This window comes from Streptomyces sp. NPDC017676, from assembly GCF_044329325.1.
Taxonomy (GTDB): Bacteria; Actinomycetota; Actinomycetes; order Streptomycetales; family Streptomycetaceae; genus Streptomyces.
On record NZ_JBIRJA010000015.1, the window covers coordinates 199,169 to 249,289 of the forward strand.

The 50,121-nt window shown below is 72.4% G+C and carries 47 protein-coding genes and 1 pseudogene (1 of these 48 running past the window's edge); 32 read left to right on the forward strand and 16 right to left on the reverse strand.

The window, feature by feature from the left end; all coding sequences use genetic code 11:
- Positions 1-266: the 3' portion of an NADH-quinone oxidoreductase subunit D gene (locus ACH4LD_RS30270; protein ID WP_398054609.1), read on the forward strand. It extends 886 nt beyond the left edge of the window; the window shows 266 of its 1,152 coding nt (coding positions 887-1,152); the start codon falls outside the window, past its left edge; the stop codon is at positions 264-266.
- 34 nt (positions 267-300) lie between these two features.
- On the opposite strand, the gene ACH4LD_RS30275 is transcribed toward ACH4LD_RS30270, so the two are convergent.
- A complete protein-coding gene (locus ACH4LD_RS30275) occupies positions 301-1,497 on the reverse strand; it encodes an SAM-dependent methyltransferase (RefSeq protein ID WP_398054608.1) in 1,197 nt (398 codons plus the stop codon).
- Between the two features lie 118 nt (positions 1,498-1,615).
- Between ACH4LD_RS30275 and ACH4LD_RS30280 the strand changes: the two genes are divergently transcribed.
- Both ACH4LD_RS30280 and ACH4LD_RS30285 read left to right on the forward strand, forming a co-directional pair.
- Entirely contained in the window at positions 1,616-2,821 is a 1,206-nt protein-coding gene (locus tag ACH4LD_RS30280; RefSeq protein WP_398054607.1) for a sensor histidine kinase, read from the forward strand.
- 31 nt (positions 2,822-2,852) lie between these two features.
- Positions 2,853-3,524 (forward strand): response regulator, encoded by a 672-nt coding sequence (locus tag ACH4LD_RS30285; RefSeq protein ID WP_398054606.1) that lies wholly within the window; start codon positions 2,853-2,855, stop codon positions 3,522-3,524.
- Positions 3,525-3,613: 89 nt separating this feature from the next.
- Here ACH4LD_RS30285 and ACH4LD_RS30290 read toward each other — a convergent pair whose 3' ends face one another.
- On the reverse strand, positions 3,614-4,717 hold the full coding sequence (locus tag ACH4LD_RS30290) for a DUF5937 family protein (protein WP_398054605.1): 1,104 nt from the start codon (positions 4,715-4,717) through the stop codon (positions 3,614-3,616).
- A 161-nt stretch (positions 4,718-4,878) separates the two neighbouring features.
- Between ACH4LD_RS30290 and ACH4LD_RS30295 the strand changes: the two genes are divergently transcribed.
- Positions 4,879-5,106: a hypothetical protein gene (locus ACH4LD_RS30295; protein ID WP_398054973.1), complete on the forward strand. Its 228-nt coding sequence runs from the start codon at positions 4,879-4,881 to the stop codon at positions 5,104-5,106.
- 9 nt (positions 5,107-5,115) lie between these two features.
- Here the strand turns inward: ACH4LD_RS30295 and ACH4LD_RS30300 are convergent.
- Positions 5,116-6,279 (reverse strand): annotated as a pseudogene (locus ACH4LD_RS30300) (threonine aldolase family protein); the annotation flags it as partial.
- Positions 6,280-6,501: 222 nt separating this feature from the next.
- On the opposite strand from ACH4LD_RS30300, the gene ACH4LD_RS30305 reads away from it, so the two are divergent.
- From ACH4LD_RS30305 to ACH4LD_RS30350, 10 genes are all read left to right on the forward strand, one after another.
- A complete protein-coding gene (locus ACH4LD_RS30305) occupies positions 6,502-7,572 on the forward strand; it encodes a DUF2520 domain-containing protein (RefSeq protein ID WP_398054604.1) in 1,071 nt (356 codons plus the stop codon).
- Entirely contained in the window at positions 7,569-8,561 is a 993-nt protein-coding gene (panC, locus tag ACH4LD_RS30310) for a pantoate--beta-alanine ligase (protein ID WP_398054603.1), read from the forward strand. The genes ACH4LD_RS30305 and panC overlap by 4 nt, the downstream gene beginning before the upstream one ends.
- Positions 8,558-10,255: an L-aspartate oxidase gene (locus tag ACH4LD_RS30315; protein ID WP_398054602.1), complete on the forward strand. Its 1,698-nt coding sequence runs from the start codon at positions 8,558-8,560 to the stop codon at positions 10,253-10,255. Before panC ends, ACH4LD_RS30315 begins: the two co-directional genes overlap by 4 nt.
- Before the next feature lie 28 nt (positions 10,256-10,283).
- Positions 10,284-11,261 carry a carboxylating nicotinate-nucleotide diphosphorylase gene (gene nadC, locus ACH4LD_RS30320; RefSeq protein ID WP_132789947.1) on the forward strand — a complete coding sequence of 326 codons (978 nt, stop codon included), beginning with the start codon at positions 10,284-10,286 and terminating at the stop codon, positions 11,259-11,261.
- A 5-nt stretch (positions 11,262-11,266) separates the two neighbouring features.
- Positions 11,267-12,064: a type III pantothenate kinase gene (locus tag ACH4LD_RS30325; RefSeq protein ID WP_014674138.1), complete on the forward strand. Its 798-nt coding sequence runs from the start codon at positions 11,267-11,269 to the stop codon at positions 12,062-12,064.
- A gap of 627 nt (positions 12,065-12,691) precedes the next feature.
- Positions 12,692-13,360 carry a hypothetical protein gene (locus ACH4LD_RS30330; protein ID WP_398054972.1) on the forward strand — a complete coding sequence of 223 codons (669 nt, stop codon included), beginning with the start codon at positions 12,692-12,694 and terminating at the stop codon, positions 13,358-13,360.
- 47 nt (positions 13,361-13,407) lie between these two features.
- Positions 13,408-13,587, forward strand: a complete 180-nt coding sequence (locus ACH4LD_RS30335) for a hypothetical protein (protein WP_132789944.1) — start codon at positions 13,408-13,410, stop codon at positions 13,585-13,587.
- Between the two features lie 266 nt (positions 13,588-13,853).
- Positions 13,854-14,276: a BlaI/MecI/CopY family transcriptional regulator gene (locus ACH4LD_RS30340; RefSeq protein WP_398054601.1), complete on the forward strand. Its 423-nt coding sequence runs from the start codon at positions 13,854-13,856 to the stop codon at positions 14,274-14,276.
- Positions 14,277-14,285: 9 nt separating this feature from the next.
- A complete protein-coding gene (locus ACH4LD_RS30345) occupies positions 14,286-14,819 on the forward strand; it encodes an amino-acid N-acetyltransferase (protein ID WP_103817334.1) in 534 nt (177 codons plus the stop codon).
- A 203-nt stretch (positions 14,820-15,022) separates the two neighbouring features.
- Positions 15,023-15,358, forward strand: a complete 336-nt coding sequence (locus ACH4LD_RS30350) for an Lsr2 family protein (protein ID WP_103817333.1) — start codon at positions 15,023-15,025, stop codon at positions 15,356-15,358.
- Here ACH4LD_RS30350 and ACH4LD_RS30355 read toward each other — a convergent pair.
- A complete protein-coding gene (locus ACH4LD_RS30355; protein WP_398054600.1) occupies positions 15,337-16,014 on the reverse strand; it encodes an SCO3374 family protein in 678 nt (225 codons plus the stop codon). The two genes, ACH4LD_RS30350 and ACH4LD_RS30355, sit on opposite strands and share 22 nt — an antisense overlap.
- Before the next feature lie 448 nt (positions 16,015-16,462).
- Between ACH4LD_RS30355 and ACH4LD_RS30360 the strand changes: the two genes are divergently transcribed.
- On the forward strand, positions 16,463-18,985 hold the full coding sequence (locus tag ACH4LD_RS30360) for an ATP-dependent Clp protease ATP-binding subunit (RefSeq protein WP_014674145.1): 2,523 nt from the start codon (positions 16,463-16,465) through the stop codon (positions 18,983-18,985).
- A gap of 122 nt (positions 18,986-19,107) precedes the next feature.
- On the opposite strand, the gene ACH4LD_RS30365 is transcribed toward ACH4LD_RS30360, so the two are convergent.
- A complete protein-coding gene (locus ACH4LD_RS30365; RefSeq protein WP_398054599.1) occupies positions 19,108-19,731 on the reverse strand; it encodes an HAD family acid phosphatase in 624 nt (207 codons plus the stop codon).
- A gap of 457 nt (positions 19,732-20,188) precedes the next feature.
- On the opposite strand from ACH4LD_RS30365, the gene ACH4LD_RS30370 reads away from it, so the two are divergent.
- Complete coding sequence (locus ACH4LD_RS30370) at positions 20,189-20,740, forward strand: M23 family metallopeptidase (RefSeq protein ID WP_398054598.1); 552 nt, start codon at positions 20,189-20,191, stop codon at positions 20,738-20,740.
- 1 nt (position 20,741) lies between these two features.
- On the opposite strand, the gene ACH4LD_RS30375 is transcribed toward ACH4LD_RS30370, so the two are convergent.
- Entirely contained in the window at positions 20,742-21,341 is a 600-nt protein-coding gene (locus tag ACH4LD_RS30375; RefSeq protein WP_132789936.1) for a TetR/AcrR family transcriptional regulator, read from the reverse strand.
- A gap of 125 nt (positions 21,342-21,466) precedes the next feature.
- On the opposite strand from ACH4LD_RS30375, the gene ACH4LD_RS30380 reads away from it, so the two are divergent.
- From ACH4LD_RS30380 to ACH4LD_RS30395, 4 genes are all read left to right on the forward strand, one after another.
- Positions 21,467-23,065, forward strand: a complete 1,599-nt coding sequence (locus ACH4LD_RS30380) for an MDR family MFS transporter (protein ID WP_398054597.1) — start codon at positions 21,467-21,469, stop codon at positions 23,063-23,065.
- Positions 23,066-23,168: 103 nt separating this feature from the next.
- The gene (locus ACH4LD_RS30385; RefSeq protein ID WP_398054596.1) at positions 23,169-23,645 is read left to right on the forward strand and encodes a helix-turn-helix transcriptional regulator; all 477 of its coding nucleotides are present in this window, start codon (positions 23,169-23,171) and stop codon (positions 23,643-23,645) included.
- A complete protein-coding gene (locus tag ACH4LD_RS30390; protein ID WP_398054595.1) occupies positions 23,642-24,070 on the forward strand; it encodes a VOC family protein in 429 nt (142 codons plus the stop codon). The genes ACH4LD_RS30385 and ACH4LD_RS30390 overlap by 4 nt, the downstream gene beginning before the upstream one ends.
- Positions 24,067-24,918 carry a class I SAM-dependent methyltransferase gene (locus ACH4LD_RS30395; RefSeq protein ID WP_398054594.1) on the forward strand — a complete coding sequence of 284 codons (852 nt, stop codon included), beginning with the start codon at positions 24,067-24,069 and terminating at the stop codon, positions 24,916-24,918. Before ACH4LD_RS30390 ends, ACH4LD_RS30395 begins: the two co-directional genes overlap by 4 nt.
- Positions 24,919-25,129: 211 nt before the next feature.
- Here the strand turns inward: ACH4LD_RS30395 and cseC are convergent, their stop codons facing one another.
- From cseC to ACH4LD_RS30420, 5 genes are all read right to left on the reverse strand, one after another.
- Entirely contained in the window at positions 25,130-26,527 is a 1,398-nt protein-coding gene (gene cseC / locus ACH4LD_RS30400) for a two-component system sensor histidine kinase CseC (protein WP_398054593.1), read from the reverse strand.
- Between the two features lie 13 nt (positions 26,528-26,540).
- Complete coding sequence (gene cseB / locus ACH4LD_RS30405; RefSeq protein WP_103817325.1) at positions 26,541-27,242, reverse strand: two-component system response regulator CseB; 702 nt, start codon at positions 27,240-27,242, stop codon at positions 26,541-26,543.
- Between the two features lie 63 nt (positions 27,243-27,305).
- Entirely contained in the window at positions 27,306-27,959 is a 654-nt protein-coding gene (locus ACH4LD_RS30410) for a hypothetical protein (RefSeq protein ID WP_398054592.1), read from the reverse strand.
- Entirely contained in the window at positions 27,947-28,486 is a 540-nt protein-coding gene (locus tag ACH4LD_RS30415) for a SigE family RNA polymerase sigma factor (RefSeq protein WP_014674153.1), read from the reverse strand. The genes ACH4LD_RS30410 and ACH4LD_RS30415 overlap by 13 nt, the downstream gene beginning before the upstream one ends.
- 274 nt (positions 28,487-28,760) lie before the next feature.
- Complete coding sequence (locus ACH4LD_RS30420; RefSeq protein ID WP_398054591.1) at positions 28,761-29,636, reverse strand: A/G-specific adenine glycosylase; 876 nt, start codon at positions 29,634-29,636, stop codon at positions 28,761-28,763.
- 181 nt (positions 29,637-29,817) lie between these two features.
- Here ACH4LD_RS30420 and ACH4LD_RS30425 point away from each other — a divergent pair, with 181 nt between their 5' ends.
- A complete protein-coding gene (locus tag ACH4LD_RS30425) occupies positions 29,818-30,648 on the forward strand; it encodes a hypothetical protein (RefSeq protein ID WP_398054590.1) in 831 nt (276 codons plus the stop codon).
- Positions 30,649-30,835: 187 nt separating this feature from the next.
- Here the strand turns inward: ACH4LD_RS30425 and disA are convergent, their stop codons facing one another.
- Both disA and radA read right to left on the reverse strand, forming a co-directional pair.
- Complete coding sequence (disA, locus tag ACH4LD_RS30430) at positions 30,836-31,960, reverse strand: DNA integrity scanning diadenylate cyclase DisA (protein WP_015493313.1); 1,125 nt, start codon at positions 31,958-31,960, stop codon at positions 30,836-30,838.
- 80 nt (positions 31,961-32,040) lie between these two features.
- Positions 32,041-33,450: a DNA repair protein RadA gene (gene radA, locus ACH4LD_RS30435; RefSeq protein WP_014674157.1), complete on the reverse strand. Its 1,410-nt coding sequence runs from the start codon at positions 33,448-33,450 to the stop codon at positions 32,041-32,043.
- A gap of 232 nt (positions 33,451-33,682) precedes the next feature.
- Between radA and ACH4LD_RS30440 the strand changes: the two genes are divergently transcribed.
- Positions 33,683-35,767, forward strand: a complete 2,085-nt coding sequence (locus ACH4LD_RS30440; RefSeq protein ID WP_398054589.1) for a hypothetical protein — start codon at positions 33,683-33,685, stop codon at positions 35,765-35,767.
- A gap of 84 nt (positions 35,768-35,851) precedes the next feature.
- Here ACH4LD_RS30440 and ACH4LD_RS30445 read toward each other — a convergent pair whose 3' ends face one another.
- Positions 35,852-36,694 (reverse strand): hypothetical protein, encoded by an 843-nt coding sequence (locus ACH4LD_RS30445; protein ID WP_181140769.1) that lies wholly within the window; start codon positions 36,692-36,694, stop codon positions 35,852-35,854.
- Positions 36,695-36,765: 71 nt separating this feature from the next.
- On the opposite strand from ACH4LD_RS30445, the gene ACH4LD_RS30450 reads away from it, so the two are divergent.
- The 4 genes from ACH4LD_RS30450 to ilvD all read left to right on the forward strand — a co-directional run bounded on the left by ACH4LD_RS30450 (position 36,766) and on the right by ilvD (position 41,229).
- Complete coding sequence (locus ACH4LD_RS30450; protein ID WP_398054588.1) at positions 36,766-37,698, forward strand: Ppx/GppA family phosphatase; 933 nt, start codon at positions 36,766-36,768, stop codon at positions 37,696-37,698.
- A gap of 128 nt (positions 37,699-37,826) precedes the next feature.
- Complete coding sequence (locus ACH4LD_RS30455; RefSeq protein WP_165951822.1) at positions 37,827-38,648, forward strand: sugar phosphate isomerase/epimerase; 822 nt, start codon at positions 37,827-37,829, stop codon at positions 38,646-38,648.
- Positions 38,645-39,280 (forward strand): TetR family transcriptional regulator, encoded by a 636-nt coding sequence (locus tag ACH4LD_RS30460; protein ID WP_398054587.1) that lies wholly within the window; start codon positions 38,645-38,647, stop codon positions 39,278-39,280. Before ACH4LD_RS30455 ends, ACH4LD_RS30460 begins: the two co-directional genes overlap by 4 nt.
- A 95-nt stretch (positions 39,281-39,375) precedes the next feature.
- Positions 39,376-41,229 carry a dihydroxy-acid dehydratase gene (gene ilvD / locus ACH4LD_RS30465; protein ID WP_398054586.1) on the forward strand — a complete coding sequence of 618 codons (1,854 nt, stop codon included), beginning with the start codon at positions 39,376-39,378 and terminating at the stop codon, positions 41,227-41,229.
- Between the two features lie 283 nt (positions 41,230-41,512).
- Here the strand turns inward: ilvD and ACH4LD_RS30470 are convergent, their stop codons facing one another.
- Positions 41,513-43,678 carry a PQQ-binding-like beta-propeller repeat protein gene (locus ACH4LD_RS30470; RefSeq protein ID WP_398054585.1) on the reverse strand — a complete coding sequence of 722 codons (2,166 nt, stop codon included), beginning with the start codon at positions 43,676-43,678 and terminating at the stop codon, positions 41,513-41,515.
- Positions 43,679-43,832: 154 nt separating this feature from the next.
- Here ACH4LD_RS30470 and ACH4LD_RS30475 point away from each other — a divergent pair, with 154 nt between their 5' ends.
- From ACH4LD_RS30475 to proC, 6 genes are all read left to right on the forward strand, one after another.
- The gene (locus tag ACH4LD_RS30475; protein ID WP_398054584.1) at positions 43,833-44,168 is read left to right on the forward strand and encodes an SH3 domain-containing protein; all 336 of its coding nucleotides are present in this window, start codon (positions 43,833-43,835) and stop codon (positions 44,166-44,168) included.
- 217 nt (positions 44,169-44,385) lie between these two features.
- A complete protein-coding gene (locus tag ACH4LD_RS30480; RefSeq protein ID WP_398054583.1) occupies positions 44,386-44,931 on the forward strand; it encodes an EamA/RhaT family transporter in 546 nt (181 codons plus the stop codon).
- A gap of 127 nt (positions 44,932-45,058) precedes the next feature.
- Complete coding sequence (locus ACH4LD_RS30485) at positions 45,059-45,856, forward strand: class I SAM-dependent methyltransferase (RefSeq protein WP_398054582.1); 798 nt, start codon at positions 45,059-45,061, stop codon at positions 45,854-45,856.
- Between the two features lie 101 nt (positions 45,857-45,957).
- Positions 45,958-46,782: an ABC transporter ATP-binding protein gene (locus ACH4LD_RS30490; RefSeq protein WP_398054581.1), complete on the forward strand. Its 825-nt coding sequence runs from the start codon at positions 45,958-45,960 to the stop codon at positions 46,780-46,782.
- A complete protein-coding gene (locus ACH4LD_RS30495; protein WP_398054580.1) occupies positions 46,779-47,585 on the forward strand; it encodes an ABC transporter permease in 807 nt (268 codons plus the stop codon). The genes ACH4LD_RS30490 and ACH4LD_RS30495 overlap by 4 nt, the downstream gene beginning before the upstream one ends.
- A gap of 78 nt (positions 47,586-47,663) precedes the next feature.
- Positions 47,664-48,476 (forward strand): pyrroline-5-carboxylate reductase, encoded by an 813-nt coding sequence (proC, locus tag ACH4LD_RS30500; RefSeq protein WP_103817309.1) that lies wholly within the window; start codon positions 47,664-47,666, stop codon positions 48,474-48,476.
- Between the two features lie 29 nt (positions 48,477-48,505).
- On the opposite strand, the gene trpS is transcribed toward proC, so the two are convergent.
- Positions 48,506-49,531, reverse strand: coding sequence for a tryptophan--tRNA ligase (gene trpS / locus ACH4LD_RS30505; RefSeq protein ID WP_398054579.1), 1,026 nt, complete (start codon positions 49,529-49,531; stop codon positions 48,506-48,508).
- Positions 49,532-50,121: the final 590 nt, after the last annotated feature.

Here is a 50,121-nt window from a genome sequence, read left to right on the forward strand (position 1 = left end):
TGCCGCCCGGGCCGATCAACCAGCGGCTGCCGAAGGTGCTGAAGGCGCCCGAGGGGCACACGTACGCGTGGACCGAGAACCCGCTCGGCATCAACGGCTACTACCTGGTCAGCAAGGGCGACAAGACCCCGTACCGGCTGAAGCTGCGCTCGGCCTCGTACAACAACATCCAGGCGCTGACCGAACTGCTGCCGGGAACGCTGGTGGCGGACATGGTGGCGATCCTGGGGTCGATGTTCTTCGTGGTCGGCGACATCGACAAGTAGCGACAAGCAGTCGGCGACATCGGCGAGCCGGGCTTCACAGCCCGGGCGCGTCCGGCGGGTCCGGCTCCAGGGGGTCCGGGATGCCGACCGGCTGGAGCAGCCAGCCGAAGTCGCCGAGGCCGCCCGGTGCCGTCAGCTCGGCTGCCTCACCGGCGCTCGCGAGGGCGCGCACATAGGCGGCAGGATCCGAGGAGGCGAGCGCGAGCGGGGGGCGTGCGCCGGTGATGCCGAGGGCGCGCAGAGCAGCGCGTTGCGTGAGCAGACGCGCGCCGGGAAGCTCCCGCGCCGTTACGCGGGTCACCTGCGCCGTGTCAGGGGGCGTCTGCGCCGTGTGCAGGGGCGTCTGCGCCGCGTCCGAGGGCGCCGGTGCCGTGCCGGAGGGTGTGTGCGCCGTGCCGGAGGGCGCCTGCGCCGTACGGGCCGCCTCGGCGCACGCGTCCAGGGCCACATGGGCCGTGATGTCGCAGGAACCGTCCGGGACGGGTGCCGTCTCCCGGCCCTCGCGGAAGCCGGTGAGGGTGCCGAACGGGGGGCGCGCGTCCACCGTGTGCGCGTAGTCCACGGCCACCGCGAGCCCTCGCGCCACCCGGTCCACGGCCGACGCCCAGGCGCGGTCCCGGGGCAGCCCGATCTCCGCCCGCAGCCCCTGCTCGGCCGGCAGCGGCCACCAGCGCGCGAGCCAGTCGGCCGGCGCGCCCGTCACGGGCTCCCCGAGCCGCTCGGAGCCGTCCCGCGCGACGAGCACCAGCCGGGGCACGCCCGCGCGGTCCACCTCCACGACGTCCACGGGCACGTTGTCCAGCCACTCGTTGGCGAACAGCAGCCCGGTGACCGCGCCCGGGAGTTCGCTCAGCCAGGTGATCCGTTCGTCCAGACCGGCCGGCCGGTCGGCGATCTCGACGGCGAACGCACGCACGCGTGCGGCCACGTCGGCCGGCAGGGCGGCGAGCACCCCGCCGACCAGCTCCCCCCGCCCGGCGCCCATGTCGACGAAGTCCAGCACCGGGGGCCGCCCGAGCGCCGCGTCGACCCGGCACAGCAGCCGGGCCACGGCCCGCGCGAACAGCGGGGAGGCGTGCACCGACGTGCGGAAGTGGCCCGCCGGGCCCTCCGAGCGCCGGTAGAAACCGCCGGGCCCGTACAGGGCCGCCCCGGCCGCCACGCGCCAGCCGCGCGGGGCGCGATCCGTGCCGTTCCGGCGGGAGTCCTCCGCCGTCGTCCCATCCGTCACCGCACCAGACTAGGCACACCGGTGATCACGGCATCCACCTTGGGGAGTACGCGCGCCGGGCGCGGATCGGCCCTTCGGTTGACCCCTGCACGCATCTGGTTTCCCTACTCTGGGTTACGTGCAGCGCCTCTATGACTTCCTCCGCCGCCACCCGACCTGGGTCGACTCCTTCTGGGCCGTCGTCCTGCTCGGGCTGTCCGCGCTGAGCGTGGTCAATCTCGACGGGGTGCGAGGCCACCACGGGACGATCCCCGGCGGGATGGCCGTGTCCACCGTCCTGTGCGTGGTCGTGGCGCTGCGCCGCCGCTTCCCGGAGCCGATGCTGCTGCTCGCCCTCGTGACCGGGCTGGTGCAGCTGATCCTGGACATCGAGACGACCGTCGCCGACTTCGCCATGCTGGTGATCACCTACACGGTCGCGACGGTCGGCGCGCGCTGGACCTCCCGGCTGGCGCTCGCCGTCAGCCTCTGCGCGGCGAGCGTGGCCCAGATCCGCTGGCCGGCCGAGGACACCGGCTTCCTCGGACAGGCCGCCATAGCGGTCTTCCAGACGGTGCCCTTCGCCCTCGCCTGGGTCCTCGGCGACTCCATGCGCACCCGGCGGGCCTACTTCGCCCAGCTGGAGGAGCGCGCGGCCCGCCTGGAGAAGGAGCGCGAGGCGCAGGCGAAGGTCGCGGTCGCCGCCGAGCGCGCCCGGATCGCGCGCGAGCTGCACGACGTCGTCGCGCACAACGTGTCGGTGATGGTGGTGCAGGCCGACGGTGCCGCCTACGTCATGGACGTCGCGCCCGACCAGGCGAGGAAGGCCCTGGAGACGATCTCCTCCACCGGCCGTCAGGCCCTGGCCGAGATGCGCCGCCTGCTGGGTGTCCTGCGCACCGGCGAGCACCAGGAGAGCGGGGAGTACGTCCCGCAGCCCGACGTGGAGCAGATCGACGACCTCATCGAGCAGTGCCGCAGCTCCGGCCTGCCGGTCGACTTCAAGGTGGAGGGCACCCCGCGGCCGCTGCCCAGCGGCGTGGAGCTGACCGCGTACCGGATCGTGCAGGAGGCGCTCACGAACACCCGCAAGCACGGCGGGCCCGACGCGGGTGCGAGCGTCCGCCTGGTCTACTTCGACGACGGTCTCGGCCTGCTGGTCGAGGACGACGGCAAGGGCGCCCCGCACGAGCTGTACGAGGAGGGCGGCGCCGACGGGCAGGGCCACGGCCTGATCGGCATGCGGGAGCGCGTCGGCATGGTCGGCGGCACCCTGGACGCCGGGCCGCGCCCCGGCGGAGGATTCCGCATCAGCGCCCTGCTGCCCCTCAAACCGGCGCACTGACCGCCCCATGATCCCGAACGGAAGAGGCCCGATGACGATCCGCGTGATGCTCGTCGACGACCAGGTGCTGCTGCGCACCGGGTTCCGGATGGTGCTCGCCGCCCAGCCGGACATGGAGGTCGTCGCGGAGGCGGGCGACGGCGTCGAAGCCCTCCAGGTGCTGCGGTCCACCGCCGTCGACGTCGTCCTCATGGACGTCCGGATGCCGAAGCTGGACGGTGTGGAGGCCACGCGGCGGATCTGCGCGGAGCCGGACGCCCCCAAGGTCCTCATCCTGACCACGTTCGACCTGGACGAGTACGCCTTCTCCGGGCTGAAGGCGGGCGCCTCCGGCTTCATGCTCAAGGACGTCCCGCCCGGTGATCTCCTCGCCGCCATCCGTGCCGTGCACAGCGGCGACGCGGTCGTGGCACCCTCCACCACCCGGCGGCTGCTGGACCGGTTCGCGCCGATGCTGCCCTCCGTCGGCAAGGAGCCCCGGCACAAGGAGCTGGAACGGCTCACGGAGCGGGAGCGCGAGGTCATGGTGCTGGTCGCGCAGGGCCTGTCCAACGGCGAGATCGCGGCCCGGCTGGTGCTGAGCGAGGCGACCGTGAAGACCCATGTGGGCCGCATCCTGACCAAGCTCGGGCTGCGCGACCGGGTGCAGGTGGTCGTGCTGGCGTACGAGACGGGACTGGTGCGCGCCGGCGGCCACGGCTGACGCCGGCGGCCCGGGCCCGCTTCCTGGGCGCGGGCCGCGGGGCCGGCCCCGTTTCCTCGGCGAGGGCCGCCGGCCCGGGGTCCGCTGACTCAGCGCAGGACGCCCTCGATGAAGTCGCTGCCGAGCCGGGCCACCGCGGACAGGACCAGCTGATGCTGGACGTACCGGCCGCGGCGGCAGTCGGTGATCAGGCCCGCCTTCTTCAGCACCGTCAGGTGCCGGGATATCTCGGGTGCCGACATGCCGTGCGCGTCGGCCAGTTCGCTCGTGGTGTGCGGGGCGCGCGCCAGGTGCCGGCACAGCCGCATCCGCACCGGGTGGGCCAGGGCCTCCAGCCGGCGCGTGAGCTGTTCCACGGAGGGCGCCTGCGGCCGGGGACCGCTCGCGGGGTAGGTGATCGAGGGCTGCCAGCCGTACCGGTTCAGGACCATCACGTGCGGCCAGCCGAGGCTGGTCGGCACCAGCACCAGGCCGCCGTCGCCGGTGGCGGTGCGGCCCACCAGCAGCTTGTCGACCGTGACGAGCCCGGCCTCCTCGTCCAGCGAGACGGCTCCGGACAGGGACGCGAGGGCCTCGCCGAGTCCTTTGCGGCGCAGCAGCTCGGTCTTGTGCCGGGCGTCGGCGGCGAGCTGGGGCTGGATGCGGGCCCAGGTGTCGGCGAAGAAGGCGTCGTCGCAGTCGAGCATCAGCTGGCGGAACCAGGCGCGCACGGCGGGCGGGTCGGTGAGCAGACGGCGCGTGAACCGCTCCTGCACGGCGCCGCGCGCGGCGGCCAGTTCCAGGGAGCGGCGGCGCAGCTCCGGGTCGTCGAGCGGGCCGGGCTCCTGGACGTCGTGGCGGAGCTGGCAGGTGAACTCCAGGGCGGCGTTGACGAACTGGGCGTCCGTCAGTTTGTCCAGCTGGTCCAGCTCCTCGGCGAGCGTCGCGCCGGGAAGGCCGCGGCCGCCCGGGAGGCCGGCGAACGGGGCGAAGACGTCCGAGAACGTCGTGTGCCACAGGAAGTCCGCCTCGCACAGCCGGTCGGCCAGGCAGGGCTCCAGCCGGGAGGAGACGGCGGCCACCCAGCCCCGCAGCTCCGGGTGGTGCCCGGGCTCCCTCAGCGCGTGCAGCGCCATCCCCAGCTCCGCCAGCGGAGAGGGCACGACGGAGACCCTCTCCAGGGGCAGTCCGGTGATGTCGATGGTCACGCTCATGCCCCCATGGTGCACCGGGCCACTGACAGTGCCCCCGTGGATTGACGGCAGCCGTCAATCCACGGGACATCCGCGCCGGTCAGGGGCAGCGTTGAGGACACCGGGGCAGCCGCGGAGCCCGATCAGTCACCGATCACCACGTCCCGAGAAGGCGATCAGCCATGAGCATCACCCAGCAGTACCTCCTCGACAGCTACCGCGCCCGCCTGCACGGCGAGCCCGAGCCGCCCGCGCCGGGCCTCCGCGACCTCGGCCTCCTGCGCGAGCTGCGCGACCACCGGCGCTTCCGCGCGGTCATCGCCGGACGCCCGGCGCGCGGGCGGCTCCGGCGCAGCCTGACCCGCCGACTGCGCGCCCTGACCCGCCGACCGCGCCCCCGCGCCCTCTAGCCAGGCCCCGCCGGGCAGGCGGTCCACGAAGTCCCGTACGGCCGTGCGGACGTCGTCCGCCGTCCACTCCAGCCCCGCGGCCTGGACGCCGACCTCCGTGAACGCGAGGCCAGGGCCGCCGGCGTTCCAGACGTTCGCGAAGAGCATCACCGAGGTCTCCTCGGCCTGGCGGAGGGCCGCCTCGGCGGCCACCTCCGGCTCGTACGGCAGCCAGACCTGGAACTGGTGGGTGTGCGGCACCTCCGGGTGGACGCGGGCCCAGGGCACCCCGGCCGCCGCGAAGCCCTCGCGCAGCGCGGCGGCCACCACGCGCGCGTGCCGCACGTACTCGGGCAGCCGGGGCACTTCGCGGTCCAGGCCGACGAGCGCGGACAGGACGGTCGGGAACTGCTGGAAGAGCATGCCGCCGTACCGGTGCCGCCAGGTCTTCGCCTCCTCCACCAGCGTCCTCGGACCGGCGAGCGCGGCGCCGCCGAAGCCGCCGACGGACTTGTAGAACGACACGTAGACGCTGTCGGCGAGGCCGGCGATCTCCGCCAGGGGACGCCCGAAGTGCTCGGTGCACTCCCACAGGCGCGCGCCGTCGAAGTGCACCACCGCGTCGCGCTCCCGCGCCGCCTCGACGGCCCCGGTCAGCTCCTCCCAGGTGGGCAGCACGAAGCCGGCGTCCCGCAGGGGCAGCTCCAGCATCAGCGCCCCGAAGGGCTCTTCGAGTTCTCGTATCTCGGCCGCCGTGGGCAGTCGGCGCTCCCCGCCCACCCTGACCGGACGCAACCCGCTGACCTGGCTGAACGCCTGCCGTTCATGCACCTCCGGGTGGGCCAGCGGGTGCAGCGCCACCGCCGGGTTGCCGGTGCGGGCCGCCCAGCAGCGCAGGGCCACCTGCTGGGCCATGGTGCCCGTGGGGAAGAACGCGGCGGCCTCGGTGCCGAGCAGCGCGGCCACCCGCTCCTCCAGGGTGGCCACGATCCGGTCGCCGTAGACGTCGGCGGGCTCGTCCAGGTCGTACACCTCGGCGCCCGCTTCCCGGAGCAGCGCGAGCCGTTCGCGGATCGAGTCCCGGGCGGTCGTGTGCGCGAGGATGCGCCGCGCCCCCCGCTGGGCGGCCCTGCGCCGCTCCCGCGAGCGTTCCTCCGCCGATCGTTCGTCGTCCTGCTCAGCCACATCAGTCATGCCGTGGATGATGCCCCGCACGGCCCTCGCGCGGCAGCCGGGTTTTCCGGCGGGACCCGGCAGCCGCGCGGCAGCCGGGTTTTTCCGGTGAGGAAGGGCCGGGGGGGACGTGGTGAAACCCACAGCCTGTGGACAACCGGCCGCCGCCCCACCCGATAGCGTTAACATGACGAGAAATCGTCCGGTACCCAGAGCGGACTGGAACGGGAAGGCCGCCGTCGCGTGAGTACAGTCCACCAACCAGACCTCAAGGACCGCCCCGCGCGGCTCACCGTCGGCGTCGTCGGCGCCGGTCGCGTGGGCCCCGCGCTGGCCGCGTCCCTCCAGCTCGCCGGGCACCGCCCGGTGGCCGTCTCCGGAGTCTCCGACGCCTCCCGCAGGCGTGCCGAGGCCATGCTCCCGGACGTCCCGCTGGTGCCGCCCGCCGAGGTGCTCCAGCGCGCCGACCTGGTGCTGCTCACGGTCCCCGACGACGTCCTGCCCGGCCTGGTCGCCGGCCTCGCCGAGACCGGCGCGGTACGCCCCGGACAACTGCTCGTGCACACCTCCGGCCGGTACGGCGCGAAGGTGCTCGACCCGGCCCTGCGCGCGGGCGCGCTGCCGCTGGCCCTGCACCCCGCGATGACCTTCACCGGCACGCCGGTCGACGTCCAGCGGCTCGCGGGCTGCTCCTTCGGCGTCACCGCGCCCGAGGAGCTGCGGCTGGCCGCCGAGGCGCTGGTGATCGAGATGGGCGGCGAACCGGAGTGGATCAGCGAGCAGAACCGCCCGCTGTACCACGCGGCCCTCGCGCTCGGCGCCAACCACCTGGTGACCCTTGTGGCCCAGTCCATGGAACTGCTGCGCACCGCCGGTGTGGCGGCGCCCGACCGGATGCTCGGCCCGCTGCTCGGAGCCGCCCTGGACAACGCCCTGCGCTCCGGCGACGCCGCCCTGACCGGACCGGTCGCGCGCGGGGACGCCGGTACGGTCGCCGCGCACGTCACCGAGCTGCGCAGGCACGCCCCGCAGACCGTGGCGGGCTACCTGGCGATGGCCCGCGCGACCGCCGACCGCGCGCTCGCCCACGGCCTGCTGAAGCCGGAACTCGCCGAGGACCTCCTCGGGGTACTCGCCGACGCAGGCCACGCGAGCCGGGAAGGGCACGCGAGCCAGGGAGGCGAGGGAACCGACGGCACGAACGGCTCCGACGGCACGAACGGCTCCGAAGGCACGACCGGCTCCGACGGCACGAACGCCGACGGCACGAACGGCTCCGACGGCACCACCGGCAGCGAGGGGAACGACCGATGAGCACGGCCCTGCTGAGCACCGCCGACGAGCTGCACGCGCGTGTGCGCCACGGCCGTCGCGCCGTCGTGATGACCATGGGCGCCCTGCACGAGGGCCACGCGACCCTCATCCGCGCCGCGCGGGAGGCCGTCGCCCCCGACGGCGAGGTCGTCGTCACGGTCTTCGTCAACCCGTTGCAGTTCGGCGCGGGCGAGGACCTGGACCGCTACCCGCGCACCCTGGACGCCGATCTCAAGCTCGCCGAGCAGGCGGGCGCGGACGCCGTGTTCGCGCCCTCCGTGGACGAGGTCTACCCGGGCGGCGAACCCCAGGTGCGCGTCTCCGCGGGCCCCATGGGCGAGCGCCTGGAGGGTGCCTCGCGCCCCGGGCACTTCGACGGGATGCTCACCGTCGTCGCCAAGCTGCTGCACCTCACCCGCCCCGACGTCGCCCTGTTCGGCCAGAAGGACGCCCAGCAGCTCGCCCTGATCCGGCGCATGGTGCGGGACCTCAACTTCGGCGTCGAGATCGTCGCCGTTCCGACCGTGCGCGAGGAGGACGGGCTCGCCCTGTCCAGCCGCAACCGCTACCTCTCGCCGGACGAGCGCCGTACCGCCCTCGCGCTGTCCCGCGCGCTGTTCGCCGGCCGGGACCGGCACGCGGCACAGGAGGCGCTGCGCGCGCGGGCCCGGGAAGTGCCCTCCACGCACGCGCGTGCCGAGGCGCTGAGCGCCATAGGGGAGTCCCGCGCGGCGGCCGACGCGCACGCGGTGGCCACCGCCGCGCCCGGCGGCCCGGCGGCCGTCCGCGCCGCCGCCCGCCAGGTCCTGGACGAGGCCGCCCGCTTCGACCCGCCCCTCCGGCTGGACTACCTGGCGCTGGTCGACCCCGCCGACTTCACCGAGGTCGGCGACGACTTCACCGGCGAGGCCGTCCTCGCCGTCGCCGCCCGGGTCGGCACGACCCGGCTGATCGACAATCTTCCTCTCACCTTCGGAGCCGCCTCGTGACCAGCACAGGCATACGACTGCACGCGCCCGCCCCCGGGTGGAGCATCTCCGCGGACGTGGTCGTCGTCGGCTCCGGCGTGGCCGGCCTGACCGCGGCGCTGCGCTGCGAGGCCGCCGGGCTCACCACGGTCGTCGTCACCAAGGCCCGCCTGGACGACGGCTCCACGCGCTGGGCGCAGGGCGGCATCGCCGCGGCCCTCGGCGAGGGCGACACCCCCGAGCAGCACCTGGAGGACACCCTGGTGGCCGGCGCGGGCCTGTGCGACGAGGAGGCCGTGCGCATCCTCGTCACCGAGGGCCCCGACGCCGTCCGGCGGCTGATCTCCACCGGTGCCCACTTCGACACCGACGACGAGGGCGACATCCACCTCACCCGCGAGGGCGGCCACCACCGGCGCCGGATCGCGCACGCGGGCGGCGACGCCACCGGCGCGGAGGTCTCCCGGGCGCTCGTGGAGGCCGTACGCGCGCGCGGGCTGCGCACCATCGAGAACGCGCTGGTCCTGGACCTGCTGACGGACGCCGAGGGCCGGACGGCCGGGGTCACCCTGCATGTGATGGGCGAGGGCCAGCACGACGGCGTGGGTGCCGTGCACGCTCCCGCCGTGGTCCTCGCGACCGGCGGCATGGGGCAGGTGTTCTCGGCGACCACCAACCCGTCCGTGTCGACCGGTGACGGCGTGGCGCTGGCGCTGCGCGCGGGCGCCGAGGTCAGCGACCTGGAGTTCGTGCAGTTCCACCCGACTGTGCTGTTCCTCGGCGCGGACGCCGAGGGCCAGCAGCCGCTGGTCTCCGAGGCGGTGCGCGGCGAGGGCGCTCACGTGGTCGACGGGGACGGCGTGCGCTTCATGGTGGGCCAGCACGAACTGGCCGAGCTGGCGCCCCGGGACATCGTCGCCAAGGGCATCACGCGGCGGATGCTGGAGCAGGGCGCCGAGCACATGTACCTCGACGCCCGGCACTTCGGCGCCGCCATGTGGGAGAACCGCTTCCCGACCATCCTGGCCGCCTGCCGCGCCAACGGGATCGACCCGGTCACCGAGCCCATCCCGGTCGCCCCGGCCGCCCACTACGCCTCCGGCGGCGTCCGCACCGACGCGCGGGGGCGCACCACGGTCCCGGGCCTGTACGCGTGCGGCGAGGTCGCCTGCACCGGCGTGCACGGCGCCAACCGGCTCGCCTCCAACTCCCTCCTCGAAGGTCTCGTCTACGCCGAGCGGATCGCCGCCGACATCGCGGCAGCCCGCGCGGCGGACGGCCTGCACGCGCGGGTGCCCGCACCGGTCCCGGACCCCGAGAAGCCGGCCCACCCGCTGCTCACCCCCGAGACCCGGTTCGCCATCCAGCGGACCATGACCGAGGGCGCGGGCGTGCTGCGTTCCGAGGAGTCCCTCGCCAGGGCCGCGGACCGGCTCCAGAAGCTGCACGCCGAGGCCCGGGACGCGCTGGAGGAGAACGGCAAGACCGCCGAGCCCGGCGTGGACACCTGGGAGGCCACGAACCTCCTGTGCGTGGCCCGGGCCCTGGTCGCCGCCGCCCGGCTGCGCGAGGAGACCCGCGGCTGCCACTGGCGCGAGGACCGCGCCGAGCGCGACGACGCGAACTGGCGGCGCCACATCGTCGTACGGCTCAATCCGGACCGGTCGCTGGCCGTACGCACCACCGACACCGCAGACTTCCCCCCTGTCCGGTAACACCAGCGCCCCAGGAGCAGTGACAGACGTGAGCACCGACGACCTTCCCCTCGCCTCGACCGGCGGCTGCGGCGACGGCTGCACCTGCGGCGCCGAGGGCGACGAGGAGTACCTGGAGTGCGGGCTGGACCCCGCGCTCGCCGAACTGCTGGCCGCTGCCGGACTCGACCCGGTCGAGGTCGAGGACATCGCCAACGTCGCCATCCAGGAGGACCTGGACGGCGGTGTGGACGTGACCACCGTGTCGACCATCCCCGAGGACGCGGTGGCCACCGCCGACTTCACCGCGCGCGAGGCGGGGGTCGTGGCCGGCCTCCGGGTCGCCGAGGCCGTGCTCTCCGTGGTCTGCACGGACGAGTTCGAGGTCGAGCGGCACGTCGAGGACGGCGACCGGATCGAGGCCGGGCAGAAGCTGCTGTCGGTCACCACGCGCACGCGTGACCTGCTCACCGCGGAGCGCAGCGCGCTGAACATCCTGTGCCGGCTGTCCGGCATCGCGACCGCCACGCGCGCGTGGGCGGACGCGCTGGAGGGGACCAAGGCGCGCGTGCGGGACACCCGCAAGACGACGCCGGGCCTGCGCTCGCTGGAGAAGTTCGCCGTCCGCTGCGGCGGGGGCGTCAACCACCGCATGTCGCTGTCCGACGCGGCCCTGGTGAAGGACAACCACGTGGTCGCCGCCGGTGGCGTCGCGCAGGCCTTCAAGGCGGTACGGGAGGCCTTCCCGGACGTGCCGATCGAGGTCGAGGTCGACACGCTGCACCAGCTGCGCGAGGTCGTGGACGCGGGCGCCGACCTGATCCTGCTGGACAACTTCACCCCCGGCGAGTGCGAGGAGGCCGTCGGCATCGTCGGCGGGCGGGCGCTGTTGGAGGCCTCCGGGCGGCTGACGCTCGCCAACGCGCGCGCGTACGCGGAGACCGGAGTGGACTTCCTGGCCGTCGGCGCGCTGACCCACTCCTCGCCGATCCTGGACATCGGCCTGGACCTGCGCGAGGCGGAGTAACGGCCATGCTCCTCACGATCGACGTCGGCAACACGCACACCGTCCTCGGGCTGTTCGACGGTGAGGACATCGTCGAGCACTGGCGCATCTCCACGGACGCGCGCCGCACGGCGGACGAGCTGGCGGTGCTGCTCCAGGGCCTGATGGGCATGCACCCGCTGCTCGGCGAGGAACTGGGCGACGGCATCGACGGCATCGCGATCTGCGCGACCGTCCCGTCGGTGCTGCACGAACTGCGCGAGGTCACCCGGCGGTACTACGGCGACGTACCCGCCGTCCTGGTCGAGCCGGGCGTGAAGACGGGCGTGCCGATCCTCACCGACAACCCCAAGGAGGTCGGCGCCGACCGGATCATCAACGCGGTCGCGGCCGTCGACCTGTACGGCGGACCGGCGATCGTCGTGGACTTCGGTACGGCGACGACCTTCGACGCGGTCTCCGCGCGCGGGGAGTACGTCGGCGGGGTGATCGCGCCCGGCATCGAGATCTCCGTGGAGGCGCTCGGCGTCAAGGGGGCGCAGCTGCGGAAGATCGAGGTGGCCCGGCCGCGCAGCGTGATCGGCAAGAACACGGTCGAGGCGATGCAGGCGGGCATCGTGTACGGGTTCGCCGGGCAGGTCGACGGGGTCGTCGGCCGGATGGCCAGGGAGCTCGCCGACGACCCGGACGACGTGACGGTGATCGCCACGGGCGGTCTGGCGCCGATGGTGCTGGGCGAGTCCTCGGTGATCGACGAGCACCAGCCGTGGCTGACCCTGATAGGCCTCCGCCTGGTCTACGAACGCAACGTGTCCCGGCTGTGAGCGAGGCCCGGCGCCCCACCAGGCGCCGGGCCGTCCCGGCGATCCCCCCGGCCCGGCCGACGACGCCCCTGCCCCCACCCTGGTCCGTATCGGCCCCGCCGGGGACTCCACCGCCGCAACGGTGACGCCGCCCCCTCACAGGGGCTCCAGCCGGCCCGCCCAACGGAGGCAAACCCTGGCCGGGTGCTCCAGCAGCCCTGCCCGCGACGCCCCTCGTCCGCGACGCCCCCCGGCCTCCCCGTCGGAGCCCCCGGCCTTGCCGGACGCGCCCCCGGCCCCTCCCGACGCCGCCCGGCCCCCGACGCCCCCGGCCTCCCCCTCGGAGTCCACGGCCTTGCCGGACGCGCCCCGGCCCGCCCCGACGTCCCCACGGCCCCCGACGCCCCCGGCCCCGCCTCGACGTCCCCACGCCCCTCCCAACGCCGCCCGGCCCCTCCGACGTCCCCCCGGCCCCGCCCCCGACGCCCCCCAACCCCGCGTGACGTCGGTGATCGTCGCCGCCCCGGTGGCACCGGATGAGGGAAAGCCAGAGCGACACGCGGGGGAAACAAGATGCGGAATCGTCACTTTTGTCCGATTAGTGGGTAGCGTCGCCGCATGCCCACGCCATACGGATCCCGCGGCGGCATGGCGTTCGGCGTGGAGGAGCTGCGTGTGCTCCGCCGCGCCCTCGCCCTCGCCCTTCACCCCGGCCACGCCTCCGCCGAGGACGTGCAGGACTGTTTCCGGCTCGCCGAGTCGCTCGACGAGGCGATGTGCGAGGGGGCCAGACTGCGTGCCTTCCTGGTGGCCGACCTGGGCCGCTACCGGGCCGCCCTGCCGGGTACCGCCGCCGGCTACCTCACCCTCCTGGAGGAGGCGCTCGGCGCCGGGCACCGGCCGACGCCGGACGATCTCGCCGCGCTCCGGGCGCTGCGCGGCAACCCCGCGGCGGCGGCGTTGCTGGACCGCTGTCAGGAGCTGGCCGAGCAGGACGTACGGGCGCGGTTCGCGCAGGGCGGGCGGAAGGTGCCGGCGCCCGCCGTGCCGCCCGCGAGGACCCGTCTGCTGGCGCTCGCGGGCGGCGCGGGGGAGTCCGGGGCACCGCGGGGCGAAGGTGAGGCCGACACGCCCTCCAGGCCCCCGCAGGAGCCCGCGCGGGAGCCGGGACAGAAGCCGGCGCCCGGCCCCGGGGAGCGGCCGGCCCCGGAACCGGCCGCCCCCAAGCGGCCCATCCCGACGCCCGGAGAGGTCTTCCCGCGCCGCAAACCGACACCCCCGGCGGAGTCCGCCCCGCCCCGGCTCGCCGCGGGTTAGGGACGCCCCGCCCCTTTCGGGCGTTCCGGCATGGCTACTCTGGAGCCATGGACTACGTCGCCGCGCTCGTGCCCCCGGTCGTCATGGCCGTGTTCTTCATCGGTGTGGTCAGGGTGATCGTGAAGACCCAGGGCGGGGCCGCCAAGGCCAAGGAGGACGCGGCCGTCGACGCCGCCCTCGCCCGCGCGGAGGGCGGCCGCAAGGCCTCCGCCGCCGGCGACGCCTGAGCGGACCACGGCGGAGCACACCACATCACCGCAGGTCACAGCCCTTCGGTGCGGCCTCCGGGGCCGCCCGGCGGGCCCACCGGACCTTCCCGGCCGACCCTGGCCGTCCCCCGGCGTACGACTCCCGCGCCCCGGCGCCGCACGAGTCGTACGCCCTTTTTGTTCCCGTTTGCAGCCCTAGCGCACGTCCGGCACGCCATTGCCGGGATCTCCCACTATTGTTCTGAGTTGTGCCTCGCCCATTGGGAGAACTCGAAGACGCGGTCATGACGCGGGTGTGGAAGTGGAACCGCCCGGTGACCGTTCGAGAAGTCCTGGAAGACCTCCAGCGGGAACGCTCCATCGCGTACACCACCGTGATGACCGTTTTGGACAATCTCCATCAGAAGGGCTGGGTGCGCCGTGAGGCCGAAGGGCGGGCCTATCGATATGAGGCCGTGTCGACACGAGCCGCGTACGCGGCCGCCCTCATGAACGACGCCTGGTCGCAGAGTGACAACCCGGCAGCCGCTCTCGTCGCCTTCTTCGGCATGATGAGCGAGGAACAGCGCCAGGCCCTCAGGGACGCCGTACGCATCGTCCAGGGGCCGGAACAAACCCGGGAACCCCCCGAAGCCCGCCGACAGGAACCTGCCGAAGCCCGGCAAGAGGAGAACCCCGGCGCGGCGGAGGGCACCGACGGGCGATAGCGTCCGCTCATGTCAGCAGAGCGTCCCGAAGTCCCCGCAAAAGCCATCACCGTCCGCCGGGCCCGGACCAGCGATGTCCCCGCCGTGCGCCACCTCCTCGACGCCTACGTCCGCGACCGCATCCTGCTCGACAAAGCCACGGTCACGCTTTACGAGGACATCCAGGAGTTCTGGGTCGCCGAACGCGACGACAACGCCGAGGTGGTCGGCTGCGGAGCGCTGCACGTCATGTGGGAGGACCTCGCGGAAGTCCGCACACTGGCGGTGAAGCCCGGCCTCAAGGGCGCCGGCGTCGGTCATCAGTTGCTGGAGAAGTTGCTGCAGACCGCGCGCTGGCTCGGCGTTCGACGCGTTTTCTGCCTGACCTTCGAAGTCGACTTCTTCGGGAAGCACGGCTTCGTGGAGATCGGGGAGACGCCGGTCGACACCGATGTGTACGCGGAGCTGTTGCGTTCCTATGACGAGGGCGTCGCGGAGTTCCTCGGTCTCGAACGAGTGAAGCCGAACACCTTGGGCAACAGCCGGATGCTTCTGCATCTGTGATCGTCATTGCCCCGGTGGCCTATGTCCGAAACGCGCATGTTTCCGGACGGGGGCGGTCCACTGAGTCACTACCGAGGGTTTGTGTTTTTCCGGCAAAAGCGGTTTGCTTTCCGACGTACTGCAGTACTGCATATAACAGGGGCGGCGAAACGGCGGACGCCGCACACCCCTGGCCCTCAACGTTATCGATGAAAGGAAATGCGGTGGCACAGAAGGTTCAGGTCCTTCTTGTCGACGACCTCGACGGCGGCGAGGCGGACGAGACCGTGACGTTCGCGCTGGACGGCAAGACGTACGAGATCGATCTCACGACTGCCAATGCGGACAAGCTGCGCACGCTTCTTGACCCCTATGTGAAGGGCGGGCGTCGTACCGGCGGCCGTTCCTCCGGCGGGCGTGGAAAGGCGCGCGCCGCTACCGGCGGCAACCAGGACACCGCGGCGATCCGCGCCTGGGCGAAGGAGAACGGTTACGAGGTCAACGACCGCGGCCGGGTTCCCGCGTCCATCCGCGAGGCCTACGAGAAGGCCAACGGCTGATCCGGCCGACCGGCGGGATGCCCGGCGCACGCGCGCCGCAGCCGGACCCGGTGACACTGCGCTGCCACCGTGTCCACCAGCCGCACGAGATCGGGGGCGCTCCCCTCGCGCCCCCCGGGGGGCGACGCCGGCACGGCCGGCATGGCGGGCAGCGAGGCCCCGGCCTCACGTTCCGGACCGGGGGGCCGCAACCACACGGCGGCCCCCTGCGTGGACGGCTCGCGCGCAACCCCGGCCCGTACGGGTCCAGACCGTGCGGCGGCGGCCCCCGCGGGCGGCGGCGGGGCCTCCATCGTGCCGCCCGCCCCGAGGGCGCGTAGGTCCAGGGCCACCGCGCCCCACTCCAGCCAGGCCAGCAGACCGGGCAGTTCCTCCGCGCTGCCCGCGGCCACCAACAGCTGCATCCGGTCGCCCCGCAGGGCCACCGGGGAGCCCGGCGCGAGATGCCGGAGCGCCTTCGCGCCCGCCTCGGCCGGTACGTCCAGCACGTCGAACCGCACCCCGGTGCGCAGCCGCAGCGGCTCTCCGGGCACGGTCGGCCACCCCAGATCGTTCTCGTACCAGTGCCGGGCCCGGGCCTCCGGGCCGGCGGGGAGACCGGCTGCCGGGGCGCCCGGATCGACGGACCGGCGGGGAAGGGGGACCGTGGAGGTCATGGGGACCGAGCCAACCATGCCAGGAGCAACCGCCGGACCCCCCTTCGAGTTACGCTGGGTGCCCTGTCGGCTGCGCACAGTGGCGGACGAGGGGGCGCGTGGGGGCCCGGGGAGGCGCAAGGTTGTTCGCCCATAGCGGAGGGAACCGGTGCGCGCCGCATGGAGTGTCAGTCCCTGCGGGTAAGACATGCCTAGTGGGAGGGGGCGACACGCAGGAAAGGCCGTCTCACGTTCGCCATCGGCGTACTGGCGACTGGGGTAACTGTCTGGCCTGCGGGAACATCGTCTCGCACCATCGGGTTGGAGCAGATGTCGGCGTCACGGGTCAGGAGGCCATCCACGGTGTCGGCAGTTGGAATGAGCGGTCCCCGCTTGCGGGACTAAGCTGCGGAAGGACAGGGAGGGGAAGTTCCCCCCACTGCCTGACCGCTCTGAGGAGCGATTAACGATGTTCGAGAGGTTCACCGACCGCGCGCGGCGGGTTGTCGTCCTGGCTCAGGAAGAAGCCCGGATGCTCAACCACAACTACATCGGCACCGAGCACATCCTCCTGGGTCTCATCCACGAGGGCGAAGGTGTCGCCGCTAAGGCCCTGGAGAGCCTCGGCATTTCGCTTGAGGCGGTCCGCCAGCAGGTGGAGGAGATCATCGGTCAGGGCCAGCAGGCCCCGTCCGGGCACATCCCCTTCACCCCCCGTGCCAAGAAGGTCCTGGAGCTGTCGCTCCGCGAGGCCCTTCAGCTGGGCCACAACTACATCGGCACGGAGCACATCCTGCTCGGCCTGATCCGCGAGGGCGAGGGCGTCGCCGCCCAGGTCCTGGTCAAGCTGGGCGCAGACCTCAACCGGGTGCGGCAGCAGGTCATCCAGCTGCTCTCCGGCTACCAGGGCAAGGAGACCGCCGCCGCGGGCGGCCCGGCCGAGGGCACCCCCTCGACCTCTCTCGTCCTGGACCAGTTCGGCCGGAACCTCACCCAGGCCGCTCGTGAGTCCAAGCTCGACCCGGTCATCGGGCGCGAGAAGGAGATCGAGCGGGTCATGCAGGTGCTGTCCCGCCGTACCAAGAACAACCCGGTGCTGATCGGTGAGCCCGGCGTCGGCAAGACCGCCGTCGTCGAGGGCCTCGCCCAGGCCATCGTCAAGGGCGAGGTGCCCGAGACGCTCAAGGACAAGCACCTCTACACGCTGGACCTCGGCGCCCTGGTCGCCGGCTCCCGCTACCGCGGTGACTTCGAGGAGCGCCTCAAGAAGGTGCTCAAGGAGATCCGCACCCGCGGCGACATCATCCTGTTCATCGACGAGCTGCACACGCTGGTCGGTGCGGGTGCCGCCGAGGGCGCCATCGACGCCGCCTCGATCCTGAAGCCGATGCTGGCCCGCGGCGAGCTGCAGACCATCGGTGCGACCACGCTGGACGAGTACCGCAAGCACCTGGAGAAGGACGCGGCCCTGGAGCGCCGCTTCCAGCCCATCCAGGTCGCCGAGCCGTCCCTGCCGCACACGATCGAGATCCTCAAGGGCCTGCGCGACCGGTACGAGGCGCACCACCGCGTCTCCATCACGGACGAGGCCCTGGTCCAGGCGGCCACCCTGGCCGACCGGTACATCTCGGACCGCTTCCTGCCGGACAAGGCGATCGACCTGATCGACGAGGCCGGTTCCCGGATGCGTATCCGCCGGATGACCGCTCCGCCGGACCTGCGCGAGTTCGACGAGAAGATCGCCGCCGTCCGCCGGGACAAGGAGTCCGCGATCGACTCGCAGGACTTCGAGAAGGCCGCGTCCCTGCGCGACAAGGAGAAGCAGCTCCTGGCCGCCAAGGCGAAGCGGGAGAAGGAGTGGAAGGCCGGCGACATGGATGTCGTCGCCGAGGTCGACGGCGAGCTGATCGCCGAGGTCCTCGCCACGGCCACCGGCATCCCGGTCTTCAAGCTCACGGAGGAGGAGTCCTCCCGCCTGCTCCGCATGGAGGAGGAGCTCCACAAGCGGGTCATCGGCCAGAACGACGCCGTCAAGGCGCTGTCGAAGGCGATCCGTCGTACGCGTGCGGGCCTGAAGGACCCGAAGCGTCCGGGTGGTTCGTTCATCTTCGCCGGCCCGTCCGGTGTCGGTAAGACCGAGCTGTCCAAGGCGCTCGCCGAGTTCCTCTTCGGTGACGAGGACGCGCTGATCTCCCTCGACATGTCGGAGTTCAGCGAGAAGCACACGGTGTCGCGTCTCTTCGGTTCGCCCCCCGGATACGTGGGCTACGAGGAGGGCGGCCAGCTGACGGAGAAGGTGCGCCGCAAGCCGTTCTCGGTCGTCCTCTTCGACGAGGTCGAGAAGGCCCACCCGGACATCTTCAACTCGCTGCTGCAGATCCTGGAGGACGGTCGCCTGACCGACTCCCAGGGCCGGGTCGTGGACTTCAAGAACACGGTCATCATCATGACGACCAACCTCGGCACCCGGGACATCTCCAAGGGCTTCAACCTCGGCTTCGCCGCCGCGGGTGACACGAAGACCAACTACGAGCGCATGAAGAACAAGGTGTCGGACGAGCTCAAGCAGCACTTCCGCCCCGAGTTCCTCAACCGCGTCGACGACGTGGTCGTCTTCCCGCAGCTCACGCAGGAGGACATCCTGCGGATCGTCGACCTGATGATCAGCAAGGTGGACGAGCGCCTGAAGGACCGGGACATGGGCATCGAGCTCTCCCAGTCCGCGAAGGAACTGCTGTCCAAGAAGGGTTACGACCCGGTGCTGGGCGCCCGGCCGCTGCGCCGCACGATCCAGCGCGAGATCGAGGACACGCTCTCGGAGAAGATCCTCTTCGGCGAGCTGCGCCCCGGTCACATCGTGGTCGTGGACACCGAGGGCGAGGGCGACGCCGCCACCTTCACCTTCCGGGGTGAGGAGAAGTCGGCACTGCCGGACGTCCCGCCGATCGAGCAGGCCGCGGGTGGGGCCGGGCCCAACCTGAGCAAGGAGTAAGCGTCAGCCTCCGGCGGCTCAGCCGGACGAAAGGGGCCGGTGCCTTCGGGCACCGGCCCCTTCGGCGTTCCCCGGCGCGGGTTCCGTGCCGATGACGCGGTTTGTGCCGGGCACGCTCGGTCCTACGACAGCTGTCCGTCGTAGTCCGGCAGTTTGAAGGTCTTCTCGGCGTGACCGCCGGACAGGTCCGTGGCGCTGTTGCCGATGTTCGCGATGATCGTGTAGCCGTCGTTCTCGATGTCGACGCGCTGGGCGGTCTTGTAGGCGGCGACGTCCTTGAAGAGGTCGACCAGGCCGCGGACGCGGAGGCCGGAGACGTCGTAGCCGTCGTGTTCGAGGTTGTACTCGGTGGGCCAGTACAGGACGCCGGGGCGGGCGGTGACGAAGAAGAGGGAGACGCCGTGGTCCTGGGCGTAGCGGGCGACGTCCAGGACGGGCCGGTTGGCCGGCTGGGGGTAGCTGAAGCCGAAGTCGGTCTCCAGCGTGGTGTTGTCGACGTCGAGGACGATCGCCTGCTTCTCGCCGGGCCTGGCGGCGGCGATCCGCTCCTTGAGGTACGGGAGGGCCTGGTCCATGACCGCCTGGCAGTCCTTCTGCCAGGCGGCGTGGTCGACCTTGGCGGCGGAGGTGCTCGCGGTCGCGGCCCCGGCCGGGGCGGCCGTCGCCGCCGGGGCGGCCAGCGCGGCCAGGGCGGCCACGGAGACGGTGGTCACGGAGATGCGGCGTGCCCAGAGGCGTCTGGTCATCGGTGGGGGTCCTCTCGCGTCTCTGAATGTCAGGGGCATGATCTGAGGCGAGGGTGGCGCGAGGGGAACCGTAGGGTTACTGGAGGGTAGGCGCCTAGAGGTCTGCATCACATTTCTGCATTCATCGACAAGGAGCGCCGGTGATATGCGGCACAGGCGAAATGTCCGGTACTAGCCGGGATAGTGGGATGCGCCAGATAGGCAAAACGGACAAAAGGGGGAGCTTTGCCCTGCGACGGCGCGCCCGGGAAGTGCGTCGTCAGGGCCGTGGGGGCCGCGGTGTACGGCTGTCAAGAAAATGGGTGGTATTGGCGCCGTCTACTATCTGATGCCGTACTTGGGGCGTTTTGGGCCTGATGGGGTGCTCGGTTACCAAGGAATGGCCGCACCGGTGAAACGTCTCCATGGACGTCTGTACGCCGGGTGGCGGAAACGTCTCCGAGTTCACGAGGTCCAGATGTTCCAGCGCTTCACGTCCCGCTCTTCCCGTACGTCCTCGCTCCGTGCCCGTGTGACCGTCCTGGCTGCCGGACTCGGCGCCACGGCCGTGCTGGGTACCGGGGTCGCGAGCGCCGCCACCGCGTCCGCCGGCTCCTGGGTCGACCCGGTCAAGAAGTACACGCTCTCGGCGGGCTTCGCGCAGGCCGGCAGCCACTGGGCGCACAAGCACAGCGGCCAGGACTTCGCCGTGCCGACCGGCACCGAGGTCGTCGCCGCGCACGGCGGCACCGTCGTCAAGGCCGGCCCCAACGGCGCCGGTGACGGCCCGGCGTACGGCAACGCCATCGTCATCAAGCACGGCAACGGCACCTACTCGCAGTACGCGCACCTGTCCCGGGTCGACGTCCGGATCGGCCAGGTCGTCGCGACCGGCCAGCACATCGCGCTGTCCGGCTCCACCGGCAACTCCACCGGTCCGCACCTGCACTTCGAGATCCGTACGACCCCGAACTACGGCTCCGGCATCGACCCGGTCTCGTTCCTGCGCGCCCAGGGTGTGAAGGTCTGACCTAGTCCTTCCCGCGGGCGTGCTCGTGCGCCTGAGCGACGAGGTCCAAGGCGACTTCGAGAACGGCCTCGCGCTTCTTCTCGGAGTCGCCTTCGAGGTCCTGCATCACGAACATCCCGGCGTGCAGCGTGAACATCGCGCTGACCGAGCGGACCTGGTCGACCAGCTCCGCCTCCGGGTCGATGAGGATGTCCCGCAGGCCCCGCATCCGGTCCTTGAAGGTGTCGCCGATGCGCAGTTCCCGGACCGTCGCCTGGTTCTCCTGCATGAAGCGGAACAGCGGTTCCGCGCCGGCCAGCGCCTCGCTGTAGCGGCGGACGATCTCCTGCTTGGTCTCCAGGGTGTGCGGCTGCTGCCCGCCCCACTCGATCAGGTCCTCGATCGGCTTCGTCAGATCCGCGAAGAGACTGACGATGATCTCTTCCTTCGTCTTGAAGTGGTAGTACAGGGCCGCCTTCGTGACGTCGAGGCGCTCGGCGATCTCCCGCAGGGAGGTCTTCTCGTAGCCCTGCTCCGCGAAGAGTTCGAGCGCCACGTCCTGGATGCGCTGGCGGGTGTTGCCGCGGCGCTGCTGCTTGGTGCCGTCCATGGTGAGGCCCATCCTCGTACTCCTCGCGCTCCCGCGAAAACTTGCTTGACGCCCGGCTAGTAGCGGGTCTACCTTCCGCAGTGTAGTAACTAGCCGGGCGGCAAGTAAGTATCTGCCGCAGGGGGAATGGGAAGACGATGGCGGACACGGTCGAAAGTGTCATAGCAGGGGGCGGACAGCCCCAGAGTGCGGCCGAGGGCAAACAGCCCCGGAGTGTGCGGGTGGTGCTGCTCGCACTGATGATCGCGATGATGCTCGCGATGCTGGACAACATGATCGTCGGCACGGCGATGCCCACGATCGTGGGTGAGCTGGGCGGACTGGAGCACCTCTCCTGGGTCGTCACCGGCTACACCCTGGCCACCGCGGCCTCCACCCCCATCTGGGGCAAGATCGGCGACATGTACGGGCGCAAGGGCGCCTTCCTCAGCTCGATCGTGATCTTCCTCCTCGGCTCGGCGCTGAGCGGCATGGCCCAGGACATGGGCCAGCTGATCGGGTTCCGTGCCGTGCAGGGCCTGGGCGCCGGCGGTCTGATGGTCGGCGTCATGGCGATCATCGGTGACCTGATCCCGCCGCGGGAGCGGGGCAAGTACCAGGGCATGATGGCCGGCGTGATGGCGCTGGCGATGATCGGCGGCCCGCTGGTCGGCGGCACCATCACCGACAACTGGGGCTGGCGCTGGGCCTTCTACATCAACCTGCCGCTCGGCGCGGTCGCCCTCGCGCTCGTCACCGCCGTACTGCACCTGCCGAAGAAGCGCTCCAAGGCGGGCATCGACTACCTCGGCGTGCTGCTGCTGACCGTCGGCATCACCTCCATCGTGCTGGTCACCACCTGGGGCGGCACCGAGTACGCCTGGACCTCCGCGCGGATCATGGAGCTGACCGGCATCGGCGTGGCCGCGCTCGTCGGGTTCGTGTTCTGGCAGACCAAGGCCGCCGAGCCGGTCGTGCCGCTGCACATCTTCCGGAGCCGCAACTTCACCCTGATGTCGGTCATCGGCTTCATCACCGGCTTCGTGATGTTCGGCGCCACCCTGTTCCTGCCGCTGTACCAGCAGGCCGTGCAGGGCGCCTCCGCCACCAACTCCGGACTGCTGCTCCTGCCGATGCTCGGCGCGATGCTCGTGACCTCGATGGTCGCCGGGCGGGTCACCACCAACAGCGGCCGGTACAAGATCTTCCCGATCGTCGGCGGCGTCCTGATGACCGTCGGCCTGTATCTGCTGTCCCTGATGGACACCGACACGACCCGCCTGACCTCCGGTGTCTACATGGCCGTGGTCGGCGCGGGCATGGGCTGCCTGATGCAGATCACCATGCTGGTCGCGCAGAACAGCGTCCAGATGAAGGACATGGGCGTGGCGTCCTCCTCGACGACCCTGTTCCGTACGCTCGGCTCGTCCTTCGGCGTGGCCATCATGGGCGCCCTGTTCAACAACCGGGTCCAGGCCGTCATGGCCGAGCGGACCGGCGCGGTGGGCAAGAACATCACCGAGAAGTCGGCGCAGCTGGACGCGAAGAGCCTGGAGAAGCTTCCGGCAATGGTCCGCGAGGCGTACCAGCACGCGGTGTCCTCGGGCACGCACTCCGCGTTCCTGCTGGGCGCCGGGGTCTCGGTGCTGGTGCTGATCGCGGCCCTGTTCGTCAAGGAGGTGCCGCTCAAGGGCGGTCCGAAGGCCGCCACCGAGGATGCCGACGCGGCGCCGGTGGCCGTGGTCGAGGCCGCCTGAGATCTGCCTGAGCCCGAAGGCCCCGGTGCGTGTCCGCAGCGCCGGGGCCTTCGGTCGTTCCCGCACCGGGCCCGATGTCAGACCCCCGTGTCACCATCGGGGCATGGACAAGATCCGCCGCCTGCGTCTGGCCAAGGACGCCATGGACCGGGACTGGGCCGACCCGGACCTGGACCTGGACGTGGTGGCGGCGCACGCCGGGTACTCGCGGTACCACTTCCTGCGCGCCTTCAAGGAGGCGTACGGCGAGACGCCCGGCCAGTACCTCACCCACCGGCGGATCGAGCGCGCCGAGGAGATGCTGCGCACGGCGAACCTCACGGTGACCGAGATCTGCACCCTGGTCGGCTTCAGCAGCCTCGGCACGTTCTCCGCCCGCTTCAAGGCCCGCACCGGCCTCACCCCGAGCGAGTACCGGTCGCGGCACGTCGGCCGCGGCGCCGCCCTCATACCCGGCTGCTACGCGATGCTCTGGGCCGGCGGTTTCAACACCGCAACATCGAAGAAGCGCGCCGCGCCCGGTCCTGCCTACGGTGACGAGCAGGAACAGCAGCCTCGCTACAGGAGAGCGCAGTCATGATCAAGGGCCTGGCCATCAGCACCGTGTGGACCACCGACCAGCAGCGGACGAAGGCGTTCTTCACCGAGAAGCTGGGCTTCGAGGTGCGCAGCGACCTCGCCCTGGGCCATATGCACTGGATCACCGTCGGCGCCAAGGACCAGCCCGGTCTGGAGCTGGCGCTGATGAGTTTGGACGGCCTGGACCCCGAGTCCGCCGAGGCGATGAAGAAGCTGGTCGCCAAGGGAGTGCTGGGCGCGGGGGCGTTCCAGACGGACGACTGCCGGGGCGACTACGCGGCCTTCAAGGCACGCGGGGTGGAGTTCATCCAGGAGCCGAAGGAGCGGCCGTACGGCATCGAGGCGATCTTCCGCGACGACAGCGGCAACTGGTACTCGCTGACCGAGCGCAGCGAGGAGCTGGACTTCTCCAAGGACTTCGGGTGACCGTGCGGCCTGCCGTGCTGCCGGACCACACGGCGGTGCGGGTAGCCCTGTGGCGGGCGCTGCACGTCCAGGCCGACCCGCCGCCGCACGTCATCGAGGACGAGATCGGGCTGCGCCTGGCCGATCCCGGCGACGACTGGCGGTCCCGCCCCGACATGGACGAGCGGGCCACCCGGCCCGTGCGGGCGTCCATCGCGGCCCGCGCCCGGTTCGTGGAGGACCTCGTCGTGGAGCAGGCCGCGCGGGGCGTCGACCAGTACGTCGTCCTCGGCGCCGGTCTGGACACGTTCGCCCAGCGCCGGCCGGAGGTCGCCGCGCGGCTGCGGGTGTTCGAGGCGGACCGGCCCGGGCCGCAGGAGTGGAAGCGGCGCCGGCTCGCCGAGCTCGGCCACGAGGTGCCCGGCTGGCTGCGGCTGGTGCCGGTCGACTTCGAGGGGGACTGGTGGGGGCGGCTGCTCGCGGCCGGTCTCGACCCGGACCGCCCGGCGGTCGTGGCCTGCACCGGCGTGACCATGTACCTCACGCGCGACGCCATCACCGCGAGCTTCCGGCAGGTCGCGACGCTCGCGCCGGGCTCCACGCTCGCCACCACGTTCCTGCGGCCGGCCGAGGACGTAGAGCCCGAGCTGCGGCCGTTCCAGGAAGCGGCGGAGCGGGGTGCGCGCGCGTCCGGCACCCCGTTCCTCAGCCACTTCAGGCCCCAGCGGATGGTGGCCCTGACCCGTGAGGCCGGCTTCCGTGACGCCCGTCACATACCGGCGGAGGAACTCACCCGCCGCTACTTCGCCGGCCGGCCGGACGGGCTCAGGCCGTCGCGGGCGGAGGAACTGGTGGTGGCGACCACCTGAGCCCCCCGAGGCGGTGACGGAAGGGCCACCGGGGCCGACGCCGCCGCTCGGTCGGAGATGCGGCGCCGGGCCATCGACGTGCTCGACCGATACCGGCAGGAGACGGAACGCGCCGGGCCGGCCGGGCCTCAGTGTCGAGCCCGGGCATCGGCCTCGGTGCTGGGCCTGGACAGCGGGCCTCGGCCCGGTCTCCTCGGTGAGCGGTGCACCCTCACATGTCCCGGGCCGCGCGGCGAACGGGGCCTGTCTGCGGCACCGGGGCGCCGCCGGACGCGGGCAGCATCGGATAGCTGCCCGTGTTGGTCGGAGCGTGCTCCGGCAGCCACAGGACGGCCACCGCACCCTCCGCGGGAACACCGGCCGGCGCTCCCGCGGGCCGTACGTTGCGGAACGTCAGCCGGGCGCCCAGCACCCGCGCCTGGCCCGCCGCGATGGTCAGTCCGAGGCCGTGGCCCTGCCCGGCGCGGTCCTTGCTGCCGGTGCGGAACCGGCTCGGCCCCTCGGCGAGCAGCTCGTCCGGGAAGCCGGGGCCGTGGTCGCGGACCCGGATGACCCGCCCCTCCACGGTGACCTCGATCGGTGGCCGGCCGTGCCGGGCGGCGTTGGCGAGCAGGTTGAACAGCACCCGCTCCAGCCGCCGGGGGTCGGTGGTGACCTCCGACTCGTGCACCACCCGCACGGCGATGTCCGGATCCTTGGCCGCCACCCGGCGCGCGACGAACTCGCCGAGCATGATGTCCTGCAACTCCGCCCGCTCCGAGGCCCCGTCCAGCCGGGCCACCTCCAGGACGTCCTCGACCAGGGTGCGCATGGCCTTGGCCCGGTCCAGGACCAGCTCCGTGGGCCGGCCGGGCGGCAGCAGCTCGGCGGCGGTCAGCAGACCCGTCACCGGGGTGCGCAGCTCGTGCGCGATGTCGGCGGTGACCCGCCGCTCGGCCTCCAGGCGCTGCCGCAGCGCGTCCGCCATGGCGTCCACCGCGCGCGCGAGTTCGTCGGTCTCGTCCCGTACGACCCCGCCGATGGCCTCCTGCACCCGGATGTCGGTCTCGCCGGCCGCGGCCTGGTTCGCGGCGGCCGCCGCCTTGCGCAGCCGGCGGGACAGCTGCCCGCCGATCAGCACGCCCAGCGCGCTGCCGCCGAGCACGACCGCGACCGAGCCGATGATCAGGGCCTGGTCCAGGTCCTGCAGCATGTCGGTGCTGCGGTTGGGCAGATGGCTGTGCAGGGACAGGACATGCCCGTCCTTCACGGGGACGGCCGCCCAGATGTCCGCCACCCCGTGATGCTCGGAGACATCGCTCGCCCGGCGGCCCCGCTCGACTCTGTCGCGCAGTGCGGCCGGCAGCTCCGGGTCGTCGACCTTGACGTAGGGGAAGACCGGCCCCCGGTTCAGCTCGTAGTTGCGCTGGGCCATCAGCACCCGGTCGTTGGCCAGCTCGCGGGCGTTGTCCAGCATCGAGACGCGGGCCGCGTTGTGCACGACCAGGCTCAGCACGATCGCCACCAGCCCGGCCACCAGCGCGATGGCCGCGCTGACCTTCCACCGGAGCCCGGTGCGCAGGCCCGCGCGCTCCATGCGCCGGACCGGGTGCCGAAGAATCCCCCGCATCACGCCGCTCCGCTCAGGCCTTCAGCTTGTAGCCGAAGCCGCGGACCGTCTCGATCCGGTCCTGGCCGATCTTCTGCCGCAGTCGCTGCACATGCACGTCCACGACCCGGGTGTCGCCGCCCCAGCCGTAGTCCCACACCCGTTCCAGCAGCTTGTCGCGGGAGAGCACGGTGCCCGGCGCGGCGGAGAACTCCAGCAGCAGCCGCATCTCGGTCGGGGTCAGCGCCACCGGCTGCCCGGCCCGGCGCACCTCCATGCCGTCGGTGTCGATCTCCAGGTCCCCGAAGGCGAGTGTGCCGCCGTCCGCCGACGCGGCCTCCTCAGCCTGCGCGGATCCGCCGGCGTGCCCGAAGCGGCGCAGCACCGCGCGGATCCGGGCGACCAGCACGGCACCGTCGAAGGGCTTGGTCACGTAGTCGTCGGCGCCCGCCTCCAGGCCCAGGACGACGTCGATGGAGTCGGCGCGCGCCGACAGCATGATCACCGGCACGGTCGACTCGTCCCGGATCCGGCGGCACAGGCTGACCCCGTCCAGGCCCGGCACCATGACGTCCAGCAGCGCGATGTCGGGGCGGTTCGCCCGGAACGCCTCCAGGCCCGACAGGCCGTCGGGCATCGCGGTGACCGCGAAGCCGTCCCGCTCCAGGGCGAGCTGGGTGGCCTCGCGGATGACGTCGTCGTCCTCGACGAACAGGACGTGGGTCTGCTCTGCCATCCCGGTGCTCTCAGTCCTCGTGGGGTAGGTGTGGCGGTCAGGTGTGCGGGGTGTGGGGCGGTGTCAGCTGTCCGGTGCGGGTGTCGGGCCCCCGCCGGCGGACTTGCTGTACTCGTTGCGCGTGGGCTTGCCCTGGGCGAACCGTCCCGCCTTCCAGGTGTACGGGGTCACGATCTCACCGGACGGGCTGGAGATCGGGTCGCCCTTCTCGTAGTACTGCCTGGTCACCGACAGGACACCCTGGTCGATCTCCGCGTAGACCGGGGACTCCTCGCTCTTGAAGACGTTCCTGAAGGAGCCGTCGTCGTCCCGGTACACGTACGAGCCGATGCCGACCGCGTCGGCGCAGGTCAGCACGTTGATGACGACATCGTCCACCGGGGCCCCGGTCAGATTGCCGTAGGAGACGTCGACCGGGTACTCATCGCCGTTGCACGGTTTCAGCTCCCGCTTGACCGCCGACGACACCTCGGGATCGCTCTTGACCAGCGCGACGGCGTCCACCCGCCGGTAGTTCTCGGAAGGGCCCGGGGAGGGGGAGGCGACGGCCCCGGCCACCGCCGAGGCGTGTGCCGGGCCCTCGTCCCGCGCGCCCGTGCCCCCGCTGCCGCACGCGGCGAGCAAAAGGGCGGGGGCGGCGAGCGCGGTCCCCACCGCGATCACCGCCTGTGTACTGCCTCGGGCCCGGTCGGGCCCGGCCCCGGTCAGGCCGCGCAACGCTCCCGCTCCTCACGCTCCAGAGCGCGTGCGTCCAGATCGCGGGCCTCCAGCTCCTCACGGAGCCGGGCGAGCGCCCGGTGCAGCGTGCTCTTGACCGTACCGGCCGACATGCCGAGGGCAGCGGCCGTCTCCTCAGTGGACATCTGCTCCCAGTGTCGCAGCACCACGACACTGCGCTGCTTCGGTGCGAGCACCTTCATGACGTCCATCAGCAGAGCCCGGTCGGCGTGCTGCTCGGTGGAGTCCTCGACGGAGGCGTCCGGAAGCTGCTCGGTCGGCACCTCCTCCAGCTTGCGCGCCCGCCACCACTCGGTCCGCGTGTTGATCATGACCCGGCGCAGATAGGCGTCGGCGAGCCGCTTGTCCGCGATGCCCTCCCAGCGGCCGTACGTCCGCACCAGCGCCGTCTGCAGCAGGTCCTGGGCGTCGACCGGGTCCGGGACCAGCCGACGGGCGCTGCGCAGCAGCGCGTCCTGCCGGCTGCGGACGTACTCCTCGAATTCGAGCACCTCGCCCTGCGCCATGATCAACCGCCTCCGTTCCCCGTTGTGCTTCCGGCCCTCGCCCGAAGTCCCGCTCTCCCCGCGCCCGGTGGTCCGCCGGGCACGGAGAAGAAGCTACGGAGTGGTTGTCACGGGGCTGTGCGGACCAGCCTGCGGCTGGCAATCGGCTATCCGTCGGTTGTGTAACGGACGAAAGAACAGGGTAGAGATGGCAGGGTATTTGTGGCGCTATGGGGCGATTTGTCCGGCCTGGATCGCCGTAACGGATGCTGAGCCGTTGTGACTTGGCTGTGCGTCAGCCGAGCGGCAGCCGGTAAAAACCGCCCGGAAGCGGCTCCACCAGACCGTCCGCGACCAGCCCGTCGAGCGCGCGCGCCCGCTGCACCGGCTCGTGCCACACCCGGTCCAGCACCGCCTGCGGCACCGGCGCGTGCGCCTCCCGCAGCACGGCCAGCAGCTTGCCGCGCACCTGCCGGTCCGTACCGGCGTACGTCTGCCCGCGACGCGGCGGACCCGCGTGCTCCGGCTTGCCCGCGAGCCGCCAGGCGCACTGCGCGGCGATCGGGCACCGGGGGCACCCCTCGTTCTTCGCCGTGCACACCAGCGCGCCCAGCTCCATGGAGGCGGCGGCCCACCGCGCGGCGGTCCGCTCGTCCTGCGGCAGCAGCTCCCGTGCCAGGCGCCGCTCGGCGGCCGTGGTCGCGTTCGGCGGGTACTGCACCCCGGTCACCGCCCGCGCGAGCACCCGGCGCACATTGGTGTCCAGCACCGCGTGCCGCTGCCCGTACGCGAACGAGGCCACCGCGGCGGCCGTGTACTCGCCGATGCCGGGCAGCGCGAGCAGCTGTGCGTGGTCCGTCGGTACGTCACCGCCGTGCCGCTCCGTTATGGCGACCGCGGCACCGTGCAGGCGCAGGGCCCGGCGCGGATAGCCGAGCCGGCCCCAGGCGCGCACCGCCTCGCCGGGCGCCTCCTTCGCCAGGTCGGCGGGGCGCGGCCAGCGGGCCAGCCACTCCTCGTAGACGGGCAGCACCCGGTTCACGGGGGTCTGCTGGAGCATGAACTCGCTGACCATCACGCCCCAGGGGCCCGCCTCCGGGCGGCGCCAGGGGAGGTCGCGGGCGTGGGTCTCGAACCAGGCGATCACGGGGGCGTGCAGCATCTCAGTCATGGCCCTTCCGATCCTGCCACGGGTTGGCGGGCCCGATGGGTGACGGCGCGGTCACCGAGCGTGGCGGAACATGAAGAACCGCGGCGTCCGCGGCAGTTGCCGGGATGATGATCCGGAAAAGTTGGCGCCGGCGCGGCGGGTGGCGCGAGCGAGCGCGGCGATCTCTCGTACAGTTTGCGCCGTGGGATCTCTGCGCAATCCGGTCGGGCCGCTTCCCTCCTCCATCTACTGGCGTCGGAGGGCCGTACTGCTGTCCCTGCTCGCCCTGTTGGCGCTGGTGATCACGTGGATCGTCACCGCCGGCGGCGGAGGCGGCAAGAAGAACGCCGACGGGTCCAACGGCAAGAACCCCACGCACACCATCACACCTGGACCGAGCTCGTCCGGTCCTGCCATCAGCCAACACCCGGGCGGGCGCGACGAGTCGGACGGCGGGGGCTCCGGCGGCAGCGGCTCCGGCTCCGGTTCCGGTTCCGCCTCCGGCGGGAACGGCGGGGACGGCGGTTCGGCCGACGGTTCCTCGGGAGCGGGTGACGGCTCGGGTTCGGGTACGGCGTCCGGTGGCGGCGGCGTCGGTACGGGCGACACGCTCCCGGCGTCCTCCACGCTGCCCAACTGCACGGCCGGAGCCGTGGCGTTGAGCCTGCGCAGCGTGCACAACTCCTACTCGCCGGACCAGACGCCGACGTTCGAGCTCATCGCGAAGAACAGCTCCTCGGCCGACTGCAAGGTCGATCTCGGTCCCAAGAACGCGGTGTTGACGGTCACGCCGGCGGACGGCGACGACACGTTCTGGTCGTCGGCCGACTGCCCCGGGGGCGCTGGCAGCCTGGTGTTCCGGGTGCCCGCCGGCCAGAGCATCACCTACACCGTGAAGTGGGACCGCAAGCCGAGCGCGGCCCACTGCGCGACGCCCTCCGGGGGTTCCGCGAAGCCGGGCACGTATCTGCTGGAGGCCAAGACCCCGGGCTTCGGCAAGGCCCAGGCGTCGTTCGTGCTGTCGGCCGACTGAGGACGGGGGCGGCGCGGGTGCGTCGTCGGGTGCCGGCCCGGTGTGGCTGACCGCGCAGTTCCCCGCGCCCCTCGGGCGGGCGACGCGCAGCTTGCTTCAGGGATGCGGGGAACCGCGCGAACGCCCCCCAACGGGCTCGCAGCCGTACGGCATCCGGCACCGGGTTCATAGGCGCCCGGCCCCGGAATCAGACGTAGCGCTCCAGGATCGACGACTCCGCCAGGCGCGACAGCCCCTCCCGCACGCTCCGCGCGCGGGCCTCGCCGACCCCGTCCACCGTCTGAAGGTCGTCGACGCTCGCGGCGAGCAGCTTCTGCAGGCCCCCGAAATGCTCCACGAGCCGGTCGATGATGGCGCCCGGCAGCCGCGGCACCTTGGCCAGCAGCCGGAACCCCCGCGGGGACACCGCCGAGTCCAGCGTCTCGGGAGATCCCGTGTAGCCCAGGGCCCGCGCCACCGTGCCGAGTTCGAGCAGCTCCGCGTGGGTCAGCGCGTCCAGCTCGGCCAGCGCCTCGTCGACCGTGCGGGACCGCTTCGCCGTCGGCTCGGGCACGTAGTCGCGGACGACCAGCGAGCGGTCGGGCTCGACCCCGGCGATCAACTCCTCCAGCTGGAGGGCGAGAAGACGGCCGTCCGTGCCCAGCTCGACCACGTACTCGGCGATTTCGGTGGCGATACGGCGGACCATCTCCAGCCGCTGCGCGACCGCCGACACGTCCCGGACCGTGACCAGGTCCTCGATCTCCAGCGCCGACAGCGTGCCCGCGACCTCGTCCAGCCGGAGCTTGTACCGCTCCAGGGTCGCCAGCGCCTGGTTCGCGCGGGACAGGATCGCCGCCGAGTCCTCCAGGACGCGCCGCTGACCGTCCACGTACAGGGCGATCAGCCGCATCGACTGGGAGACCGAGACCACCGGGAAGCCGACCTGCTTGCTCACGCGGTCCGCCGTGCGGTGCCGCGTGCCCGTCTCCTCCGTCGGGATCGTCGCGTCCGGCACGAACTGCACGCCCGCCCGGAGGATCTTGGACAGGTCCGACGACAGCACGATGCCGCCGTCCAGCTTGCACAGCTCCCGCAGCCGGGTCGCGGTGAACTCGACGTCCAGCACGAAACCGCCCGTGCACATCGCCTCGACCGTCTTGTCCGAGCCGAGGACGATGAGCCCGCCGGTGTTGCCGCGCAGGACGCGCTCCAGGCCGTCACGCAAGGCCGTACCGGGTGCCACGGCGCTCAGGGAGGCGCGCATCAGACCATCGGAACCGGCACTCCCACCGGACTTGCCGGGAGCTGCTGCCCGGTCGTTGGCTGCCACTGCACTCCTCCGGTCGCAGGTTCTGACGCGCTCCCGCACCCGCACTCGGTTCGTACGGACGGGCGAGACCTGGGCAAAGTCTACCGGCGCTCCTCCGCCTCCCGTGGGGCCTCTCGGCGACGGGAGCGCGGCAGGACCCGCAGCGCGTCGCCCATGTCGGCGACTTCCAGGACCTTCATGCCGGGCGGCACCTTCCCCGGATCGGCCGGTACGAGCGCGTGCGTGAAGCCCAGCCGGTGGGCCTCGGCGAGCCTGCGCTGGACCCCCGTGACCCGTCTGACCTCGCCCGCGAGCCCCACCTCGCCGATCGCCACCAGGTTCTTCGGCAGCGGGGTGTCGCTGGCGGCCGAGGCGAGGGCGAGCGCGATGGCGAGGTCGGCGGCCGGCTCCGACAGCTTCACGCCGCCGACCGTCGCCGAGTAGATGTCCCGCTTGCCCAGCGCGCTGATCCGGCCCCGCTGCTCCAGGACGGCCAGCATCATCGACACCCGGGAGGTCTCCAGGCCGGACGTCGTACGGCGCGGAGAGGGGATCTGGGAGTCGACGGTCAGCGCCTGCACCTCGGCCACCAGCGGACGGCGGCCCTCCAGGGTGACGGTCAGGCAGGTGCCCGGGACCGGCTCGGCCCTGCGGGTCAGGAACAGGCCGCTGGGGTCGGCGAGGCCCGTGATGCCCTCGTCGTGCAGTTCGAAGCAGCCGACCTCGTCCGTCGCCCCGTAGCGGTTCTTCACGCCCCGGACCAGACGCAGGCGCGCGTGCCGGTCGCCCTCGAAGTGCAGCACCACGTCCACCAGGTGCTCCAGCAGGCGGGGGCCGGCGATGGCGCCGTCCTTCGTGACGTGGCCCACGAGCAGCGTGGACATGCCCCGCTCCTTGGACGCCCGGATCAGCGCCCCCGCCACCTCGCGGACCTGAGCCATGCCGCCGGGCGCGCCCTCGATCTCCGGGGAGGCCACCGTCTGCACCGAGTCGAGGATCAGCAGGGACGGCTTGACCTCGTCCAGGTGGCCGAGGACCGCGGACAGGTCGGTCTCGGCGGCCAGGTAGAGGTGGTCGTGGAGCGCGCCGATGCGGTCGGCGCGCAGCCGCACCTGGCTCGCCGACTCCTCGCCGGTCACATAGAGGGTGGGGTGCTCGGCGCCGGCCGCCTTGGCGGCCACGTCCAGCAGCAGGGTGGACTTGCCGACACCGGGCTCGCCCGCGAGCAGGACGACCGCGCCCGGCACGAGACCGCCGCCGAGCACCCGGTCCAGCTCCGGCACGCCGGTCGAGCGGGCGGTGGCCTGCCGGCCGTCGACCTGGCCGATGGGCAGCGCGGAGGAGGTCACCCGGCCCGGTGCGGTGGTCCGGACCGCGGGCGCGCCGTACTCCTCGACCGTGCCCCAGGCCTGGCACTCCGGGCAGCGGCCGAGCCACTTGGCCGTCTGCCAGCCGCACTCGGTGCAGCGGTAGGACGGGCGGTCCTTGGTCGTCTTGGTACGGGCAGCCATGCGGAAACCGTAGCCCGGGGCACTGACAACGGGGCCGGCGGTCGGGCGCGAAGGAGCGGGGAGGGAGCGGGGAGCACGTGTGGGTGAACCGTTCTCGGCCAGCGCCCACCGGGATCCAGCCGCGGAATAAAGGGTTCCTGTCCCCTTATGAGGGATCGTTTCACCCGTACGGATTAAAAGTGCTCAAGGTTCCAGAAGGGGCACTCCGCAGCCGCCTACGGTCGCACGGGTGATGAGCAGCAGTCCGGAGACGACCACCCGCACGACAGGCGCGCACCGGGCGCATCGCGGGACACGTGAGGCCCGTGACGCACGACGCGAAGCGCGCGAGAACCGTGAGGAGAAAGAGGCGCGCGACCGCGCCGCCGCGCGCACCGTCACCCAGCGCACGCCAGCGCGCTACGAGCCCTACCTGGACGGCCTGTTCACCTACTGCCTGTCCGTCCTGTGCGACCACGACACGGCCACCGCCGCCCTCGGCGACGCCCTGGCCCTGGCCGAACGGCGCGGCCACCGCGCCCCCGGGGCCCCCGGCGACCAGCGGGCCTGGCTGTACGCCCTGGCCCGCTGGGCCTGCCTCCGCAAGCTCGCCGAGGCCAAGCAGAAACGTCAGGCCACACACGCGGCGGGACGTGGCGGGGCGGGGAGCACGGGGAAGGGGGCGGACGGGGGCGCCGGGAGTGGGTCCGGCGCTGCGGGGAAGAGGAGCGCCGGGGGCGGGGGCGGCGCTGTGGGCCGGAACGGCGCCGGGGGCGGGGGCGGCGCTGGAGCCGCCGGCACTGCCTGGGGCGACGGGGTCGCTGGGGCGGCGGGGGCCGACGGGACTGCGGGGGCTGAGGGGACTGCCGGGGCCGGTAGGACTTCATGGGCAGAAGGATCTTCTTGGGCCCAAGGCACTGACGGTCCACTCGGGTCTCCCGGAGCCACCGGTTCCGCCGGGCCCTCCGCCGGAGCTCAGTGGCGCTCTGGAGCCCCCGGGAGTTCCCGGGCTCCCGGGCGCACCGGCAAAGAGCCCCCCGCGTCAGCCGCCCTCCCCCCGGACATCCAAGAGCAGCGGCGACGCGAGCTCGCGCTGCTGGCCTGGCCGGAGGCCGCCGGTACCACGCCCGAGCAGCGCGAGGCCCTGGAACTCGCCGTCCGGCACCACCTCGCCACGCACGAGGTCGCCGCCGTCCTCGGGATGGAGCCCGCCGCCGCGCGGGAACTGCTCGCCTCCGCCGCCTGCGAAGTGGAGCGCACGCGCGCGGCCCTCGCCGTGGTCGAGACGGGCGGCTGCCCGAGCGTGGCCCACCTCACCGGCGACAACCGGCTGGTCCTCAGCGCTGCCCTGCGCCGCGAGCTGGTCCGCCACGTCGACGACTGTCCGCGCTGCCGCCGCACCGCCGAGCGCGCGGTCCCCGGCCGCTGGCCCGGCGCCACGGTCACCCCCGCCGAGCTGCCCGTCCTGGAAGCCCCGCGCGCGGCCCTGGCACGCCACCCGCGCGCGCGGGGCGCCGCCGTACCCCGCTTCGACCGGCGGGGCTTCCCGATGGACCCCAAGGACCGCGCGGCCCGCCGCGACCGCATCCGCGCGCGGGCGGTCACGACGACGGTCGTGGCGACAGTGGTCGCCGCACCGGTCCTCGCCCTCTGGGCCGCCTACCGGGGCGGGCCGGCCGGAGAGGACGACGGCCGCTCGGCGACCGCGCGGGAGGCGCAGGGTCCCGAGGCGCTCGGCGGCGACACGTCCGGTGGCTACGAGAACGCCGGGAACGCCAGCGTGAAGCCGGGCGTCCGCATGGGAAAGAACGGCAAGGCGGACGTCTCGGTGGAGGTCGTCAGCGTCGGCGGCAAGGGCGAGAAGGGCGCGGGACAGCTCGAAGTCAGCGCCGCCAACGACGGCGACACGACCCTGATCACCCTCACGGCGTCCGGCGGGTCCGAGGTCCGCTGGTCGGTGTCCACGACGGCCGGCTGGCTCTACTTCAGCCAGTCCTCGGGAACCCTCGGACCCGGCCGGACGTTGACGATCAAGGTGTACGTCGACCATCTGCGCGAGCCGTCCGGCCACTGGCACGCGCAGGTGGCGGTGGCACCGGCGGGCGCGGTGGTCTCGATCGACGGCTACGGCACGGCACCCAGCCGCCCGACCCCGCCCCCCGCCTCACCGACACCCCCGTCGCCCCCGCCGAGCACACCGCCCACCGAGCCTCCCGCCACGCAGTCCCCACCGCCCACGGACCCGACGCCGAGCCCGACGACCCCGCCCCCCTCCGACTCCCCGACGCCGACTCCCACGCCGACCGACACCGAGACCCCGGCCCCGACGGACAGCTAGGCGGGAGCCGGGAAGACGGAGGCTTCCAGCCGAGCGAACCGAATGGGCGGGAGGGCGGGCGGGAAAGACGGGTCGGAAAGGCCGTTACGAGGCTTCCGGGTCGGCCGGGTGGGGCGCCAGCAGGGGCAACTGCGACGCCAGCCGCGCTTCGCACAGCTCGACCAGACGGTCGTACCCCGCCTTGCCCATCAGCTCCGTCAGCTCGGCCCGGTAGGACACGTACACCGGCTCACCCGCGCCGTGCGCCGACGTCGCCGAGGTGCACCACCAGTGCAGATCGTGCCCGCCCGGCCCCCAGCCCCGGCGGTCGTACTCCCCGATGGACACCTGGAGCACCCGTGTGTCGTCCGGCCGGTCGATCCAGTCGTACGTCCGCCGGATCGGCAGCTGCCAGCACACGTCCGGCTTGGTCTCCAGCGGCTCCCGGCCCTCCTTCAGCGCCAGGATGTGCAGCGAGCAGCCGGCCCCGCCCGCGAACCCCGGCCGGTTCTGGAAGATGCACGACCCCTGGAACGGCCGCGTCTGCCGGGAACCCTCCTCGTCCTCGGAGACCCACCCGCCCCGCGTGCCCTCGTCATGGTGCTGCCAGATCTCCGGCGTGAGCCGCGCCACGTGCTCGGCGACCCGCTTCTCGTCGTCCTCGTCGGAGAAGTGCGCCCCCAGCGTGCAGCACCCGTCGTCCGCGCGGCCCGCCTGAATGCCCTGGCAGCCACTGCCGAAGATGCAGTTCCAGCGAGAGGTCAGCCATGTCAGATCGCAGCGGAAGACCTGCTCGTCGTCCGCCGGATCGGGAAACTCCACCCAGGCACGGGCGAAATCGAGCCCCTTCTCATCGCCCATCAACGCCTCCGTGGTGGTCTTGGCGGCCTTACGGCCTTTGCCCGCCTTGTCGGCTTTGTCAGCCTTCGCCTTTTTCGTCTTTGGCACCCGTCCAGGGTAAGTGGCCAGGTGCCGCACGCGGGACCGAGGACGGACGTTCTGGCAGTAGCGTTCCGTACATGAGACTCGGTGTCCTGGACGTGGGTTCGAACACGGTGCATCTGCTGGTGGTGGACGCGCACCCCGGCGCGCGCCCGCTGCCCGCGCATTCGCACAAGGCCGAACTCCGGCTCGCCCAGCTCCTCGACGACAGCGGTGCCATCGGAGAGGAAGGCATCGACCAGCTGATCGCCGTCGTACGGGACGCGCTCCAGGCCGCCGAGGACAAGGGCGTCGAGGACCTGCTGCCGTTCGCCACCTCCGCCGTCCGCGAGGCCACCAACGCCGACGACGTCCTCGCGCGCGTGGCCGACGAGACCGGCGTACGACTCCAGGTCCTGGCCGGGGCAGAGGAGGCCCGGCTCACCTTCCTCGCCGTACGCCGCTGGTTCGGCTGGTCCGCCGGGAAGCTGCTGGTCCTGGACATCGGCGGCGGTTCCCTGGAGATCGCCTTCGGCATGGACGAGGAACCGGACGCGGCCGTCTCCCTCCCGCTCGGCGCCGGCCGCCTCACCGCCGGCTGGCTGCCCGGCGACCCGCCCGACCCGGAGGACGTCCGCGCCCTGCGCCGCCACGTCCGCACGGAGATCGCCCGCACGGTCGGCGAATTCAGCCGCTTCGGCGCCCCCGACCACGTGGTCGCCACCTCCAAGACCTTCAGACAGCTCGCCCGCATCGCCGGCGCCGCCCGCAGCGCCGAGGGCCTCTACGTCCAGCGCGAACTCAAGCGCGAGTCCCTGGAGGCCTGGGTCCCGCGCCTGGCCGGCATGACGACGCAGCAGCGCGCGGAACTGCCCGGCGTCTCCGACGGCAGAGCAGGTCAGCTCCTCGCCGGCGCCCTGGTGGCGGAGGGCGCGATGGACCTCTTCGGCGTGGAGAAACTGGAGATCTGCCCCTGGGCCCTGAGGGAGGGCGTCATCCTCCGTCGCCTCGACCACATGGGCTCGGACTAGCGCCCCCGAAGGGGCGCGGGGAACTGCGCGAGAGGCGATCACGCACCCGCAGCCGCGCAAATGGCAAACCTCACAACGGCGAACAGGCACCCAACACCCGAGCCCCTCTGCGCCGTATGGTGACGGACGTGGCTGAACCAAGGGACGCAGACGTGCGCATCGCGCTCTCGACCGCCTCCGTCTACCCCGAGTCGACGGCGACGGCCTTCGAGATCGCCGCGCGCCTCGGTTACGACGGCGTCGAGGTCATGGTGTGGACCGACCCGGTCAGCCAGGACATCGAGGCCCTGCGTCGCCTGTCGGACTACCACGGCATCCCGATCCTGGCCGTCCACGCCCCCTGCCTGCTGATCACCCAGCGCGTCTGGTCCACCGACCCCTGGGTCAAGCTCCAGCGGGCCCGGGCGGCGGCGGAGAAGCTGGACGCCTCCACCGTCGTCGTCCACCCGCCCTTCCGCTGGCAGCGGCAGTACGCCCGGGAGTTCGTCGACGGGATCTGGCGGATGGCGAACGAGACGGACGTACGGTTCGCCGTCGAGAACATGTACCCCTGGCGCTACCGCGACCGCGAGATGCTCGCCTACGCCCCCGACTGGGACGTCACCCACGACGACTACCGGCACTTCACGATCGACCTCAGCCACACGGCGACGGCCCGCACCGACGCCCTGGGCATGATCGACCGCATGGGGGACCGGCTCGGGCACGTCCACCTCGCCGACGGCCGGGGCTCCGCCAAGGACGAGCACCTGGTGCCCGGCCGGGGCACCCAGCCCTGCGCCGAACTGCTGGAGCGCCTGGTGCACACAGGCTTCGACGGCCATGTCGTGATCGAGGTCAACACCCGGCGGGCGATGTCCGGCGCCGAGCGCGAGGCCGACCTCGCCGAGGCCCTGGAGTACACGCGCAAGCACCTGGCCGCGGCGGCCGTGCGGGTGACCCGCCGATGACCGCCACCCCGCCGGCGAACGGCACCGCCCCCGAGCCGCCCGCCCGGCGCCGGGGCCGGCCCCCGCGCACCGAGTCCGCCGGCACCCGGGACCGCATCCTCGCCGCCGCCCGCGAGGAGTTCTCCGCGCGTGGCTACGAGAAGACGTCCGTACGCGGCATCGCCAAGGCCGCCGGCGTGGACTCCGCGCTCGTCCACCACTACTTCGGCACCAAGGAGCAGGTCTTCGAAGCGGCCATCGAGGTCGCCTTCGCCCCCGCGCTGAACGCGCCGGGGGCGGTCGCCGAGGGCCCCCCGGACGCCGTCGGCGAGCGGCTGACCCGGTTCATCTTCGGCATCTGGGAGAACCCCACCACCCGCACCCCGCTGCTCGCCATCGTGCGCTCCGCCGTCAACAACGACACGGCCGCCGCCGTCTTCCGCCGCCTGGTCGCCACCCAGCTGCTGCGCCGCATCGCCGCCCAGCTGGAGCTGCCGGACGCCGAGCTGCGCGCCGAACTGGCGGCCGCCCAGCTGGTGGGCTGTGCCATGCTCCGTTACGTGATCAAGGTGGAGCCGCTGGCGTCGGCGGACCTGGAGCGGATCATCGCCCGCGTGGCACCCGTCGTACAGGGGCACCTGACGGCTCCGTGAAACGCGCGTCCCGCGATTCGGACACCTTGTCCCGCCCACTGGATGACCGGCGTACGCTCGATGACAGCCACATCCGTCTGAAGGAGCGAGCGACGATGCCCGAGCTGAGGTCCCGCACAGTCACCCACGGCCGCAACATGGCGGGCGCCCGCGCCCTTATGCGCGCCTCCGGTGTACCCGGTGCGGACATCGGCCGGAAGCCGATCATCGCCGTCGCCAACTCCTTCACCGAGTTCGTGCCGGGCCACACCCACCTCCAGCCGGTCGGCCGGATCGTCAGCGAGGCGATCAAGGAGGCGGGCGGCATCCCGCGCGAGTTCAACACGATCGCGGTCGACGACGGCATCGCCATGGGCCACGGCGGCATGCTGTACTCCCTGCCCTCCCGCGACCTGATCGCGGACTCGGTCGAGTACATGGTCGAGGCGCACTGCGCCGACGCCCTGGTCTGCATCTCCAACTGCGACAAGATCACCCCGGGCATGCTGCTGGCGGCCCTGCGCCTGAACATCCCGACGGTCTTCGTCTCCGGCGGCCCCATGGAGTCCGGCCGCGCCACCCTCGTGGACGGCACGGTCCGCACCCTCGACCTGGTCGACGCGATCTCCGACGCCGTCAACGACAAGATCTCCGACGAGGACATCCTCCGCATCGAGGAGAACGCCTGCCCCACCTGCGGCAGCTGTTCCGGCATGTTCACCGCCAACTCGATGAACTGCCTGACCGAGGCCATCGGCCTCTCCCTGCCCGGCAACGGCTCGGTCCTCGCCACCCACACCGCGCGCCGCGCCCTGTACGAGAACGCGGCCCGCACGGTCATGGACCTCACCCGCCGCTACTACGAGCAGGACGACGACACCGTCCTGCCCCGCAACATCGCCACCTTCGAGGCCTTCGAGAACGCCATGGCCCTGGACATCGCGATGGGCGGCTCGACCAACACGATCCTGCACCTGCTGGCCGCCGCGCAGGAGGCGGGCGTCCCGTTCGGCCTGGACCAGATCGACGCCGTCTCGCGCCGCGTGCCCTGCCTGGCGAAGGTGGCCCCCAACGTCGCCAAGAACCGCACGTACTACATGGAGGACGTGCACCGCGCCGGCGGCATCCCCGCCCTCCTCGGCGAACTGCACCGCGCCGGCCTGCTCAACGAGGACGTGCACGCCGTCCACAGCCCCTCCCTCGCGGACTGGCTGAAGACCTGGGACGTCCGCGGCGGCTCCCCGTCCCAGGAGGCCGTCGAGCTGTGGCACGCGGCCCCCGGCTGCGTCCGCTCCGCCGAGGCGTTCTCCCAGTCCGAGCGCTGGGAGGCCCTGGACGAGGACGCCGAGAACGGCTGCATCCGCTCCGTCGAGCACGCCTACTCCAAGGACGGCGGCCTCGCGGTCCTGCGCGGCAACCTCGCCGTCGACGGCTGCGTGGTCAAGACGGCCGGCGTGGACGAGTCGATCTGGACCTTCGAGGGCCCGGCCGTCGTCTGCGAGTCCCAGGAGGAGGCCGTCCAGCGCATCCTGACCCAGGAGGTCAAGGACGGCGACGTCGTCGTCATCCGCTACGAGGGCCCCAAGGGCGGCCCCGGCATGCAGGAGATGCTGTACCCGACCTCGTACCTGAAGGGCCGTGGCCTCGGCAAGAGCTGCGCCCTGATCACCGACGGCCGCTTCTCCGGCGGCACCTCGGGCCTCTCCATCGGCCACGCCTCGCCCGAGGCGGCCTCCGGCGGCACGATCGCCCTCGTCCAGGACGGCGACCGCATCCGCATCGACATCCCGGGCCGCACGATCGAGCTGCTGGTCGACGAGGCCGAGCTGGCCCGCCGCGAGCAGGCCCTGAACGGCGTCTACGCCCCCAAGAACCGCGAACGCAAGGTCTCCGCCGCCCTGCGCGCCTACGCGGCGATGGCGACGAGCGCCGACAAGGGCGCCGTGCGCGACGTGTCCCGCCTGGGCTGAGCCACGACAGCAGGGGCCGCTCCCGACCGGGCGGCCCTTCGCCGTTCCACGGACGGTCGCCCTTCGCCGTTCCACGGGCGGTCTGCCGCCGTTTGAGGGGCCGGTCCTTCGCCGGATCACGGGCGGCCCTTCGCCGGATCACGGGGGGCCTTGGTCGGATCACGGACGGCCCATCGCCGTTCGACGGCCGGTCCTTCGCCGGATCACCGGACCGCTCGCCGTCCCCGGCCCCACCGGGTCGTCCGCTGTCCCCGCGCCGCCCGGTCTCTTCCCGGGTCCGGGGTCACCAGGCCGACGGCTTCCCGCTGTCCACGGTGAAGACCGTGCCGTCGGGCGCGGCGGCGAGGACGCGGGCGTCGACCGGCACCGGTGCGGGCGGGGTGCTCATGACCTCGGCCGAGTTCGCTCCCAGCCGTGCCGGCGTCTGCCCGACGAGCCTGCCGTTCGCGGCGTCGACGGCGAGCAGCCGGCCGTCGCTCGCGGTGAGGTACACCCGGCCGCCCCGCACGACGGGCGCCGAACCGCGGCTCACCGACGTCTCCAGGTGCCACAGGTGCTTGCCCGACCGCCCCGATTCCAGGTCCACGGCGTCCAGGGAGCCACCGGTGGCCAGCACGTACACCACGTCCCCGTGCACCGTCGCGTGCGCTCCGTCGAGGACGGCGGGCAGCGCGACGCGCCGGGTCGCGCCCGTGCCGGGGGTGTAGCGGACGATCTCCGTGGCGCCGTACGCGCTGTCCACGGCCAGGAAGAACACCGAACCGTCCCGCGCCGCGAACGGCTTGAGCCAGCCGCCGAGCCGTACGTCCCACCGCATCCGGCCGGTGTCCGGGTCCAGGGCGGTCACCCGTGTGCTCGTCCCGTCGGCGGACGTACGCGTCGCGAAGGCCGTCGGGGCGCCGGGGAAGGCGTCGAGGGCCGGCATGCCCTGACCGGGTACCGCGCTCCGCCAGCGGGTTGAGCCGTTCGCGCCGTCCACGCCGGTGACCGTACCGTCGGCGCTGGTGAGCAGGGCCGTGTCACCGGCGTACCGCACGGTCGTCCCGGCCGGCAGCCGTCGCTGCCACACCTGCCTGCCCGTGGCCGGATCCAGCCCGGCGAGCCGCGAGCCGCCGTCCGTGTACGGCTGGACCAGCCCGCCGGAGAGGACCGGGGGCCCGCTCGTGGACCGGGTGTCGACCGAACGCCGCCACAGCAGGGCGCCGTCGCTCGCGGCGAGCGCGAAGACGACACCCGGCCGCGCGCAGAACACCTTCCCGGTCGCGTACGCGCAGTGCGGTATGCCCTCGCCGCCGACCGCCGGCCGGGCCGTCCACGCGCTGCCGGAAGCCGCCGTCAGCGTCGGCTCGCCCTTCCTCTTGGGTGCCTGATCGTTTCCGCCGGACGCCCACACCGAGACGAGCGCACCGAGCAACGCCAGCCCCAGGCTGCCGGCCGTGAGCGCCGTCACCCGCCGACGCCCCGGACCTCGGCCCGTACGCCGACCGGCACCTTCGGAACGACCGGCTCCAGCGGAAGCGCCCCCTGCCTCCGCCCCGGCTTCCGCAGGTGCCCGGTCCTCGCCCGCCCCTTGCTCCGCAGCCGTCCGCTGCGCCGGTATGAACGCCTGGGTGTCGTACGAGGCCGCCACCGAGCGCAGTTCCCGCATCAGTTCGTCCGGCGTGGGCCGGTCGTCGGGCTCCTTGGCGAGACACCGGCGTACCAGCGGGGCGAGCCCTTCCGGTACGCCGGTCAGGTCGGGTTCGTCGTGGACCACCTGGTAGGCGACGACGTACGGGCTGTCGGAGTCGAACGGCCCGCGCCCGGTGGCCGCGTGCACCATCACCGAACCGAGCGCGAAGATGTCGGCGGCCGGGCCGACCTCCCGGGGCCGCCGGAACTGCTCGGGCGCCATGAACGGCGGAGTGCCGATCAACTTGCCGGTCTCGGTGCGCAGTTCGCTGTCCTTCGGCCGGGAGATGCCGAAGTCGATGACTTTCGGCCCGTCCTCGGCGAGCAGCACGTTGCTGGGCTTGAGATCCCGGTGCACGACCCCGACCCGGTGGATGTCCCGCAGCGCCTCGGCGAGCCCCGCCATCAGCCGGCGCAGCTGCTCCGTGGCCATGGGGCCCTTCCGCTTCACATGGTCGGAGAGGGTCGGCCCGGGGATGAACAGGGTGGCCATCCAGGGGCGTGCGGCCTCTGGGTCGGCGTCCACGACGGGTGCCGTGAAGGCGCCGCTGACCCTGCGCGCGGCGGCCACCTCCTGCTGGAAACGGCCCCTGAACTCGGGATCCCGCGCGAACTCGGCGTGTACGACCTTCACCGCGAGCCGCATCCCGGAGGTGCTCCGGGCGAGGTGTACGACCCCCATGCCGCCAGAGCCCAGGCAGGACTCCAGCCTGTAGTGCCCGGCGTACTCGGGAAGTTCCGCTTCCGCGCCCGCTCCGGTGTTGCGCTGTGGCGCCATGGACCACCCCCGTGCTCTCGTCCGCGCGCGCGACGCACGGAGCCTAGTCGATGACTCGTACGAGACAGAGGCGGCTTGCTAGCGTCTGGGTGGCGAGTCGCGCACCTGCGTTTCGCGCCGAGTTCCAGGAAAACGACGGGGGAGGACCATTTTCATGTCAGTCGACCGCGCACAAGAGGCCGAGGCCATCGAGAACGGCACCGGCGCTGCCGAGGACGTGGTGACGGAGGCGGCGGCAGCCGTCCGCACCTACGCCGTCGCACCCGGCGTCCGCCTGAACGTCCGCAGCGGCCCGGGCACCCAGTACAACCTGGTCCGCGTCCTGCCGGAGGGCGTCCGGGTGCCGATCTACTGCCAGACGCCCGGCACGACGGTGACGGGCACCTACGGCACGACGAACATCTGGGACCTCATCGACAGCGGCGAGTACGTCTCGGACGCCTACGTCCACACAGGCACCGACGGCTACATCGCCCCACGCTGCGGCTGACACCGGCTCGCACGCGCTGCGCCCGGCCGGGCCGTGCCGGTCCCGGCCGGGAACTGGGCGACACCCGGCACGACCGAAACCGACCGCCGCCGGCCGGCACCGGCCGGGACCCGCGCCCAGCCGGCACCGCCTCCCGGCCCGCAGGCGGTGCCGCCGGAACCCGCCCAGACCCCGCCCCGCCCGGAAGCCCGTCCGCCGTCGGCGCCATAATCGTGCTGTGAGCGACGAAACCGGCACCCCGGACACCTCGGCGGGCTCCGTCGGCCGCGCGGCCGAGGGCGACGGCGCGCCGCCGCAGGCCGGTGGCCCCCGCCCCGAGCCCCTGCGTTTCTTCGGCACCTCCTGGGTGGACCACGACAACGGCTACGCGGTCCGCCGCGCCGGTGTCGCCGTCGGCTCCCTCGCCGCCGCCGTGGTCTCCTGCCTGGTGCTGCGCCTCGCCTACGAGGGCATCCAGATAGCCGAGTCCGGCTCCTTCGTGACCGTGCTGGTCGTCGCCATGTTCGCGATCTGCAGCGCGCTCGCCTTCCGCAACACCTGGGAGGGCTTCGGCAGGCGCCACGACCCGCAGCGCCAGGCCTCGCTGCGCGGTCTGCTCGCCATCGGCTTCGTCGGCACCCTCCTCGCCTACTTCTTCCGCTCCCTCACGGAGGCACCGGGCGAGAAGCTGCACCGCGAGGAGTACGAACAGGCCCGCGAGGCCCACGCGCGCCGCACCACCCGCCGCACCGGCAACCCGTCGAAGAAGAAGCGCCGCCGGTAGCACGGCGCCGCCGGTAGCACGGCGCCGCCGGTAGTACGGCGCCGGCGGAACGGCAGCGGTGGAACCGCGTCGGCACGACGGAAAAGGGGGTACGGCAAGCGCGCGGCGATGCCGTAGACAGGACCCCATGACCGTCACCGAGCCGTCGCCCGCCGACCCGCACGCCTCCCACGCGGCCCGCGCCGCGTCCTTCAACTCCGCCGCCGCCCAGTACGCCGCGAACCGCCCCTCCTACCCGCACGCCCTCTTCGACGCCGTCGAGGAACTGTCCGGCCGCCCCCTCCCGGGCGCCAGGACGGTGGACGTCGGCGCGGGCACCGGCATCGCCACCGCCATCCTGCACGCCCGGGGCGCCGACGTCCTCGCCGTCGAACCCGGCGCGGGCATGGCCGCCGAGTTCCGCCGCGCGCTTCCGCACATCCCGCTCGTCCGGGGCGACGGCAACGCCCTGCCCGTCACCGACGCCCACGCCGACCTCATCACCTGTGCCCAGGCCTGGCACTGGACCGACCCGGCCCACTCGGTGCCGGAGGCGCTGCGCGTGCTGCGCCCGGGCGGTGCGCTGGCGCTGTGGTGGAACACCGAGGCGCTGGACGTCGGATGGATCGCCGACGCCGCCCGCCGCGTCGGCCGTTTCCTGGGCGTCGACGCCGCCGCCGAGGCGCGCAAGGTCGGTGACCGCATCGAGCTGGCCGACCCCAGCGGGCGTCTGGACTTCGCCCGCCGCACGGTCCGCTGGAGCCGCCGCGTCCCGGTCGACACCCATCTCGCCAACATCGGCAGCCACTCGGCTTTCCTCACCAGCCCCGAGGAGCGCACGGCCGCCTTCCTCGCCGAGGAGCGCGCCCACCTCCTGGAGGTCTTCCCGGACGGCATGGTCGAGGAGACCTACGACGTCCTCCTCCTGGTGGCCCGCAAGCCCTGACCCGGCTTCCCGGCCCTCCCGCGCCCTCCCCGGCCCCCCTTCGCATCGCCACTTCGGACCGCCCCTTGACGTCCCGCCTCTCCAGCCCAATTATTCATCACATGATGAATTACGAGCCGGCCCCTTCACCCCCCGTTGTCCCCACCCCCGCCATCCACGCCGACGACCTCACCGTCACCCGCGGCACCCGCACGGTCCTGCACCACCTCCGCTTCACCGTCCCCCGCGGCCGGATCACCGGCCTGCTCGGCCCCTCCGGCTGCGGGAAATCCACCCTCATGCGCTCGATCGTCGGCACCCAGGCCAAGGTCACCGGCACCCTCGACGTCCTCGGCCACCCGGCCGGCCACCCCACCCTGCGCAGCCGCATCGGCTACGTCACCCAAGCCCCCTCCGTCTACGACGACCTCACCGTCCGTCAGAACCTCGACTACTTCGCCGCGATCCTCGACCCCGGCCGCGCCGCCGCCGACCGCCGCCACCAGCACGTCACCCAGGCCATCGCCGACGTCGACCTCACCAGCCACGCCGACGCCCTCGCCGGCAACCTCTCCGGCGGCCAGCGGGGCCGCGTCTCCCTCGCCGTCGCCCTCCTCGGCACCCCCGAACTCCTCGTCCTCGACGAACCGACCGTCGGCCTCGACCCCGTCCTGCGCCGGGACCTGTGGCAGCTCTTCCACGACCTCGCCACCACCCGCGGCGCCACCCTCCTCGTCTCCTCCCACGTCATGGACGAGGCCGAGCGCTGCGACCGCCTCCTCCTCATGCGCGAAGGCGAGCTCCTCACCGGGGACACCTCCCGACCGGAGGCCGGGGGAGAGACCCCGGACGCCCTGCGCAGCCGCACCGGCACCGACACCGTCGAGGCCGCCTTCCTGCGCCTGGTCGACGAAGCCGCAGGCCGCACGAAAGAGAGCACCCGATGAACCCGAGCCCCCTGACCACGGTGGGTACGACGACCCCGGCGGCCCCCGCCACGCGCCCCAGCGCCCTCAACGCCTCCCGCACCACCGCCACCGCGGCCCGGGTCCTGCGCCAGCTCCGCCACGACCCGCGCACCATCGCGCTGATGGTCCTGATCCCCTGCCTGATGCTGATCCTGCTGCGCTACGTCTTCGACGCCAGCCCGCGCACCTTCGACAACATCGGCGCCTCGCTGCTCGGCATCTTCCCGCTGATCACGATGTTCCTGGTCACCTCCATCGCCACCCTGCGCGAACGCACCTCCGGCACCCTCGAACGCCTCCTCGCCCTGCCCCTCGGCAAGGCCGACCTCATCGCCGGTTACGCCCTCGCCTTCGGCGCCCTCGCCATCGTCCAGTCCGCCCTCGCCACCGGACTCGCGGTCTGGCTCCTCGGCCTCGACGTCACCGGCTCCCCCTGGCTGCTGCTCCTCGTCGCCCTCCTCGACGCCCTGCTCGGCACGGCCCTCGGTCTCTTCGTCTCGGCCTTCGCGGCCTCGGAATTCCAGGCGGTCCAGTTCATGCCCGCGGTGATCTTTCCCCAGCTCCTCCTCTGCGGCCTGTTCACCCCCCGCTCCGACATGCACCCCGTCCTCGAAACCGTCTCCGACGTCCTGCCGATGTCGTACGCCGTCGACGGCATGAACCAGGTCCTCCACCACACCGACATGACGGCGACCTTCGTCCGCGACGTCCTGATCGTGGCCGGCTGCGCACTGCTCGTCCTGGGCCTGGGCGCGGCGACGCTACGACGGCGTACGGCGTGACGCCGGGCCCCACCGGCCGACGTTCCGCCCACCGGACAACCCGCCCGCGCACCCCACCCCGGTGCCAGACTGAACCGCATGAGCCAGAAAGTCGCAGTCCTCGGCACCGGCAAGATCGGCGAAGCCCTGCTCAGCGGAATGATCCGGGCCGGCTGGGCCCCCGACGACCTCCTGGTCACCGCCCGCCGCCCCGAACGAGCCGAAGAACTCCGCACCCGCTACGGAGTCACCCCGGTCACCAACACCGAGGCCGCCAAGACCGCCGACACCCTGATCCTCACGGTCAAGCCGCAGGACATGGGCACCCTCCTGGACGAACTCGCCCCGCACGTCCCCGCCGACCGCCTGGTCATCAGCGGAGCCGCCGGCATCCCCACCTCCTTCTTCGAGGAGCGCCTCGCCGCGGGCACCCCTGTCGTCCGCGTCATGACCAACACCCCCGCCCTCGTCGACGAGGCCATGTCGGTCATCTCCGCCGGCAGCCACGCCACCGAACAGCACCTCGCACACGCCGAGGAGATCTTCGGTGGCGTCGGCAAGACCCTCCGCGTCCCCGAGAGCCAGCAGGACGCCTGCACCGCACTGTCCGGCTCCGGCCCGGCGTACTTCTTCTACCTGGTCGAAGCCATGACCGACGCCGGCATCCTGCTCGGTCTCCCGCGCGACAAGGCCCACGACCTCATCGTCCAGTCCGCGATCGGCGCCGCCGTGATGCTCCGCGACAGCGGCGAACACCCCGTAAAGCTCCGGGAGAACGTCACCTCCCCGGCCGGCACCACCATCAACGCCATCCGCGAACTGGAGAACCACGGCGTACGAGCCGCCCTCATCGCCGCCCTCGAAGCCGCCCGCGACCGCAGCCGCGAACTCGCCTCCGGCAAGAAGGACTGAACCGGCCGACCCCGCTGAGCGCCGCCCGGCTAACGCGTGGCGCTCAGCGAAGGCTCCCCCACGGGCGGCAGCAGCCCGATCGCCCTGTAGGCCGTATCGACCGTCGGCCGGGCCAACGCCCGCGCCTTCTCCGCACCATCCCGCAGCACCCCCTCGACATACGCCGGATCAGCGCACAGCTCCCGGTGCCTGGCCTGCACCGGTCGCAGCACCTCCACCACCGCCTCCGCGGTGTCCTTCTTCAAAGAGCCGTACGAGTCGTAAACGTCTGCCAGTGACTCAGGGTTCCCGCCCGTGCACGCAGCGAGAACATCCAGCAGGTTCGCCAGGCCCGGCCGCTCCGCCCGGTCGTAGACGACGTCCCACCCGCTGTCCGTCACGGCCCGCAGCACCTTCTTGCGCACCACGTCCGGCTCGTCCAGCAGATAGACGACCCCCGCCCCCGAGTCGTCCGACTTCCCCATCTTCCTCGTCGGGTCCTGGAGGTTCATCACCCGCGCCGCCACCTGCGGGATCGTCGCCCTCGGCACCACGAACGCCTGGCCGTAGCGCTGGTTGAACCGCACCGCCAGGTCCCGGGTCAGCTCGACGTGCTGTGCCTGGTCCTCGCCGACCGGAACCTCGTCCGTGCCGTACGCCAGGATGTCCGCCGCCATCAGGACCGGATACGTCAGCAGCGACAGCCGCACACTCCCACCACGATCCCGCTCCTTCGCGGCCTTCTCCTTGTACTGGATCATCCGCCGCATCTCACCGTCGGTCGCCACGCACTCCAGCAGGTACGACAGCCGCGTGTGCTCGTCGACATGGCTCTGCAGGAACACCGTGCACACCTCGGGGTCGAGCCCGGCCGCCAGCAACAGGGTCGCCGTCTGCCGGCTGAGCCTGCGTACCCGCGCCGGATCGTGGTCCATGGTCAGCGCGTGCAGATCCACCACACAGAACAGCGAGTCCGCCCGGTGCTGGTCCACCTCCGCCCAGCGCCGCATGGCCCCCAGGTAGTTGCCCAGGGTCAGGTGCCCGGTCGGCTGAATCCCGCTGAAGACCCGAGTCATCTCCACTCCACCTTCTGGTCGGGACCGCCGCCCCTGCGGCCGGCCCCCGAGACCCGGAGGGAGATACGAGAACGGCCGCCGAGGCGGCGGCCGTTGAGTGCATACGTGAGTCGGCCGCCGTCAGGCGGCCCACCAGAGCTGGGTACACGTACGCGTCATCACGCAGTCCACAGTACGCCTCCGGAGTGCCCCGCGGCGGCGAGTTGACACACCCCGCGCCGATACGTAGTGTTCTCCGAGTTGTCCGACGTGAGCGCCGACTCCGGTCGGTCCCCGGGCAGCCATTCCGCAGTACCACCCACTCAATCGACGCCCTCAGCGTCGGCTGCTTTGGCGTGCGTATTTGCGAAATGAGGAATCCGCGTTCGAAAGGGCGCCGGCCCCCGATTAGCTCGGGAGCCAGGAATCCGCTAAAGTCTCACTCGTCGGAACGGCCCAACAGCCGGGAAGACAAACCCCGCTGACCGGGGATCAGACGCCGAAAGGATCTGATAGAGTCGGAACCGCCGGAAAGGGAAACGCGAGAGCGGGAACCTGGAAAGCACCGAGGAAATCGGATCGCGAAACGGTCTGATAGAGTCGGAAACGCA

Excerpts from the sequence above, each read along its gene's own strand:
- ACH4LD_RS30285 (WP_398054606.1), top strand. The coding sequence starts at position 2,853 with ATGACGATCCGCGTGATGCTCGTCGACGACCAGGTGCTGCTGCGCACC.
- ACH4LD_RS30290 (WP_398054605.1), bottom strand. The coding sequence starts at position 4,717 with ATGAGCGTGACCATCGACATCACCGGACTGCCCCTGGAGAGGGTCTCC.
- ACH4LD_RS30295 (WP_398054973.1), top strand. The coding sequence starts at position 4,879 with ATGAGCATCACCCAGCAGTACCTCCTCGACAGCTACCGCGCCCGCCTG.
- panC (WP_398054603.1), top strand. The coding sequence starts at position 7,569 with ATGAGCACGGCCCTGCTGAGCACCGCCGACGAGCTGCACGCGCGTGTG.
- ACH4LD_RS30325 (WP_014674138.1), top strand. The coding sequence starts at position 11,267 with ATGCTCCTCACGATCGACGTCGGCAACACGCACACCGTCCTCGGGCTG.
- ACH4LD_RS30330 (WP_398054972.1), top strand. The coding sequence starts at position 12,692 with ATGGCGTTCGGCGTGGAGGAGCTGCGTGTGCTCCGCCGCGCCCTCGCC.
- ACH4LD_RS30335 (WP_132789944.1), top strand. The coding sequence starts at position 13,408 with ATGGACTACGTCGCCGCGCTCGTGCCCCCGGTCGTCATGGCCGTGTTC.
- ACH4LD_RS30340 (WP_398054601.1), top strand. The coding sequence starts at position 13,854 with ATGACGCGGGTGTGGAAGTGGAACCGCCCGGTGACCGTTCGAGAAGTC.
- ACH4LD_RS30345 (WP_103817334.1), top strand. The coding sequence starts at position 14,286 with ATGTCAGCAGAGCGTCCCGAAGTCCCCGCAAAAGCCATCACCGTCCGC.
- ACH4LD_RS30355 (WP_398054600.1), bottom strand. The coding sequence starts at position 16,014 with ATGACCTCCACGGTCCCCCTTCCCCGCCGGTCCGTCGATCCGGGCGCC.
- ACH4LD_RS30360 (WP_014674145.1), top strand. The coding sequence starts at position 16,463 with ATGTTCGAGAGGTTCACCGACCGCGCGCGGCGGGTTGTCGTCCTGGCT.
- ACH4LD_RS30365 (WP_398054599.1), bottom strand. The coding sequence starts at position 19,731 with ATGACCAGACGCCTCTGGGCACGCCGCATCTCCGTGACCACCGTCTCC.
- ACH4LD_RS30370 (WP_398054598.1), top strand. The coding sequence starts at position 20,189 with ATGTTCCAGCGCTTCACGTCCCGCTCTTCCCGTACGTCCTCGCTCCGT.
- ACH4LD_RS30375 (WP_132789936.1), bottom strand. The coding sequence starts at position 21,341 with ATGGGCCTCACCATGGACGGCACCAAGCAGCAGCGCCGCGGCAACACC.
- ACH4LD_RS30380 (WP_398054597.1), top strand. The coding sequence starts at position 21,467 with ATGGCGGACACGGTCGAAAGTGTCATAGCAGGGGGCGGACAGCCCCAG.
- ACH4LD_RS30385 (WP_398054596.1), top strand. The coding sequence starts at position 23,169 with ATGGACAAGATCCGCCGCCTGCGTCTGGCCAAGGACGCCATGGACCGG.
- ACH4LD_RS30390 (WP_398054595.1), top strand. The coding sequence starts at position 23,642 with ATGATCAAGGGCCTGGCCATCAGCACCGTGTGGACCACCGACCAGCAG.
- cseC (WP_398054593.1), bottom strand. The coding sequence starts at position 26,527 with ATGCGGGGGATTCTTCGGCACCCGGTCCGGCGCATGGAGCGCGCGGGC.
- cseB (WP_103817325.1), bottom strand. The coding sequence starts at position 27,242 with ATGGCAGAGCAGACCCACGTCCTGTTCGTCGAGGACGACGACGTCATC.
- ACH4LD_RS30415 (WP_014674153.1), bottom strand. The coding sequence starts at position 28,486 with ATGGCGCAGGGCGAGGTGCTCGAATTCGAGGAGTACGTCCGCAGCCGG.
- ACH4LD_RS30420 (WP_398054591.1), bottom strand. The coding sequence starts at position 29,636 with ATGACTGAGATGCTGCACGCCCCCGTGATCGCCTGGTTCGAGACCCAC.
- radA (WP_014674157.1), bottom strand. The coding sequence starts at position 33,450 with ATGGCTGCCCGTACCAAGACGACCAAGGACCGCCCGTCCTACCGCTGC.
- ACH4LD_RS30440 (WP_398054589.1), top strand. The coding sequence starts at position 33,683 with ATGAGCAGCAGTCCGGAGACGACCACCCGCACGACAGGCGCGCACCGG.
- ACH4LD_RS30450 (WP_398054588.1), top strand. The coding sequence starts at position 36,766 with ATGAGACTCGGTGTCCTGGACGTGGGTTCGAACACGGTGCATCTGCTG.
- ACH4LD_RS30460 (WP_398054587.1), top strand. The coding sequence starts at position 38,645 with ATGACCGCCACCCCGCCGGCGAACGGCACCGCCCCCGAGCCGCCCGCC.
- ilvD (WP_398054586.1), top strand. The coding sequence starts at position 39,376 with ATGCCCGAGCTGAGGTCCCGCACAGTCACCCACGGCCGCAACATGGCG.
- ACH4LD_RS30470 (WP_398054585.1), bottom strand. The coding sequence starts at position 43,678 with ATGGCGCCACAGCGCAACACCGGAGCGGGCGCGGAAGCGGAACTTCCC.
- ACH4LD_RS30475 (WP_398054584.1), top strand. The coding sequence starts at position 43,833 with ATGTCAGTCGACCGCGCACAAGAGGCCGAGGCCATCGAGAACGGCACC.
- ACH4LD_RS30485 (WP_398054582.1), top strand. The coding sequence starts at position 45,059 with ATGACCGTCACCGAGCCGTCGCCCGCCGACCCGCACGCCTCCCACGCG.
- ACH4LD_RS30490 (WP_398054581.1), top strand. The coding sequence starts at position 45,958 with ATGATGAATTACGAGCCGGCCCCTTCACCCCCCGTTGTCCCCACCCCC.
- ACH4LD_RS30495 (WP_398054580.1), top strand. The coding sequence starts at position 46,779 with ATGAACCCGAGCCCCCTGACCACGGTGGGTACGACGACCCCGGCGGCC.
- proC (WP_103817309.1), top strand. The coding sequence starts at position 47,664 with ATGAGCCAGAAAGTCGCAGTCCTCGGCACCGGCAAGATCGGCGAAGCC.
- trpS (WP_398054579.1), bottom strand. The coding sequence starts at position 49,531 with ATGACTCGGGTCTTCAGCGGGATTCAGCCGACCGGGCACCTGACCCTG.